Raw genomic sequence first — 57,671 nt, 5'->3', positions numbered from 1 at the left:
ATAGTCACGAGCGCCCTGACGATCATGAAGTGGGGATGAAAAAGCGTGGTAAGAACGGCAAACCATCGGAAGTGGTGAATGTGACGGTGAGTATTGGATTGTCTGACAGTACAACCACCAGACATCCTGAAGAGGTGTTGAAGCTTGCTGACCAAGCGCTGTATAAAGCGAAAGAAACCGGTCGAAACAAACTGTGTATTGACCGTTAACAATAGTTGATAGCGAAAGATATTGAGTGCTAGAGATCTAAATAGCTTAAGCCATTAATAGCGATCTGCTTCAATAACTATCACTTCCAAGTTCAACGAGCCTCATTGATTTGAGGCCGTATGGGCTTAACTGGAAAAAAGAGCTTAATCTTGGTTGAAGAATATAACCAAGCTGCCACCTTTTAAGCTACTTCCGTAGTTAATCGTAAAACCTATTCCCACGTTATCGACCCACTCATTAAACAGGTTTGGGTTAAGCAACCAACCAACACTGCCCTCGTAGTAAGATGTGGTGCCCATAGATGCCACGGTGTCACCACCAATATCAATTCGTCTTATACTCGAGTACATCGAAGTGATGTTCTTATCCCAACGCACGAGATCATAGAAAACCTTGGCTTCATTGGCGATATACCACCCTTCAGGATGACCGACATTGCCATTATTCGCCTCGCCCCAGCCGATGCCATTAAAGTAATGCCAACTGGTGCTCAATTTATACTTTCCCCAGTCATTCTTATCTTCGTACATCAGCTTGATTTTAGGCTCGATGATGTAAGCCCAAGCATCAGTATTGAGATATACGCCATCCAGTTGGTCTTGAATAGGCTTTAGCAACGAAGCGCGATATTCATAATCATTGCGGTAGTAAGAGATGTGGTTACCGATTGCAGAGCTGAAGCTCCAATATTCGTCTAGCTGGGACACATTCGCGAATTCGACGTAGCCAGACACTACCGACTCTTTTTGAAAATCGTTTCTGTTTGCTGCCGCGTACTCGACATCGTTCTCGATTCGCAATGCAGACAAGCGTAGCGTCACCTCTTGATGGTTGTCTTCGATGTAACTTGGTAATTCAAATGTGTAAGGCAAACTCAGGGAGGTGATGTTTTGGCGACGACTTACCGAATCATTCGAACCGATGTCTTCATTGTCCAAACTAAACACTTTATTGGGGTCAAAGTTATTGATACCAAAAGTGAAAACATCGGTGTCGTTGAGCAATACACTGGTGGCAAAGCTCTGCTCTAGATCCTTTCGAAAAAGATCAGATAGCGTATTGGCATTAACAGTGGTCGCCAAAGCGGTAAAAAATAGAGGAACCGCAAGCGTCCAAGATGTGTTAGTCATAGAAAATGACTTCGAATGTGGCATTTCTTTTATCACTTAAAGCACTTCCTAGCTCAAACGCTATTAGAAGTATAAATTCAAATATCTAAAAGAGCTCGCCAACTAACGCGCAAGCTCCAAAATGTTACGTTGTACAAAGGTATTTCTACCACTTTGCTTCGCTTGATAAAGCGCTTGATCGACCTTTTCGTAAATAGACGCAATAGATTCGCCACCTTCTGGCACAAATGACAACACACCTTGTGACGCTGTCACTCTATCCGATACCGTTGAGTGTTCATGAGCGTAGTTCATCTCATGCAATGCCTCTTTAACTCGAGTCGCGTGTACCTTAGCGCCTTCACTGTCTGTATCGCTAAGAATCAAAACAAACTCTTCACCGCCATAACGACCTACAAATTCTCCCGCACGAACAAACAGCTGTTTCAAGGTATTAGCAAGCCCTTGTAAGCACTTATCCCCTTGAATATGACCATAATTATCGTTGTAAGGCTTAAAGAAGTCTACATCTAGAAGTATGACTGTCATGGATATATTACGTCTTCCGTGCCACGCTATGCTCTCTTCAAGCTTAGTATCCATATATCGACGGTTATACAATTTGGTCAGGCCATCTTCGTTGGCTTGTTGCTGCAGAAGGATGTTCAGTTCTTCGAGTTTGGCTGTGCTTTGTTTTAGCTCTCGTCTCATGTGCGCGATACGTTGCATCGCAATCAGCTTAGAATTCAAAACAACCTTGTTTACTGGCTTGATCAGGTAATCATCGCCACCAGCGTCAATCGCTTTTGCGATCATCTCAGGTTCTTCGTGACCACTAAGAAAGATGATGGGAACCCATTCTGGGAATCGGCTTCGAACCTCATTCGCCACTTCAAAACCATCCATATCAGGCATGTTGATATCAAGTAACACGAGTTCAGGATCAAAATCAGAATAAACACTCAGGGCTTCTTTTCCGCTACCGACAGCTTCTACAATATGACCCAGTTGCTTGAGTCGGATAGCAAGTTGCATCCTGTCTAGTTGAACGTCATCAACCAGCAATATGCGCATTGAAGATCCCTTTTCTATCATCACATCACCTTTATCTAGTGTTGAATATTCAAAGTAGCTCAAATTTGGGCTTAAATCATGCCCTAATCTCTATATTATATTGACTTTTTTACAGATCTTTTTAGCATTGTTTCTTTTTAAAGAGAAATACTATGTCAGACGCTACAAACAACGAACAACAAGAAATCGATTTAACCACCATCTCACCAGAACTTCGTCAAGTTATCGAATTTGATGGCGTACCAAAAGAGATGCACTTTATGGTTACTTCTATTCACGAAGTGTCTGAAGAAGCAGTACGCGAAGCTTGGGATAGTCTTCCAGCAAGCGCACAAAATGTTTTAGACAACTTCGAGCAGTTCCACGCTCTAATCTCAGTTAGCCAAGCTTTCGCTGGTGTTAACGTGATGGAAGAGTTCCCTACTCTTAAACTTCCAGAAGACATGTCTGACGAAGAAAAAGAAGAGTACCGTGCTCAACTGCTAGACCAAGTTCTACACAACTGTGTAAAAGACATGGTTAAACAAATCAAGAAAGCTCGTCGTGATGCAATCTTGAAGCGTGACTTCAAAGAAGTTTTTACTAAGTAAGTCGCTAGTCGCCTAAACTAGGCTAAGCGCTAACAGTACTACTTAGAATTAAGCCGCATGTTTCTTTAAACACGCGGCTTTTTTATATCCGCTATTTTCTGTTCGTCGATCGTTACGTCTGTATGTTCTTGTTGCTAATGTTCATATGATTCGACAAATTATATGCTTTAACACTCATATAGTGTGACGCAAAACTGGCAGTTATACCGTATAAAAATGACGCATGTATCCATTCATGGAATCAAGACCGAATTTTCAGAACCTATAACAGGCAGTATCGCGGCAATATCGAAAAACTGACCTTGTCAGGTTTAATGCGTTACCGCGATATCTCTTTGAGCGACACTCACACCTTTAATTTGAGCGTAAACACGCTGCCCGATTTCTAGATTTAACTCATCCAGCGCCCACAATGTAATGGTTGCCCATAGGTAGCACCCAGACTCTAACTCTAGCTCGACCTCGACACTCTGCTTATTTGTGCCTTGTTGGTGCGTCTCTACGCTTTTAATGGTGACAGGAAGGATGTTACGTATAGAAGTCCCTTTCGGCCGTTCTAGCGTGATAGAGACATCATTTGCCCTAACTTGCAGCCTCACTGTCGTACCAAGCTCACTCGATACTTTCTGAACCCATAACGACGTCGACTTTCCTAGCATCAGGCGAGACAGCGCATAATCGTCATTGTGTTCCGCTAATGTCGCTTCAAACAACGAGCTTTGCTCTGAGAAAGATTGCCAAGGTTGCATGGCTCTCGATGCCCAAACCTCTTCCGTCACACCCGACGAAATCACTTTGCCTTGGTCAATAATCACAAGGTGATTTGCCAAGCGTAAAATTTCATTGAGGCTATGGGTGACATAGATGATCGGTATTTGGACGGTTTCGGATAAGTTTTCCAGAAATGGCATCACTTCGCGCTTACGAGGCAAGTCGAGAGACGCTAAAGGCTCATCCATCAACAAAATGCTCGGCTTTGATAACAAAGCGCGGCCAATCGCCACACGTTGCTTCTCACCGCCAGACAAACGAGCTGGGTATCGGTCAAGCAATGAACCCAAAGACAACAGCGAGACTATTTGCTCAAAGTGCGCTTGATCGACGCTTTTCATACCGTATTTAAGGTTCGCTGCCACCTTCATATGTGGAAACAATCGCGACTCTTGGAACACATAACCGACGTTGCGTTTGTGAGTCGGCAAATTAATGCCATTTTCACTATCGAACAGTGTGGTTCCAGATACGCTGATCAGACCTTTATCGGGCTGTTTAAGGCCACTGATTGCATTGATAAGTGAGGTTTTACCCGCGCCAGAACGACCAAAAATTGCCGTAATGCCGCTACTTGGTAATTCCAAGTCGATATCAAAGAACGTTTCACCAAGTTGTTGTTGATATTGGAGGATCAAAGCACTCATGCATTGCCTCCCAAGCGTTGTGCTGACTTTTTGTTGAGCCACTCAGATAGCATCAATGAACCCAGCGCTATCACAATAGAAATGACACACAAACGCGCGGCTTCCATTTCAGCGCCAGGGGTTTCAATAAAGGTATACATAGCCAAAGGAATGGTTTGAGTTTCACCGGGAATATTTGAAACGAAGCTGATGGTCGCGCCAAACTCCCCTAGGCTTCTTGCGAATGAAAGCATGGTGCCGGTAATGACCCCTGGGATCATCAAGGGTAAAGTGATCGTGAAAAACACACGAAGAGGTGAAGCGCCTAATGTAGCAGCCGCCTCTTCAAGCTTACTGTCTACGGTTTCTAGGCTCAATCTAATAGAGCGAACCATCAGCGGCAACGCCACAACCACACAAGCGAGTGCCGCGCCCTTCCAGCTAAAGCTGAATACAATACCAAACACGTCATTGAGCCACGAACCTATGATACCTTGCCTGCCCATCATCACTAGCAGTAAATAGCCAATAACCACAGGTGGAAGTACCAAAGGTAAATGGACAATACTCTCAACAATGCTCTTACCTACAAATTGTTTCTTAGCAAGTAGCCATGCTAAGCCAATACCGATAGGGATAAGCCATAAGATTGCAAACCCAGCGACTTTTAAGCTCAGCATTAAGGCTTGGTATTCGTATTCCGATAAATACATCATTTAACGCACTTCAAATCCAAAACTGTTCAAGGTGTCTTTCGCTTTTTCGCTCTTTAGGAAAGTATAGAACTCTTCTGCCACAACTTTATCACTCAACTTCGCTACAGGGTAACGTATTGGTGTGTGCAGATCTGATGGGAAGGTCGACACTAGGTTTACTTCTTTAGAAAGCAACGCATCCGTTTTGTAGACAATGCCAAGCTTAGCTTCACTGCGCTCGACTAAGGCTAAGGCCATACGAACATTGTTACTTGGTGCCAATCGAGTTTTCACATCGTCCCATACACCTAACGTTTCTAACGCTTCTTTTGCATATATACCAGCAGGAACCGACATGGTGTTACCCACTGCAAGCCTTTCATTAGTAAGAAGTTTAGCCCATTGTTCACCTTTTGATAGGTCTAACGTTACCGATGTCTCTTTAGGAGCAATCAGCACCAGTTCGTTTTCACATAGGTTTGTGACATTGTCACTATAAACCAATTTACGATCGACTAAATGCGTCATCCATTTCTCATTTGCCGAGATAAAAATGTCTGCTGGTGCTCCTCTTTCGATTTGTCGCACCAAAGACGATGTACTCGCGTACACAGGAATCACATCGACAGAATGGTCTTTCTCAAACTCTTCAACCAACAGATTAACCGCATTGGTCATCGACGATGCAGCGTAAACTCGTAGCTTTTCCGCAGCAAAAAGATGACTAGAACTCAATGCCGAAGTTAAAGCCATGGTTAAAAGGAAGACTCGCTTTTTCATTGTTATCACTTATCTATTGTTCGTTTAAGTTCTTTAGCTAACTTCTAAATGGCGGCTTAAGCTGTTAACTCTGGCCAAAGCAGATCAAGATTTAAGTACTCTTCGATGGCATCAGCGATTCGATTAATACCCAGCTCTTTAAGCTGTTCGTGGTCAATCGCGGTCACATCGTTGGCTCCTGCCCATTCGCAAATAAGCGACAACGCATCACTGTTGTCGAATACGCCATGCAAGTAAGTACCAAAAATCGAGTTATCTTGATTCACAGCGCCATCTAGGCTGCCAGATTCTAACTGAACCGGTAAGGCTGTTTCTTTGACATCAGTCCTACCTACGTGGATTTCATACCCTTTTACTTGTGCTGTTTTGCCATCCAGCGTCATGGTGCCGCGTACGTTGGTTAAGGTTTTCTGCTGTGTAAGGGTCGTTTCAGTATCCAGATACCTTAACCCTTCGCTGCTGCCGGGTTCCCCTTCAACGCCATCAGGATCGTGGATGATGTTACCTAACATTTGGTAGCCACCGCAGATACCCATCACTTTGCCGCCTAAGCGCAGGTGGCGTTGAATATCTTTATCCCAGCCTTGTTCTTTTAGGTAATCCAAATCTGCTCTTACCGACTTTGTACCCGGCAAGATAATTAAATCAGCATTGTTTACACGTTCGCCTTTACCGACATAACGTAAATCAATCGAAGGATTCAATCTTAACGCGTCAAAGTCTGTATGGTTGCTGATTCGGGTTAGCACTGGCACCGCCACCTTAAGCTTAGCTTCTCCGTCAGACTCTTGAGCAGAGGTAATGGCATCTTCCGCTTCTAAGTTAAAACCATGCAGATATGGCAAAACACCAATGACTGGCTTGCCGGTTTTTTCCTCTAGCCAATCTAGGCCAGATTGAAGCAGTGCGATATCGCCTCTAAAACGATTTATCACAAAGCCTTTTACACGAGCTTGTTCAGATTCAGACAATAGAGCTAATGTCCCGTAGAGATGCGCAAAAACGCCACCACGGTCAATATCAGCAACGATGAGCACAGGGATGTCCGCTTTCTCAGCAAATCCCATGTTAGCGATATCATTTTCACGAAGATTGATTTCGGCTGGGCTCCCCGCACCTTCAATCATCACGCTTTCATATTCTTCAGAAAGTCGGTCAAACGAATCGATAACTGTATCCATCGCCACTTTCTTGTAATCATGATAACCCGTCGCTTCCATGTTGCTCAGCGCTCGGCCTTGCAAAATCACTTGCGCGCCGGTATCTGAGTTGGGCTTTAGCAATACAGGGTTCATGTGAACGGTTGGCTCTATATTACAAGCTTGCGCCTGAACCGCTTGAGCACGGCCAATTTCGCCACCATCTTTTGTCACAGCACTGTTCAACGCCATGTTTTGTGGCTTAAAAGGTGCCACTTTGATTCCTTTCCTTGCCAAAACACGGCATAAACCTGCCACCAAAACACTTTTTCCGGCATCTGACGTTGTCCCTTGAACCATAAGGGCACTTAATGGTGCTCGCATTTGTACTTAAATCCTTAATTTCTTAATTTTCAATTTATAGCTGTGGGCAATATTTCTCTGCGACCATCTTAACGTCATTGCCGAGTAGATGCTCAATAAAATGAATGGAAAATGAATGTGTTACTCACTCTGGATTCAACCCCAGTGTTGTTTAATAGCTCCATCGAAACGAAGCTTGTGAACGATAACAGGCGCTTCAACAAAAAACGTACTAACGAAAAGAAACGTTTCAAATTCAGAAAAACGTTTCTACTAAAAACAACATTAAGGGATTCACCATGAAAAAAACTGTATTAGCTATCGCATCTACTATTATCCTTGCTCCTACTTTCGCAATGGCTAGTGACCACAACAGCAACAAGCACGAAAGCGCTATTGCTTATACTGGCCCAATTGAAACCGTTTCTGTTGCGACACTACTTGCCGACACAAGCATGTTCGCAGAGCAAGAAGCAATTGTGGATGGCAAGATCGTTCGTCAACTTAAGAATGACACGTTTGTCTTCTCTGATGGCCAGAGTGAAATTCAAATCGAACTTGATGATGATATCCGCCTAGCACAACCACTGACCGCTGATACAAAAGTTCGTATCTTCGGTGAATATGAAGGTGGTAAGACACCTGAAATCGAAGTGGACCACATCCAGGTTCTATAAGCGATTAATATAAAAATACCGACTTCAAATAATTGGCCTGCATATTGCAAGCTTTTTTGTATTATACTGCCGCAAAATACAATTTATATGGAGTCACCATGCTAGGTTGCACGAATAAGACTGTCCTTTTAGGACTCGCTGCACTGTGTTCATTCTCTGCGTCTGCAAACAACTTTAACTACAACACATTCGAGCTGCGCATGGGTACTAGCCCAAGTACTTTCGGTGGTGAAGTCACAACAATGTTCACTCAGAACTCTCATTTTGTTGCTCGTATCGATTCAGAATTTGAAAGTGATTGGGATGCAGCGGTAGGTATGGGATTCAACGGCCCAATCAGTCAATTTGCTGACGTTACTGGCCAAATGTTACTGCACAACATTGAACGGAATGACGATAACCACATCAAAACAGAAATTAACCTTGGCTTGAGAGCTTGGTTAATGGCAAACGTTGAAGTTAACGCACGCCTTGGTCAACTGATCGACAACGATGACACTCGTTCAATTTTGGGTATCGGTGCTCGTTTCCATTCAACTGATCAACTGTCTGTTGGTCTTGATATGCGCAATAACGGCACATATGGCCACCAAATCTTAATGTCGGCTCGATTCGGATTCTAATCTAGATTTCAATTACTGAGTAATAAATAGCTAAACGTATTACATAGAAAAGCCCCGAACATATTAATGTTCGGGGCTTTTTTGTTTGTTAGTTTCGCTGGCTTTTAGTCGTTCACGACCTGAGCCAGCGACTTGCTTTATAAGCTAACCATCAGCATCTTTTTCTGGTGATCTAAGTACTCTTCATAAGTACCTTGGAAGCTCACTAGCTGTTGATCTTTTACATCGATGATGTGTGTTGCTAATGAAGAAACGAACTCTCGGTCATGGCTTACGAAGATAAGCGTGCCAGTGTAAACCTTCAACGCGTCGTTCAGGGCTTGGATTGCTTCCATGTCCATGTGGTTGGTTGGTTCGTCCATTACAAGCACGTTGATGTCTTGCATCATTAGCTTGCCGAATAACAGACGGTTCTTCTCACCACCAGAACAGTTACGCGCTTTTTTGTTCGCATCGTCAGCAGTAAACAATAGGCGACCTAGAATGCCACGTACCATAAGGTCATCGTGCTTCACTGTGCGCCATTGAGAGATCCAATCGAAGATGCTCAGGTCGTTGTCAAAGTCAGTCGTGCTATCTTGTGGGCAGTAGCCTACCGATGCGTTTTCAGACCATTTAACGATACCTTCGTTTTGCTCTAGTTCTTGAACTAGGCAACGTAGCAGCGTGGTTTTACCCACACCGTTCTCACCGATAACAGCAAGACGTGTGCCCGCTTCAAGCAACAAGTTACCACCAGCAAACAGTGTTTCGCCATCGAAGCCGTGACTAAGCTCTTTAAGTTCAAGCGCTTGACGGTGTAATTTCTTACCTTCGCCAAAATCAATAGATGGGCTCATACGGCTCGATGATTTCACTTCATCAAGCGTGATCTTATCCATTTTCTTGGCACGAGAGCTTGCTTGTTTTGCTTTAGATGCGTTAGCACCAAAACGGTTTACGAAATCTTGAAGCTCGCTGATTTCAGCCGCTTTCTTAGCGTTGCTTGCTAAAAGCTGTTCACGAATCAAGCCAGATGCTTCTAGGAAGTACTCGTAGTTACCAGGGTAGACACGTAGCTCACCGTAGTCGATGTCTGCCATGTGTGTACACACAGAGTTCAGGAAGTGTCTATCGTGCGAAATGATGATCATTGTACATTTACGCTGGTTTAGCTCTTCAGCAAGCCAGTTGATCGTGTGAATGTCCAAGTTGTTGGTTGGTTCATCAAGAAGCAGGATATCTGGGTTTGCAAACAGAGCTTGTGCCAATAGCACACGCAGTTTCCAACCTGGAGCTACTTGCTGCATCAAGCCGAAATGGAACTCTTCTTCAATACCCGCTTGAATTAGGATGTCGCCAGCACGGCTTTCTGCTGTGTAGCCATCCATTTCCGCGAATTCACTTTCAAGTTCTGCGACTTTCATGCCGTCGTCTTCGCTCATTTCTGGCAAAGAGTAAATGCGGTCACGTTCTTGTTTTACTTCCCAAAGTTTTCTGTCGCCCATGATCACAACGTCGATAACGCTGTACTGTTCGAAAGCGAACTGATCTTGGCTTAGCACACCCAGTTTTTCTCCTGGAGTGATAGAAACGTTGCCCGAACTTGGCGTTAATGCGCCACTTAGGATTTTCATGAACGTTGATTTGCCGCAACCATTAGCGCCGATCAAACCATAACGGTTGCCGTTACCAAATTTAGCAGAGATGTTTTCAAACAGCGGCTCTGCGCCAAATTGCATTGTGATGTTCGCGGTAGATATCAAAGAACTAATTCCTAAGCGTGTACTGACAGATAATTATTAGGCTATTTCAAGAACCTAAATAAGAAGTACGAAAGTATGGATTAAACAAAAATCGAAGCGCGGATTATATAGAGATCTCGATCACGTTGTCGAGGCTAAACAGTAAACGAATAGTAAACATAGACCATTTAGATGCTTTTCATACGTTATGGGGTGTAAATAAAAAAATCCCCACCAGCAGAACTGGTAGGGATTTCATTTATCAACACTAAAAGTCTTTTAAGCTCGTCACCTTTGAAACTATAGCTCTTCAAACGAAAAGCTTTGATGACGAGCAGAACTTGTTATTTAGTAATTTTCTTCTGAACGTATTTTTTGCTCACGTCGACAACCGCAACATCTCTAAAGAAGCTTCTACCCAAAAGAAGTGGGAAAGAAAGATGCGTTCGGTCGGCTAGCGTAAATTCAGTTTTGTCTTTTAGATCGCCAATTTGAATCGAAGCTACAACCACAGCGCGTCGTTGTGTGCCTTCTGCGCTTGATTGCTTGATCTTAACCCAGCGTTCTACTGGTAAGCTGATCTCTTCAGTTGTAATTCCGTCGTGTTCAATCTTGAACTTAACCCAGTCTTTGCCGTCACGTTCAAAATCAACAATATCAACTGCACTGATTGAAGAGGTTGTTGCACCGGTATCGACACGTGCTTTAAACGCTTCTTTTAAACCAGGAACAAACACCCACTCTTCTTCACCAAGAATCAGTTTGCCGTCACTTGTTTTTCTAACCTTCTCTACTGGTTTTTCAACAGGTGCAGGTTTTACTTCCGGCTCAGTTGGTTTTACTTCTTCAGGCTTCTCAGTAGGTTCCGTTACTTTCTCGCCTTCTGTTGCGTCAGTTTTTGAAGAGTCATCCACAACAGGTTGTTCGATTTGAGGCTTTTGCTCTGGCTCAACAGGAGCTTGAGTTGTAGCCGAACAAGCAAACAGGCCACCACTTAGCATTAAAACTACAATCGCTTTCCAATTATACATTCAGTCACCTTCTATTTTGAAACGTTTGCTATCGCTTTTGCTACATAAGGAATATGAGATTCAGAAAGGCCTGCGATATTGATGCGTCCATCACCAACACCATAGACTCCATATTCTTCACGTAATTGATTCATTTGAGTTTCTTTAAAGCCTAGTACACTAAACATGCCTTTATGGCTTTCAATGAAGTCAAATTGTGACGTGTTATAAGTATTTCGCAATTCATCACATAAACTTTGGCGCAGATTTAACAAACGTTGCTGCATTTCACTCAATTCTTGCTTCCAAATCGAGGTTAGCTCTTGATTCTGAAGAATTGTTTTAACCAAAGCTGCACCATGATCTGGCGGCATTGTGTAAGTTGAACGAGCAAGCGTTAGAAGCTTACCTTTAGCATTGCCAACGTGTTCGCTGTTTTTGCCAATCACGATAGCGGCACCCGTTCTTTCACGGTATAAACCGAAGTTCTTCGAGCAAGATGTCGTAATCAACATCTCTTCGACGTTGTTAGCCATGTGTTGAAGACCTTTTGCGTCTTCTTCTAAGCCATCACCAAAGCCTTGGTAAGCAATATCAACGAACGGCAAGAAGCCATTTTTCTGCGATAGTTTGGTAATTTCCTGCCACGCCTCAAAGTCGATATCCGCACCCGTTGGGTTATGACAGCAACCGTGCAGTAGTACCACATCTGATGGACCCGCTTTTGAAAGGTCATCCAACATTCTTGCAGTATCAACTTGCTTCGTTTCAGGACTGAAGTAATTGTAATATCGAACTTTTAAGCCTGCCGCTTCCATCACCGGTTTGTGGTTAACGTAGCTTGGGTTTGAAATCCAAACCGTGGTGTCTGGTTGAGAAACTTTCATTAAGTCACCCAACATGCGAAGTGCACCACTTGCACCCGGTGTTTGAATCGCAGCAACGCGATCCATTGCAGAAGTCCCTTTAAGCAGCAGATCAACCATGCTCTGGTTGAACTCTTCACAGCCTGCTAGGCCAACGTAAGCTTTGGTTTTCTGCGTTTCAACAACGATATCTTGAGCCATAGAAACGGCTTTCATGATCGGAGTTTCGCCTTGATCGTTTTTGTAAACGCCAATGCCTAAGTCGACTTTATCAGTACGAGTATCGCCGCGGTAAGCAACAGAAAGAGATAGAATTGGATCTAAAGTTGGTTTTGGTAGATGTGAAAACATGAAAGTCACAACCCTTTGAAATTCAAGTAATGGCCTCCAAGTTATCATTTTATTTACAATTTAAGAAACAGAAATTCATCAAAGTTTTGATTTTTAGGAGATAACTCTAGTTGAGACTGGTGCAATCTAATATTCCCTATTCCATATAGTTCAATATTCAATCAATTTACAAATTTAGAACGTCATAAAATAAAAAAGCCTCAACAGAGAAGCTGAGGCTACTAATTTGCACTAATGTAGGTTGACGTTAACTAACGAAAGTCTACTAGAGTCGGAACCGATGAATAATTTGGTTTGAACTACCACGCCAATCCAACATTGGATCCGCTTTATCTTGCTCAAAACGACCATCAATCAAAGTATCAACATATTCAAGTACTTGCCTCTGCTTTTCGTCGAGTTCGTCGAGCTCGTAGCCCGTCCACATCCAGATGTCTTTGCCTTCACATTCTGCTTTTACACGCTGAACAAGCTTAAGCACTTCAGACACGTTTGCAGGATGCAAAGGATCACCACCAGAAAGCGACAAGCCACGACGCTTAATTCGCGGATCATTGAGATCAGCGATAATGTGGTCTTGCAGTTCTTGAGTAAACAAATGCCCAGAGTCCAACCTTTGCGTCGATTGGTTATAACACCCGCGACACTGGTGTACACAACCCGACACAAACAAAGTGCAGCGTGTTCCAGGGCCATTTACAACGTCGATTGGGTGATATTGGTGATAATTCATAAGGCAGTATTGAAAACTCGTGATTACTTAATAGTTTGAGAAGATGTGTTGTAAAAGCTGAAACGAAAGAATTGGTATCGACATAACGCCGATACCAATCATATTTCTTGAAACGTAGCTCTTCTAAATAAGCTAGCTAATAATCTTAGAGCTTACTAAAGATGCTTCACTCGGCGTTTAACTTCTTCTTGCTTACCGAAGTTAAATGGTCGTGCATCTGGGCTACCAAGGTAACCACAAACACGGCGTGTTACCGATACTTTGGTTGAGTCGTGGTTGCCACACTTAGGACACGTAAAGCCCTTACTAGTACAGTCAAATTCACCGTTGTAACCACATTCGTAGCACTCATCAATCGGCGTATTTGTACCGTAGTAAGGAACACGTGTGTAGCTGTAGTCCCATACGTTTTCTAGTGCTTCGATGTTCTTCTGCATGTTCGGGAACTCACCGTAACAGATGAAACCACCACTAGAGATTTCAGGATAAGGCATCTCAAAATCGATCTTGTCGTATGGGTTCACTTTCTTCTGCACGTCTAAGTGAAAGCTGTTGGTGTAATAACCACGGTCTGTTACGCCATCAATCACACCAAACTCTTTGGTGTCGATGCTGCAGAAACGACTACATAGGTTTTCACTTGGTGTGCCGTATAGGCTGAATGCATAACCTGTCTCTTTGGTCCAAGATTCTACTTCACGCTTCATGTACTCCACTAGCTCAAGCGCTTTAGCACGCGTTTCGCCATCGTCGTACAAGTGAACGTCTGTGCCGTAAAGCGCAGTCATTGCTTCGTGGATACCAATGTAACCAAGAGAAACAGAAGCACGGCCGTTCTTGAAGATGTCTGCAATAGAGTCGTCTGCTTTCAAGCGAACGCCACACGCACCTTCCATGTATAGGATTGGAGCAACACGTGCTTTCACGTTTTCTAGACGAGAAATACGAGTTTCTAATGCACGACGAGCCAGCTTGAGTTTATCATCAAGCAGTTCGTAGAACTTAGCCATATCTTGTTTTGCGTTAATCGCAATACGTGGCAAGTTCAAGCTAACAACACCTAAGTTGTTACGGCCTTCGTGAATCAACTCACCATTTTCTTCGTAAGTATTCAAGAAGCTACGACAACCCATAGGAGTTTTAAATGACCCTGTCACTTCTACTACTTTGTCGTAGTTAAGAATGTCTGGGTACATACGCTTAGACGCACACTCTAGCGCTAATTGCTTGATGTCGTAGTTTGGATCTTGCTTCTGGTGGTTCAAACCATCTTTGATCGCAAATACCAGTTTAGGGAATACGGCTGTTTTACGGTTCTTACCCAAACCTGCAATGCGGTTTTTCAAGATTGATTGCTGAATCAATTTCGAGCCCCAGCTTTCACCTAAACCAAAACCAAACGTCACGAATGGTGTTTGACCATTAGCGGTGTGCAGCGTGTTTACTTCGTACTCCAGAGATTGGAAGGCGTCGTAACACTCTTTCTCTGTGCGAGAGATAGCAAAAGCTTCTGGGCTATGAATGTCCCACTCTTTCGCTAGCGATAAGTGCTTCTCGTAGCTCGCCATAACGTAAGGTTCAAGAACCTCATCGATGCGGTTAATCGTTGTGCCGCCGTAGATGTGACTCGCCACTTGCGCGATGATCTGCGCGGTTACCGCTGTCGCCGTAGAAATAGACTTAGGTGTGTCGATTTCCGCGTTACCCATCTTGAAGCCATGCGTTAACATGCCTTTCAGATCGATAAGCATGCAGTTAAACATTGGGAAGAACGGTGCGTAGTCTAGATCGTGGTAGTGAATATCACCACATTCGTGAGCATGTACGATATCACGTGGCAAAATGTGAGTTTTCGCATAGTGTTTAGCCACGATACCCGCCAGCAGGTCACGCTGAGTTGGGATTACTTTGCCATCTTTGTTCGCGTTTTCATTGATTAGATCAACGTTGCTTTCTTCGATCAAACCTTCGATCTCACGAGTTAAAGCGCTTTGCTTCTCACGGGCGATGTCGCGGTCATGACGATATTCAATGTAGGCACGAGCCAGAGACTTGTATGGTCCCTGCATTAGCTCGTTCTCGACCATGGTTTGAATTTCAGAGATATGAACTTCATCGTAGTCTTCGAGCTTCAACTCAACTGCTAATGCCACATTCAGTGCATAAATAGCAATTTCCTTATCGGCTTTGTCTGATGCTGCTTCCACTGCAGCTTGGATGCGATCTCTACTGAATGGAGCTCTTGAGCCATCACGCTTGATTACGATTGATTTCACCACTTCTCCTTACTCTTGAGGTATTCACAGACTTATCCACAAACACACTATATAGAGCGATTTATCGTTTAACTAACACTAGATATTGTGGCGTATTTAACGAGAACCACCAACTTTGAGTATTGATTTGGATCAATAAAAAGAGAACGCTGACTAAGATCAATTCAATATTATTACGCTAGTTCTCAAGTCGAAAAGAAACAATGTAACAATAAAAAAACTCCTAAAAAGAGTTGAATTTTTGGTAAGTGTTGTAGGATAACGGCTCATCAATATTGGCAGACAAAATTAGGGATATTTGGCATGAAACGACTTCAAAACTGGATAATGTTAGGCTGCTTACTCAGTAGCCAGACATTTGCTGAACCTTTGACCATATCCAGTTGGAATATCGAATGGTTATCAACCAACGAGGCTGTGAATAAGTTTTCTGACAAACGTGATCAAGCTGATTTCGACAAACTCGCAACTTATTTTCAATCCTTAGACGCAGACGTGGTTGCGTTTCAAGAAGTCGATAACGTAAATGCCGTTCAGCGTGTGGCTGGTGATCAATACAAGATATTGATGTCTGACCGGGCGCTATCTAAGAACAGCAACCGCCAATTTAAAGAAGTGAACCAATACACGGGATTTGCAGTTCGTAAAGGAGTAGCCCTCACCGACTACGCTGACTTTCCGCTTGAAACCACATCCAACAGTAAACTTAGGTTTGCCAGCTATATCGTTGTAGAAACAAACTTTAAACCCATTCACATGTTGTCTGTGCATTTAAAGGCAGGTTGTAGCGGAGCGTATAAGTCCAACCGCGATTGCTCTCGTTTAAAAGAGCAAGCTCAGCAACTGAACAAGTGGATAAAGCAAAGAGAGCGCAATAACGAAGACTACGCCATTCTTGGCGACTTTAACCATAACCTCGCTTACTCACGAGATTGGATGTGGAAAGAGTTATCACAATATACTGATGCGCAGTTAGCGACACGAAAGACCCGTGCAGATTGTAAGGTACGCTCTAACCGCAACAATTATCGCACACATCAGTTCCGCTCTGTTATTGATCATATTGTGGTGAGTGAGTCGCTAAATGCTTCTCCTGCAAAGCAGAAGGTATTTGAAACACAAGATGTTCTGGACTACAAACTCAGCGACCACTGTCCAGTTTCAAAGACTATTAAATAGTAGATTTTAGATAACAGCAGATTGTAGATAACTGAAAATAATAGAAACAGTAAATATAGAAAGAGGCTGACTGACTTTCGTGCTGAAAGCGAGTCAACCTCTATGCTTGGTCAGCTCAAAACGGATAACGTCAAAGCCAATGTAATCAGCTATAAGCTTGCTACTAACACGTTTTGTTCATACGATCCGCCAGCCACATTCCCACCAGCATGCTTATCATAAACACCCACACCGTCGGGTTGCCGCCACTTAGGCTGGTTACCGCAGGGCCTGGGCAAAAGCCTGCAATCCCCCAGCCTAAGCCAAACGCTGTAGATCCAAGAATCAGCTTTCTGTCTATCAACGGATTGTTACGGCTATCTAACGGCTCGCCATTGATGGCTTTAGCGCGCTTTTTAATGACCAGATGATAAAACGGTGCAAAGACCAATAGCGCGCCACCCATGACGAATGCCAAACTAATGTCCCAGTTACCGGTAATGTCTAAGAAGCCGAGTACCTTCTCAGGATCAACCATCCCTGAGATGATCATGCCAGAGCCAAAAAGAATACCTGCGACCAAACCGATAACGATAGTAAATGAAGCGTTTTTCATTATGCCCCCAAGCCAGTCAGATTCTTGATAAACACGGTTACGATTGCCACACCCATAAATACACAGGTCGCAACAATAGAACGTTTAGATAAACGCGCCATTCCGACAATGCCATGCCCGCTAGTACAACCGTTCGCTGTTTTAGTACCAAAGCCCACCAGAAGGCCAGCAATAATCACTAAAGCGAGATTCATCTCTTCTAACTGCGGAAGTTGGTAGCCCGTCGGAATTAATAGCCAACCACTTGCGACCATTCCCACAACAAAGGCTATACGCCAGTGTTTTTCGGTGTTTGCTGTATCCGCATCTTTACGTTCTTTGTTGCTGGTGCCAGTTGGCAATAATCGGCTGACAATGCCACTAATGCCAGCAACTCGACCAATCCCCAACATTAAAACAATGGCCGACACGCCTAACAACATGCCGCCGAAAAAAGCATCCCAAGGAATCAAACTAAGCACAAACCTCTCCTATCCACAAACATCATAAACTCATAACAACCTATAAATTAGAGTTTACTAATAAATATAAATTAGTCAATGCTAATGTACTGCGAGTATGTGTCGTTTTGTAAGTCTGGAATTAACAAGCGCCCTGCATGAAAAAAGCCCCTAGGTGTTAACCTAAGGGCTTAAGATTTATTCTGTCTTTGGTAAAGAACAGCTATTTGACCTTGTTCTTCTCAGCAATCCATTGCGACATGTACTTCGTGCTCGCCATACTATGGTGCTTAAGCATTGAACCAAAGAAATTATTCAGTCGATGCGCATCAAGCTCAGAACCTAGCGCAGTCAGTCGCTCGATCAATTTGTCGCCCAGTTGATTCTGTTCATAGTGCGCTTCAAGAATTGAATGACATTGGCTTTGAGCTTTAAGCCATTTCTTTTCATCTTTATAAAGAGCGACAGCTTGTTCAACAAACTCATCAATATCATCTGACACTGCGCCCGGCCATTGCAGTTCACCTTGCGGTAGCATGCCTTCACTGCCGATCTCGCTGGTTACATTCGGAGTTTGCAGCTTCATCGCATCAAGTAACTTGCCTTTAATGCCAGCGCCAAAACGTAATGGCGCAACACAAACACGTGCATCTTCCATCACTTCTTGAGCATCTTTAGCCCAACCTTTGATATGGAAACCGGTTTTTGGATTATGCAAAGCGGTTGCTTTTGGCGGCGGATACGATCCATAAATATGAAGTTCAGTGTCAGGTAACTGTTTACGAATCTTCGGCCAAATCTTCTGTAGCTGAAGTACGGCATCCCAGTTCGGTGCGTGTCTAAAGTTGCCTATCGTCATGAAATGCTTACGTTCTTCAAAGCTTTTCGTGCTTTCAGGAAGCGTATTAAGATCAACCATGAACGGCAGATGATGAAGCAGTTTGGGATCGATATTGAACTCAGATTGAAGCAGTTCCATCTCGTAACTTGAAATGATCAACGAAAGATCACAGCGCAAAATCGCGGCAATTTCACGTTTAGCCAAGTCACTGTACAGGTGCTCTTTCGTTAACTCTGTCTCTTTCTTAACAGCTTCATGTCGAGCATTGCGTAGGAATTGTAAATCTTCAGTATCCAGTAGCTTAAAGGCATTGGGACATACCTTCTCGACGCGCCAGCCGAATTGCTCTTCCATCATAAAACGGTCAAACATCACAACATCGGGCTGCAGCTCTTCAATGTAATCGTCAAAGCTATCGCAATTTAACTGTATAGATTGGCTTGTGATGCCCTCTTCAGAGAGATCAATCATGTGCTCGGTTTCTTGAGCGGGTGTTGCAAATTCAACTGACCAACCTTGTCTCTTAAATAGACGTAAAAGAGACATCATATGGCTGCCAGCCGCCGATGAATTCGGTTCTGGCCAAACGTAGCCAATTGCTAAAACTTTCTTCAAAATACTTCCTAAGAAATAACAAAAGGGCCACAGAAGCCCCTAATAAAACGTTAATCGAGTTATGCCGCTGATAATAATGGTTCTAAGAACTCAGCGATCAGATTCGTTCACCTACATTGCGAGCTATCATAAGCACTTCATCGGCTGAGTAAAAGTTTGAAATCGTGGTTTCGACTTGAGCGCCCAATGTCGACTGATAGAGCTTTTGTGCAAAGTTATCTGCTCTGGTGGTCACTAATACATGTTTTAGTGTCGAGCCCTGCTCTGATAGCTTCTGCTTCACTTGAGGCAAAGAGTCTAGAATCAGCTTTTTGCCCAATCCTTGCCCCTGAGCACTCGGTAACACAGCAAGTTGTTCTAGCTCCAAAACAGCTTCAGGCCTAAACCCACTCTTTTGAACCCAAATAATGTAGCCGACAATCTCGCCATCGCTTTCAGCAACAAAGTTAAGAAAGCGTGGCGCAGCATTTAAGTTACATTGTAACCAATTTTTTGAGTTTTGCTGTCGAACAAAAGTAGCTTGGTGAACTAAAGCCGCTCCATCGAGGTCGGCTTCTGTCATAAAACGAACTTGCGCCATGCTGCTACTCATTCTCAGAATTAGGACGCGTTTTACAGTGTAAAATGGCTTTCTCTAGAAGTTCTAATGCCGAGCTATCTGCTTCTGGAAGCTTAGCGTCCGATTGACCTAACGGATCAACACGGCTACCCCACTTAATATGGCCTGCCCCCCAAGTTAAACCGGCACCGAATGCCGCCACAAGGATGTTTGAGTTCGGTTTAACAAAGCCTTGCTCTAACGATTCACACAATGCAATTGGCACAGTCGCAGCCGACGTGTTGCCATAGTTTTGAATGTTCACAAACGCTTTCTCACGTTCAATGCCCGCCATATCACACAGAGTTTGAATAATTCGGATGTTCGCTTGGTGCGGAATCACAACATCGATGTTTTCAGTTGAGATGCCAGTGCGACTCAATACTGTATGTGCTGCAGCGCCCATTCCTTTCACTGCACGCTTGAAGATCTCTTTACCAACGAAATCAAAATCCCAGTAACCGTTATCAGCAGCAAAGCGGTCCATAGACGTACCGAATTTTGGTACTGCTAGAATGTCACGGCCCTCTGCGTCACAACCGATTTGAGCTTCTTGTAAACCCACTTGTTCTTCAGTACGCGATAAAACCACAGCGCCAGCGCCATCACCGAATAGAACCGCAGTATCACGCTTGGTCCAGTCGATGAAGAATGAAAGACGCTCTGCACCCACAACGATCGCATTGCGGTAGTTGCCCGCTTGAATCAATCGAGTTGCTGTTTCAACACCGTAGATAAAGCCTGTACACGCTGCATTAAGGTCAAAAGCTGCTGCGCTCTTGATGCCTAAGTTCTGTTGAACTTTAGACGCGGTATTTGGAATAAGAGAGTCTGGACTGCACGTCGCTACGATCACAAGATCGATATCTTCGGCTGTTAAACCAGCACACGCCATTGCATGTTGAGCAGCAACGGTCGCTAGCTCAGAGGTATTTACATGACTGATACGACGATTTTCGATACCAGTTCGAGTACGAATCCACTCGTCAGACGTATCAATGAAAGTGCTTAAATCATCATTGGATAGCACGGCTGGTGGCAGACACTTTCCCCAGCCCGTAATTTCAGCGTAAAATTTTGTCATCATTTACCTGTTTATTGTTTGTTTTTATTTGAGTATCTTATTCTTGTTTTAAACAGTATAAGCGTTCCGTACATGATTCGTAAATCGCGTTAGGCACGGAGACGCAATAAAAAGAGAAAGTTATGTCTACATTCAACACACGTTGCCCTTCTTGCGGTGGCGTAAACCGAGTTCCTTCAGAAAGAATTTCAGAAAGCCCTACTTGTGGTAAGTGCAAAAACGCACTTCTAGACGGTGCACCAATCGAAGGTACGTCACTGAATTTCCAATCAATTTTGAACAGTTCACAGCCTGTCGTTGTCGATTTTTGGGCGACATGGTGCAACCCATGTGTAGGTTTCGCACCTGTATTTAGCGATGTCGCTAAAGAGCGCGCTGGCGATGTTCGATTTGTTAAAATTGATACCGAAGCTCAACAGCAACTGGCGGCTATGTATCAAATCAGAAGCATCCCAACGGTGATGGTGTTCAAGAACGGTCAACGTGTTGATACGATTAACGGTGCACTGCCAAAAGGTCAATTTGATCAGTGGCTTAATCAAGCACTAACTAAGTAATACTATTGGTTAAGCTATTGATTTAGCATTACTTAATTCTAAGTAAGCACACAAAAATAGGTTAGAGAGTCTTACCAAATCAAGACTATCTAACCTACTGTTTTATTTATGGTTATCACTTAACTTCTTGAATAAAACTACAGCTTCGCCTTTCGCTTGAATATTAGATTCTTGCTTGCCAAACCCGTATTGCTGTTTGATTTGATCTGCGACTTTCTCAGCAATCATAATGGTTGGTGCATTGGTGTTTGCCCCAATCAGTGTCGGCATCACAGAAGCATCAATGACTCTCAAATTATCCAATCCATAAACTTTGAGATCTTTATCTACCACAGCTAAAGAATCGCTACTAGGTCCCATTTTACAGGTCCCGATCGGGTGATACTGAGTGTCTGCACGATTGCGAATATCTTGCTCGATAGCCTTGTCATCACTGGCGTCCACAGGGTAGAAAGCATTGCCTCGGATATCATCAAACGCGGAACTCTCTAACATTTGATACTGCTTCTTCCAGCCCTTAATCATGATCTCCATGTCTTCAGGATGACTGAAAAACGCAGGATCGATCTTAGGCGGATCATAGGGATCATTACTATTGAGCGTTACGGTGCCGTAGCTCTTCGGTCGCAATAAGGTGACATGAGAGGTAAAGCCATGACTGGTATGAATTTTTCTAGCATGGTCATCTACAACAGCGACCACAAATACAAACTCTAAATCCGGTACAGCGATATGATCTTCGGAACAGAGAAAGCCTATTCCCTCTGCAAAATTACTGCTCATTTTACCGCGGCGTTCTTTGTGCCATAGTGGTAAGGCTTTGGTCATTTCAGAGGCCATTTGCAGCGAGATACCAAAAGTTTCACTCTTTTCACTGCATTTATACGAATGTACTAAGTCGATATGATCTTGAAGGTTCTTGCCCACTCCAGGTAATTCATGAACCTGTTCGATTCCATGTGTCTCTAGTTCAGTTTGAGCACCGACACCAGACAGTAACAGCAATTGGGGAGAACCAAACGCGCCAGCGGAAAGAATCACTTCTTTGTTGCATCGTATCTGATAACGCTTTCCGCTAGAACCATATTCAACACCAATCGCCTTCTTGCCTTCAAACAAAACCTTATGTGTGGTGGCTTTAGTCACAACCGTGAGATTCGATCGTGAAAGGTTTGGCGTTAAGTAAGCCTTGGCAGCACTGCATCGTTCACCATTCAGCTGTGTTACCTGCGTCGGCATCGCCCCAAACTGAGCAGCGCCGTTAATATCCTCATTGCGAGGTACACCTATCGATTCACACGCCGTTAAATAACGTTCCAACATAGGGCTTGGCGATCTAAGATTGGCCACATTAAGAGGACCACCTTGGCCATGGAACTCATCTTGGTGGACTTCGTTGTTTTCTGCTTTCTTAAAGTAAGGCAAACAGGATTCATAGTTCCAGCCAGCATTGCCCAAGCTTTCCCATCTATCGTAGTCATAGCGATGTCCACGAGCGTACATCATGGCATTGATAGAGCTAGAACCGCCAAGTGTCTTACCTCTAGGCTGATAGCCTTTACGACCGTTCAAACCCGGCTGTTCAACCGTTTCGAATGCCCAATTATTGAGTTTGGTTGGCATCATCGCCACCACGCCAACGGGTGTGTGAATGAATGGGCTGGTGTCTTTACCACCCGCTTCTAACAAGCAAACCGTCACATCAGGATCTTCCGACAGCCGAGAAGCCATCACACACCCAGCTGAACCACCGCCAACAATAATAAAATCATAACTATCCATTTGCCATCTCCGCTATTTCTAGTGGGTGTAACTCACGCTTCAAGATTTTTCCGGTTGCTGTCATGGGTAAGGCTTTACGAATGAATACCTTACGCGGGTATTTGTAGTCGGCGAGTTGCTCACGACACCATGCTATCAAGGCGGCACTATCACATTGCGTATGTTCGTGAAGAACCACATGCGCGTGGATCTCCTCGCCTAAATGTTCATGATGCTCGCCTACCACCGCGACCATTTCGACATCGGGGTGACACATCAACACTTCTTCGACTTCACGTGGATAAACGTTGTACCCACCACGAATAATCATGTCTTTAACACGGTCAACAATGAACAAATTGCCATGCTCATCGACGCGACCGATATCTCCCGTTAAGAACCAACCATCACGAATAGATTCAGCTGTCGCCTCTGGCCTTTGATAATAGCCTTTCATCACACTTGGGCTTTTAATGCAGACTTCGCCGAGTTCACCCATAGCGACAGAGTTGCCTTGTATATCAGTAATCTTGATGAGGTGGCCACATAAAGGCTGACCGACACTACCCGATAAACGATCGCCATCAATATGATTAAAGGTCGCAACCGGCGCCGTTTCCGAGAGCCCATAACCTTCTAAGACTGGTAATTCAAAACGAGATTCAAACTGTCGTATAACCTCAAGCGGCATAGAAGCACCGCCAGAAACACCTAACCTCAAGCTGTGTTTAACCTGTTCAGAGCGTTTGCTTGTGTTTTCTAAACTATCAGAAGACTCTTCTCCCGCCTTTAATAGCGCGATATACATAGTAGGAACACCCGCAAACACGCTGACTTTATGGCTAATGATCTGTTCAATAACCAATGACGGTTCAAAACGAGGAATCAACACCATGGTGGACCCTGTTAGCACACTCGCGTTCATCATCACCGTCTGACCGAAGCTATGGAATAAAGGCAGTGTAGCCATTGTGGTGTCGCTGTACTCCAATCTCATTAGATACTGTGACGACATCGCATTGGTTTGCATGTTGGTGTGGGAAAGCTCAGCCCCTTTTGGTTGACCCGTCGTGCCAGAGGTATAAAGGATCACAGCGGTATCATCGCCATGACAAGCCACAGACTCAAAAGGAGTAAAAGGTTGTGCCAACCAATCAGCGATTGATTCATGCTCCTCATTACTTTCTAAAGTAGTGTCTGTGTTTGTTGGGATAGGCATCTCGACAAAGTGTTCACAGTGGTTTGCCTGCTCAAAACCTTGTAAACCATAGCGACCAATTGGAAGCTCTTCACTGCCGTCAAAACATAAATAGGCCTTCGCGTTAGAGTCATTAAGGTGATAAGCGATCTCTCTGGCCTTGAATAGCACGTTCAAAGGCACGACTACACAACCCGCTTTTAGAATCCCGTAATAGGCTATCGGAAAGTAAGTCACGTTCGGGCATGACAACGCTACCTTATCTCCGTTCTGCAACCCAAGTCTTTTCAAGTTAGCAGCCACGTTTCCAGAAAGTTGTTCTAACTGAGAAAAACTGATTTCATCCGATCCCATACGCAGAGCGGCTTTAGTTGGAAAAAGCGAAGCGCTACGCTCCAAATTAACAGCAAGATTGTGCATCCATGATCTCCTTGTGCGGCTTAGACCTGTTTGTGACGGTCACCGTAGACGTTCTAATCGTTGTAATAAGTCTCTTTCTTGTCATCACGAGCCTGCACGTTGGTGTGTCATGTAGATAAGAGTCGTTATTGAGCAAAATGTTTGAGACGCTCCAATGTGCAGCCCAATAAATTACAACATTTCGATAACATTTCGAACAGGTTTCAAAAAGACAAAAACCGGTGATATTCGGACACAGCCTGCGCTAGCCCAATAAAACCTTGCACACATAAACCAAAATTTGGAACAAGCTTGCGAAAGTGAGAACAAGCAACAGGCGTAAATGTTAAAAGTTCGGTTAAGATATCGATATTCAACAAGAGGCAGCTTATGGAATACACCGCAGTTTACGAACCCGACATGCAAGCATTCGGCATTCTGGATCTTCAGTTGCTGCATCGTTACCTGTCGCCTGTTCTCAGTATCGAAGAGTTGCTCGAAGGCAGTAACATCGATGCTCTCCAACTCAACACACCCGATACACACATCACTTTGGCGCAAAAGCTTGCTGTGTTCAGTAATGCGTTAGCGAATTCCAACGAAGACGGATTGGGGCTTAAAGTTGGCCAACAAGCGAGGTTCAGCGATTTCGGCGTGCTCGGTTATGCGGTGTTTAGCAGCGAAACACTACTCGATGCCTTTTTAATCGGGTTTAAGTATCTGCAACTTGCTGGCCCTGTCCTCAGAAAAACCATGTCTGTAGAAGACAACATTGGTTACTTTCGCGCAGAGCAACTTATCGAACTCGATTCTTTACTGCCCTTTTGTTGTGAATACTGGTTCGCAGCGATACACAGTTTGTGCGAAGAGGTCTTACAGCAGCCCTTTCCTTCTCAAGTGATCCGCTTCCCCTATCCAAAACCTGAATACGGCGATCTATACACAGAGATTTTCCGCTGCCCGGTTGAATTCAATAGTGACCGGCTTGAATGGGAGTTCGACGCAACCACCTTGTATTCATCTCTTCCTACCGCCAACCCCATCACTTTACAGATGTGCTTAAAATCGTGTGATGACATGTTGGCAAAAGTCAGTGCACCCAGTAGCCTCAAAGAGAAAGTCTCTCAGATGCTGATTGAAAGGCCAGGATGTTACCCTTCTATAGAATCCATTTCTTCAGAACTGGGCATGTCTTCTCGAACTCTGCGTCGTCACCTGAAAGCAGCGGATACGAGCTATCAGAAGATACTGGACCATGTTCGCTTTCACCTTTCCCGGCACTACCTTTCTTCAACTCGAATGAGTATTGAAGAGATATCTGAACGAGTTGGCTTTTCTGATAGCGCTAACTTTCGTCATGCCTTTCGTAAGTGGAGTGGTAACTCGCCACGTCAATACCGTAAAGAAACGGTCTAACACTTAAAATCCCACTCAATCCAAATCATAAAAAGACAATCACGCTGCAATCTTTTTCTAAATTAAACCACCAATGAACAACGGCTTAACGACTTTTTGCCCGCATAAAATCTCGCCAAACCACCAAATATCGCAACCGTATTTTAGTTTAGTTGGTCGATAAATTTCTTTTATCTTAACGACCATTTTTATTTGTTTTACCCAATTCAGTTTCTCCCCCATAGTCGCGGAAAATTCATCGTTTCTTTTACTATCAGAGGCTCATGCATTGGACAACATCCAACCAACAACTCGCATAACTGTTCCTGTTATTGCATTGTCTTTTTACGCGATCGCTTCAGGCTACTTAATGAGTTCATTACCATTAATGCTGTCTGAGTATGGCTTAGACAAAGATCTATCGAGTTGGTTGGCGAGTGCATTCTATGCAGGTCTACTGGCTGGTACATTATTGATTGAACGTGCCATTGCGCGTGTTGGCCACAAAGATGCGTTCGTCATCGCATTGAGTGTGTTCATCGCAACGATCCTTGTATTGCCATTGATCCCACACCAAGCAGTATGGCTACTAGCTCGCTTTGTGGCTGGTGTGGCGGTTGCAGGTATCTTCGTGATTGTAGAGTCTTGGCTAATGAGCGGTGACGAGTCACAACGCGCAAAACGTCTCGCTATCTACATGTGTTCACTGTACGGCGGTTCTGCAGTTGGTCAGCTTGGTATCGGTTACTTAGGTATTACTGGTGGCGTACCTTTCATCGCAATGTTCACCCTTCTGTTTGGTGCGATCATTGTGCTGATGTACGGACAAGCAACTCCACCACAGATCCACGATGCGCAATCTTTGTCTTTAAAGCAGATCAGCAAATTAAGCCACAGCGCGCTAATTGGCTGCATTGTTTCCGGATTAACGCTAGGTGCGATTTACGGCTTGATGCCAGTTGAACTTGCTCAACGTAACATTGCACACGAAGACATTGGTGGTTTGATGGCTTTGGTTATCATGGGTGGTATGGCTGTACAGCCGATGGTGACTTGGTTATCTCACCACGTAGGACAAGTGTTATTAATGGCTCTGTTCTGCCTGCTAGGGGTTGCAAGCATTGGTGTGCTGACTATCAATCACGATTTCTACGTACTAGGCATGAGCTTGTTCGTATTAGGCATGGCCACATTTGCGCTATACCCAATCGCGATTAACTTAGGTTGCCGTAACCTTGACCCAAGCTACTTGGTGTCAGTGACTCAAATCATGCTACTTTGCTACAGCATCGGTTCTGTTGCGGGACCAATCGTTGCAGACAGCTTTATGGATTCACAAGCAGGATTGTTCACTTACCTGTTCGCGTCTCTACTTGCTACAACGATCTACATGTTGATTGCTAGCCTAAAGCGCTCTCACCTACAGATTGCAGGCGAGTAAGCTTAAATAGACAGACACCAGATACGTGTCATTAGGGCTCCGAGTTAAGACTTCATGTCTAAGCGAAGGGCCCTTTTCAACTCATGCCTATATGTAACCTTCTTCTCCCACACTTCTCATTTCATCGTGCAAGGCTAACCAAGAAGTCGATGGCTCTTTCGATATTGACTGGGTGATAAACCGAAATGCTTTTTGAAGCGATGCGAAAAGTTATAAGGATCTTTGTAGCCCAAGCGATTAGCAATCATAGAAACTGACCAATCTTGATATTTCAACAGGCTGGTGGCTTTATCCATGCGTAATTGAATCAATTTACTGCGTGGAGACAGGTTAAATAGCGTCTTGGTGACTCGATTGAGCTGCTCTTCACTGATGAACACTCTTTCGGCCATCCCTGCCACTGTCCATGGCTGGTGCAGACTACTTTCAATTTCGTTATAGAGCGCTTGAACACGTGCAGTGGTGCTGGTCGACTTAGGCTCAAACCCCGTCAACGTTCGAATAATCTCACTCAAGAGTAACTTACGGTAACTGGCTCTGCCGCCTATCTCAAAGTAAACCAAGTTCATTAATGACCAGATCTGCTCACACTCTCCAAAAGGCACAACCCCCTGACCTAAACTTGCAATGTGCTGCCACTGCTTAGTGTCAGGCGTCAACATCCACGCCATTTTCCAATAATTATATTGAGGATCGAGTTCAAAACGAAATGGGGTTTCAGCAGGAAGCACCACGAGTGTATAAGGCGTAATCGCTTTGACCGATGCTGCGGTTGTTAGAATCCCGCCACCTTCCATAGTGAAAATCAACGTATGAACATTAACGGATTCGCGCTCAACCCAGTAGCCATCATATAGCTTCGCCATGCCGCCCATATAGACACCAAAGCTTTTCATCTCTGGAATATCTTCAACGGTCAAAAAACGTTCTTTACACTGTTCAGCGAGAAAAACATCATCATGCCAAGTTGATTTTGGTCTCATTGAATCAATGACGGATTTGCACAGGTTTTGTTGTTTTTTAAACATGTTGTTACTTCGCTCAAATCACTATAGTTCTGCCATAAATCGGAGAACTTATGACAACTAACATCAACCCTAACTCATCTATGAATAACAAGCCAGAGAGCATCTTACCTCGTATCGTTAAACTTGGTTTGCCTGTTGCTTTGCAAAGTGCGCTTGTCGCTATTCTTGCCCTTGCTGACGTATTAATGGTCAGTGATTATGGTATGGAAGCAGCTGCGGCTGTGGGAATTGCATCAAAATGGCACTTCGTTGCTATTATGATTATGGCAGGGTTGGCCTCAGCAAATGGAACATTAGTCGCTCAATACTGGGGAAAGAATGACCGAAAAAGCGCGCGAACGGTATCATCTATCGCAATGGTGTTTGGCTTAAAAGTTCTGCTGCCTGTTACTGCAATCATCACTCTTGGTTCTCAGTTTTTAATGATGTTGCAGACCAGCGATCAAACCGTGATTGAACTTGGCGCGACTTACCTGTGGTATGGATTCCCTGTCCTTCTGCTGACTCACATTGTGGTCGTGGTAGAAGCAAGCATGCGCTCATCAGGTGACACCGTAACACCACTATTACTTGGTGCGGTCACGATTGCCCTCAACATCGCACTTAACTTCGTACTCATTAAAGGTGCCTTCGGTATTCCAGCGATGGGCGTTGCAGGTGCGGCATTGGCAACCACTTTAGCGCGCTTGATTCAAGTGGGTTTGATGTATGGCTATATGCGCATGCGTAAACACTGGTTGTTAACCACGCCTAGCTCACCACATCGTCCGTCATTATGGTTGTCTTACCGTCGTATTGCTTTGCCACTAACGATGAATGCCGTGTTATGGGCAATGGGTACTATGGCATACCAAATGATCTTCGGTCACATGGGCACAACGGAACTTGCTGTGTTCTCTATGCTCGCGCCTTTTGAGTCGCTGTGTTACTCGATATTCTTTGGTATTTCTGTAGCGTGTTCCGTGTTGCTTGGTCACTCACTCGGTCGTGATGAGTTTGATGACGCTATGAGTATGGGTCTGACGTTCATCAAAGCCGTGGTTGGTTTTGGTGCGGTTGTAGGCTTGCTATTGTTTATGGGTAAAGAGCACGTTCTGTCATGGCTAAACCTGACCAAAGACGCTTTATACCCGCTTGCTTCACCTGCGATGATGATCATGTGCTTTGCGGTCGTGATTCGCATGCTCAACATGGTGATCATTAACGGTATTATTCGTGCTGGTGGTGATAATGCGTTCTGCCTTCGCATGGATTTCATCGCGATGTGGATGGTGGGCATTCCAGTATGTGTTTACGGCGCGTTTGTCGCTGGATGGGATTTCAAATACATCTATGGTTTGATGTTGGTGGAAGAAGTGGTGAAACTGGCAATTTGTTCTCATCGTTACCTAAGCCGACGCTGGATTAACAACCTCACAGTGACCTATGACGAGCCTCAAGCGGCATAGGCTACTTGGCTAGATTCAAGCTGAGATGGAAGTGTATCTACATCAAAAAGGTCTGCGCAATCAGACCTTTTTCGTTTCTTCAGCAACCACTTTTAAACGCCAGTTACTTCTTATTCATTCGGATATGGCGGTTCGACACATTCGACAGTGGCTTCTCAGACACTTTTCGCTTTTCATGTATCAAATGTCTGATCGCTAAAATCGGATGCTTGAGTAACATTCTTGGCCCAGCATAGCGCATGACTAAACGCATCTGCTCTTTCGGATCGGGCTTATAGCAATGAATCGGACACTTATTACAGGTCGGTTTGGCTTCACCATAAGGGCATCTATCCAGTCGTGTTTCGGCGTAACGCAACAGTTGCTCACACTCCTCACATAACGCGTTATTCTGACGAACTTCACCGTGGTGATCTTTGCAATAGATGTGCACCATCGCAATAACGGTTTTGTACTCCGTTGCGAGCTCACCTTGTAGAATATTGTTATGTTGGAACATGTTTTAATTACCTAATGAGAAACCGTACAGGTTGAGATTAACGCTTTCGCTTATCACACCTTCAACTCGCTCGAACACAAAGCCTAACTTAGTCAGTAGTGTGATACTTCGAATGTTATCAGAGGTAGTGATGGCAACTAAATGATCGATATCAGCATTCTGCTTAGCTTGTTCAATTATCGCCTCCGCGGCTTCTTGGGCAAAGCCTTGACCATAAAACTCAGGAGCAAACCCGTAGCCAATATCATGCGACGCTAAGGTGTCTCTTTTTATTAATCCGCAGATACCAATTGGCGTTGAAGTTTCTTTGATTTCAACCATCAACAAACAGACACCCTTCTCTTCATGCATCTTAAGAATGTTGTTTTCAATGTACTCGACAGCCTTTTCAGTGTCGTTGATTTCCTTATCACCAATGTAACGCAGGAAATCTTCTGAGCTGTATAGTCGTTGAATAAACGCCGCATCTTGAGGTGTGATCATTCTTAATCTTAAACGTTCGGTCTCGACTGACTGCATAGTGATATTTTCCTTGCTGAATACCATGTAAATATTGAGTTCTAGAGCTAAAATGATTATCCTCCACCGCCTAAACTAAATACAAGGCTATGCAGCAATGAACCGTAAGAAAAAAATCAATCAAATTCTAAAAAAGAAGCAGAAACAGGCGAATTCTAAACTGCATAGTAGCAACAAGCCTCGCTACATCTCTAAAGCTGACCGTGCAAAAATGGAAGCTGAAGAACAAGCGAAAGCAGCTCAAGAGCAAGCTGAAGGTTCAGTAGAAGCAACGGTTGAAGCTGAAGAGACAAAAGCTGCAGAGTAAGTTTATACTCGCAGTCCTCTTGTCTGACACTCTTTTCAGAGCCAACAGACAAGAACAAAAAAGCAGCCTCAAATTGGGCTGCTTTTTTGATCCTACCATTTTTAATCGCGCTGGTTAGCCTTTGAATGGCTGCACTTCCCAACGGGCAAACGGTGCTTTTGCGTTGATTCCCGCTCTGCCCCAACGATCAACAGAATCCACTACCAAGATACGCTCATTCGGTACCAATGATTTAATCAAGTTGCTTGGCTTTTTCGCTGTAACTAACCATAGAGCATCATCTTCCGAAAACATCGCTTTGAGTTTGGCTTTGTCTTGAACTGTCCATTCCAGTTCAGCTTTGAATATACGCTCTTCAACAAACAGTTGACTACCTGAAGCGAAATCTTCCAAGCTTTCTGAAATCAATAACACTGAATCTACATCATTATCCAGTAATACCGCCTGTTGCTTGTTAATCAGTTCTCGAACATCAAGCATCACACGCTGTAAGTTGCTATCAATCGTATCTGCTTGCGCCGGCCACAATAACTTAAAGTCATCAGCCACAATTGCCGCCATACGCGTTAGATTGGTTGGGTTTAACCATGCGTATTTAGACACATCACCATTCGACAATGTAAGCGCAGCAACGCCTTGTGCACGCGGTGTAATCGCTTGAGCGGCATCAACCTCAACTAAACGGATATTGCTTTGTCTTGCGTATACAAACGTAGGGTCGGCTTGCCAGATCGATGACAACGTTACCGCAACGGTCGCCTTTTCACCCGATTGAAGCACTTTACTCGCACCCTTGGTAGCAAACCAATTCGGCAGACGGTCAATACCGTAGCGCTTAGGTGGTAGATATTCGGTCGTAATGTCCGTGCCTTTGGTTAGCTCTGTCGCCAATGCATAAGTCACAGGTGTACTGGTTAGGATGTCTTCTGCATTCACGTTCAGTGACATCAAAGAACCAGCCATTAATACACTACCAAGTACACTCACTTGAGCCGTTGCTTTTACTGAGCTAGCGATACGATTCATTAAACAAGTCATGATTACGCCTTTCTTACAATTCGGTATAGCGTTGCCGCTAGGAAAAATGTTGCAGAAACGATGATGATTGAAGCGCCCGAAGGTACTGGCAGTTTCAACTCCATAGGTAAGACGGTTCCAACTAAACACGCGACCGTTGCCAGTAATGCCGACAGCAATACAAAGCTGCCCATGCGTTTAGTTAGCAAGCGAGCGGTAGCACCTGGAATCAGCAATAACGCGCCAACCAGAACAGCACCTACGATCTTCACCGCTGCAATCGTCACTAAGGTGATCATCATGACAAACAAGTAGTCGTAGAAACTGGTGTTATAACCACGAACCTTGGCAATATCAGGGCTGATACAGGTTAGAAGAATACGGTTGAACGTCGGTATCAAGAGCAAAATAATGATCGCGCAGCTGCCTGCGAGAATCGCTAAGTCTTGGTCTGTTACCGTCAAAATCGAACCAAATAGTACGTTCTCAAGCATGTGGATGTTGATCTTACGCGCCACGTACATCAGCAATGCCGCACCCACTGCCAGTGCTAAAGCAAGGAAAACGCCAACTAAAGTATCGTATGGCACATTGGTTCTGTTTCTTACAAAGTGAAGAAGCAGCGCGAAGATCATACAGAAGCTAAACAAACCAATAATTGGGTTTTCTGGTGGCTCGCCAAGCAAAACACCAATAGCGATACCGGTTAACGCTGCGTGGCCGACGGCTTCTGAGAAGAAAGCCAGACGCTTGGCAATCACCAAAGTACCCAGACCACCTAACAGAGGACCAAGTAGTAACGCTGCAACCAAAGCATTGACCATGAAGGCATACATGAAACTGTCTGATAACAAGCCCGCTTCCACGCCACTAATGGCTAGTTGTCGTAACCAATCCATTACGCAACCTCCTTCGATTTGGTCATCGCAGAGCCACTGCTGTAGTGCTGGAACAGGCTCTCGATTTTACTTGGGTGTAAGACTTGTTCGTGTGGGCCACTATCAACCAAGAATCGATTCACAACATGTACGTTCGCTTCGAGTCGACGCACTGCCGTGACATCGTGGTGTACCGCAAGGATCGTACGACCTTCACTAACACATTCACGAATTAACGATTCAAGATAACGAACGCCCTGCTCGTCCATACCCGTGGTTGGTTCATCCAACACCAGTAGACTTGGGTTATCTAATAGCGCTTGGGCAAACAGCACGCGTTGCTGCTCACCACCCGATAACTGTCCCATGCGGCGGTCGCTACGAGTAACCATACCAACGCGATCTAATTGTGCGAGTGCAAGATCCAATTGCTTAGATTTACGACGCCAAAACAATGGGATTCGTGTTTGGTTAAGCAGTACGAAGTCCATTACAGTCAAAGGCAAGCTAGACTCGAAGGTCGCTTTTTGAGGTACGTAACCAATACTCTGCTTTTCTGGCCAGTGGATATTGATTTGGCCAGAGAAAGGCGTAAGGCCAAGCACAGAGCGCAGTAATGAAGTTTTACCGCCACCGTTTGGCCCCATGATCACATGACACTCGCCCGCTTTAAGTTCGAGCGAGATATCATCAAGAATTACGTTGTTATCGTATTGCAGACCGAGTTTATTAATTGAGATTGATGGACCTAACATTATGCGTTCCCGCTTTTAGCTTGGTTCGCCGCCGCAAATTTCATGGCTTCGATTAACGTCTCTAGGTTCTTCTTCATCTCAACTTCGACTTTATCGTCTTCATATTCACCGTGCGTCATGTGAGAGAAACGATAAAGCTGAACGCCTGTTTCCGCTTCAATTGTGTCAACAAAACGGTTTGGCATGTTTAACTCGTAAAACAGAACATCAATGCCTGATGCGCGGATCTTCTCGATCGTCTCTTGCAGTTGACTAGCACTTGGTTCAACACCGTGTGCAGGCTCGATTACTGCCGCAACATCCACACCAAACTCTTGAAGGATGTAGCCATAAGCATTATGTGTAGTCGCGACCTTCATACCTGAAGTATCTAACTCACCTAATGACAACATCGCATCGCGCTTCATAAAGCGAAATTGCTTTGCGTATTTACGTGCATTCTTACGATAAAAAGCCGCGTTGTCAGGGTCGAGCTTAGAGACCTCACTCGCGATGGTGTAAACCTTTTGAATTGTTGTCGAAAGCCCAACAAAGGTATGTGGGTTAACGGCACCTTGACCAACAGACTGACCAAGAGCAGGAAGTAGAGGCACTTCTTTGTTTGCTTCGATCACGACTAAGTCATCACGTTGCGCGGCTGAAATCACTTTAAGCGCAAAGTCATCGTGACCAATACCGTTTACTACGATTGCATCCATTTGGCTCAATCGTTTTATATCATTGGGTTGTGGTAAGTAGTTATGTGGGTTGAAACCTGCGTCAACCAAAGGAAGGATGTTCACTTTGTCGCCTACTACTGCTTTTACGTAGCTGTAGTAAGGTTGAAGCGTGATACCAATCGTCAGCTTGTTGCTGTCGATCTTATATTCTTTTGCCAATGCATTGGGTGCCATGAACACCGCTAATAACGACATGAACAGAGTCATAATTCGCATAGTAATTCTCTTATTATTAGTGAGCATCGCTTTCATGATGCTGTTCAATTTCTGATTCGTTCACGACCATTTTCCAACCCGTAGACTCTAGCGTGTGTTGGTCAAAAGTAGCGGGCTGTTTCGCTACACCGCCCAAGAAGATCCAGATTTCAGGAGAAACGCTGTTCGCATTTAAAATAAAGGAATCCGCAAAACCATGATCGGTAGGCGTAGCTTGTTCACTTGGAGTAGAAAAGTAATAACCACGCTCGTCCAGTACCCAAGCATGAGAACCTTTGCGCTTCCAACTCTGATCTTCTACAAACGGGGCAACCCATTCATCTTTAAGTGATGCAACACTCGGCCATTCACCATCTGAGTCCATGCGCAGGTCACGGATTTCTTCATGCGCTAAACGCAGCTCTGATAGCATCGCCAAGTTTTCTTGTTCAACATCAGTCACTAGAATTTGATGATCAAGCACTGCTTTAACGTGGGATTCAGCCTGATGAAATGGGATTGCGACAGTTGCAAAGCAAAGGATGAACACAATGATCAGTCCTACCCATTTGCCCTCTCTGCCGCCCGTATCAGCACGTACGCTTTGAATCATCATTTTTCACTGATCTCTACAACATCAACTTCAACTGGAAACTCATGACCTGAATCGAACACAAGGTAGAACTCAGTGTCAGGATGTGGGAATTCAACGATAGAACGTTTATCTGTCATCTCTTTTGCAATCAAGTTGTCTTCGTAATCGTACATCTCAACTGCGTAATCAATCGCTTTGCTGCCATCCGAATAACCCGCTTCACAAGCAACAGTCTTACCTTCAAACCAGCAGCTCATCAGTGGAAAGTGTGCTTGCGCAGGTAATGCAGCGAAACCAAGTCCCAATGCTAAGCAAGGAGTCATTAAAGCGTTAAGTTTTGTTTTTATTGTCATGGTTCGTACCCTAGCCACAGTGCAAATTCTCAGAAGTAAACTGAGCGATAAAGGGCTCAAATGAGCCCTTAAGTTTTTTTGATTCTTAATAAGGGATCTAGCCCCGATATCACAGACTATTGAAGCAGCGCTTCGAACGTTAGGTGAACGTTCGCGCTTGCTTTGTCTGCCAGTGGGTTGTCAATCAACTCACCTTTGTAGTTCGCTTTCATTACGTAACGACCTGCTACGTCTGGAGTAAACGTGATTTCACCGTTCTCATCACTCACCACATCAATCTGCTCTTGGTGGTTGCGGTAAAGCGTACCTTCACGAGTAATCTCCGCTTTCACGTCTTTCTGGATTTCACCGTTGTAGAAGAACTGGAATGTCACAGGTTCGCCTTCAACGATATCTGAAGGGTGTGTCACAGGCTTCATTTCTAGAAGCTTGCCTTCAATTTTGAACACTGAATCCGTTGGCTTACCTACCGTGATGTAGCTTTCTGCACGAGTGAAGCTGATCTGCGTTACCACGTCACGTGATTTTTCAGGTAGAACTGAGTCACGCTCAGCTTTGTTTGCTTTAATCCACTTCACCGTGTCACGGCGACCCGCTTTGTATTGCGTGTAGTAAGACGGCTGGTTGTTGATCGCCACTTTGTGTGTACCTTCTTCTTCAAAATAGAAGTCGAAGATTGAACGACGCTTGCCACGAATAACGAAGTTAGGACGCTCGCTGCGGCCATCTGGCATGATGACATGAGCATTTTCGCTGCCAGCAGGCTTATCAAAAACAAACGTACCGTGAGACGCAGTAACATCGAACGTTAGCCAATCGCCGCCTTCTTTCGATACGGTAAAGTGTGATGGCAAAATCCAGCGTGGGTGAGCTTGTGCCGTTGTCGTCGCTGCTAGGCCGAATGCCATCACACCCGCTAGTGCAAGTGCCTTAATTTTTGTCTGTTTCATCATGTTCAATTCCATTATTTATAATTGTTAGCCGTGTCGCTCTATCTGAGCCTACGATGACGACTGTCTATTCTGTTCAGTTTGCTTTTGCTATTCGCACTTACTATTTAGCGATGTAGTTCAGAGTGATTTCGCCCGTCTCTTCTGTCGCCTTTAGCTCATAAGAAGCATTTACATCCGTTAGCGATACTTTTTGACGAAGGTAATTACGGCCGCCGTGTTCGCGAACAACTTCGATATGAACCGTGTATTCGCCTTGCTCTAGAGCTTGGCCGTCATCGCTCTTACCATCCCAAACGAAACGGTACTGGCCAGCTGGGCGCGTTGCAGAAGTCACTGCATCAACCAATTCACGATCGTAACGCCCAACTTTTCTCCACCAGCTACGTAAGTCTTTAAGCCATTCATCTTTACCGACCCAAAGCTCAATGGTTTTCACTGACTTTCGTTCGCTGTTCTCTACCCACACCGCCACATAAGGACGCGCGTACATAGAGGTATCAACCTTTGGAAGCTTAAAGTTCACATCAAGTTTTGCCGTATCAGGAATCGCTTGTGCCATACCTAGGCTTGGCAAAAGAGATAAAGCAAGAAGCGCCTTGCTCCAGTTCATTTTTTTCATTTTTAACAACCTTTTAAATCCGTTTAACCTTAAGTTCGCTCTTCAATCCGATTCATCAATCGAATCAAGCGTTAAGGCACGGCGACAAAATAGATAACCAATGAGATTGCAGACCCAAACACCGTCCATTTGATGGAAGTATTAAGCGTCTTTTTCTTAGGTAACAGTAAGCACACGCCAGTAAGCACAAAGAAGATCATCAATAGCGCAGTGATATCGATAAACCATTTCCATACTTCACCGCTGTTACGACCTTTATGCAGATCGTTCAACAATGCGATAACGCCGTAATTAGTGGTTTCGACTTCTACAAACTCAGACGTAACGTCAACAAAAACGGAAGCGTTGTAGCCGGGTCCTTTGAAGTCCATAGATACCTCACCGATGAGCAACTCACCATCTTCAATCTCTGCATAGATGTCCAAACCAGAAGGAACGCCGGAGAGGTTGGCTTCTTCGAACAGAAACGTTTCAAAGGCTGTCTCGTCAGCTTTTAAACGTCCGTCTTGAACCGTAAATAAACTTGTAGGAAGCGTTAGCGTAGAGCGTTGGATATTGGGTTGGCTTGATTCAAATAACTCAGGTCGGTTCAGGGTGATACCGGTTACTGAGAAAAAAAGAACCACGAACAGAAGCGCCATAGAAATATAAACATGAAGTCGACGAGCCCATGACTGAACCGCCCTACTTTTTAACGACATACAAACCAATACCTATAAATTTTATGGCGACAATTTAGTTGATAATCATTCGTATTGGCATTCAATTTACATTGTTTACGTTTGCCGAGTGGCGTAAGGAAATTTACATAACATTACATGGGAAGTAATCGAACTGTATGCATATTCTTGCTAACGTGTACTAAAGGGGTTTGATTCGTTTTATTAGAGGTTATTGATAACAGGGTCAAAGCTCAAAAAAGCTCAATCTCAACATGCTTGATTGAGATGGGTTTAAGGTAACAGTCGTAGCTTTAAGGATAGAAAGTTGGGACTATTTGATCACTGGTTTGATGATAGCTAATGAAGCTTAAAAGGATTTGAAATGCGTATTTTTGTTTTGGCTTTTGCTGCGCTAGTGACGGCGTGCACCAGCCAAATAATCAGCACGGAAGAACATATTCAAGAATACATCGGTTCAGACATAACCGATGTACAAGAACGTTATCTCACCGAACGGTCACGCCCTATCAGTTTTTGGGCGTCTCGAAACTATGCTTGGATTGAAACCAAGAAACCGTTAGACAATGGTTATACAGTACACGCATTCAAAAACCCTTATCGTGACTGCACCATTAATTGGGTTGCTGATACCAGCGGCGTGATTCAAAGTGCTACGTCCAGCGGCACGATGTGCGAGCCTTAACTGCCGCATTGGAACGATAAAGTTCAAAAAGCTTTAACCGCCAAAAATTAAAAAGGGTGTCATTTGAACCATCAAATGACACCCTTTTCTATTTACTACTTTCTCTTGTCTTCTTTTGCGTTAACAGCAGTTAGACGTTGCCGTTATCACTAACCGTTCTTAGCTGAGTCAGATATTTAATCCAACCTTTTGCTTCAGAAGAAGGCTCAATGTTGTTCGCACGTTTCGCTTGAGCAAGAGCATTATCAAGATTCTTTAGCTTGTACCATGAACGTACTTTCGCTAAAGCAACATCAGCTTGCTTGTTCTTGTCTTTCACTTTATCCAAAACAACCAGAGCACGATCGTAGTAACCTTGTTGAACCAGTAACTGAGCCACATTCCAATGATATTGCGTGTCTTTTATAGACGCTAACGTCCACACTTCAATAGCACTGTCCCACTCTTTCGCTAACTGCCAGTAGGTTGCTTGCTCAGCCAGAAGTTGAACATCGCTGTTCGCATCATCTAACTTACTAATTTCTTGTGCTGCGCGCTCTGGAATGCCACGTTTCGCGTAAAGCTGCGCTAACAAGCGGCGATCTGAGTTCTTCAGCTCAACACCTTGTAGATCAGCCAGTGCTAACGTGTTCAATGCATCACGATTACGATCTAACCTAAGTTGAATACCAACCAGTTGACGCCACCAGTTATCTTTCTCGGGTTGAAGTTCAATCAAGCTTTCCAGTGTAGGAATCGACTGTTTCCACTGCTTTAACTGAAGCTGTGCGCCCAGTTTTAGCGATAGAGGTGATAACTCTGGTTTTGAATTGAACTTGTCGTGATTACCGATGGCCACTAGGACTTTCGACCAGTTTTCAATTTGGTATTCAGCTTGTGCAATTCGCATCCAAAGCGTGTCTTTCTTTTCTTTTTCTGGCGCTGTTTTCACTAACTCGTAATAGTGCGGAAGCGCGTTTTTAAACTGCTGATCGTTCAACAACAAATCAGCCAGCATGCGCTTCGTTATCCAAGCTTGCTCATCAACCAGCAAATTGCTGTCGACCGCATAAGTAAGCTGCTTGATTGCCGTGTCGGTTTTGCCATCTTGCCAGTAAAACACACCAAGCATACGAGCTACGTACGCTTTGTCGTAGCCTTTCGAAAGCTCTAAACCTGCTAGTACGTCAATGGCCTGTTTAACCTGTTCATCTTGAGCAAGCTTATGCGCCTTTTGAACACGAATAGCAGTATATTGGGTTAGCTCTTGTGCCTGTGTTGTAAGGGGCATTAACAACAAGCCCACTAATATCCATATATGTTTCATCATTTTGCCAACTTAAACTCTAGTTTCACGGTTTGACCAACCTGAGCTATCGCTTTTCCATCGACGACTTTCGGTTGATATTTCCATTTTTTAAGTGCTCTCATCGCTTCACGTTCAAACATACGACGTGGGTTTGCGTCAGTGACTTGAATGTCAATTGGACGTCCCGTTTCATCGATAGTAAAAGACATAATCACATGGCCTTCAGCTCCACGCTTAAGCGCTTTCGCTGGATAACGAGGCTCTACTCGATACAAAGGCATTGCTTGTTGGTTTGACCCAAAATCAGAGAATGTCGGTGCGTTAATCGCTAAGCCATCAATGGATGTGTTCAAATCCAATGAAGGCAAAGAAGACATCGAATTCAGAGGCGTAACTTCAGCTTGTGACTGAGACGTTTGCGCTTCCGGTGGCGGCTCTGGCATTTCTGGTTTTTCAGGGACTGCACGTTGTCTTCTTTGAACTTCTTGTTCTTGTTCCACCATTACCATGTTGAAACTTAACGTCTCGCTATCGTCTGGTGAACGTTGGTGGCCATTATCGACCATCCAAGCCATGAAAGAAAACAGCGCTAAGCCCAACGCGCCCGCTAGCGGTAAAGCAAGAAATAGGCGAATCATTTATGAAGATCCTCCAAGATCATCGCTTTTCAGCAGCAAGCGCAATGTTTTTAACACCCGCACCTTTAGCAGCGTCCATCACTTTAACAACCGTACCGTTGTAAGCGTGTTCATCCGCTTGAATAACCAAAGAAGCATCAGGTTGTTCTAGCAACAAGTGTTCTAACGTTGCTTGGACACGCTCAACATCAACAACACGTTTATCGATGAAGATGTCATTCGCAGAAGTAATCGCTACAAAGATGCCCGCATCTTTTTGGCTTACTACGTTAGACGCTTGTGGGCGATTGACTTCAACCCCTGATTCACGAACAAATGAACTGGTCACAATAAAGAAAATAAGCATGATAAAGACAATATCAAGCATCGAAGTAAGGTCTATTTGAGCCTCTTCGTTTTTAGAATGACGTCGACCGAGTCTCATCGTTGACTCCTTAAAGATTTTTCTAATTTCAATTCTAAGCGGTTACATACTTTCGCTAAGCGAGCGTGAACGAACATGCCCGCTAACGCTGCAACCATGCCTGCCATGGTTGGCAGTGTTGCTAACGAGATACCTGAAGCCATCAATTTAGGGTCACTGCTGCCTTGTGTCGCCATAACATCAAAAACAGAGATCATACCGGTTACAGTGCCTAGCAAGCCCAACATCGGGCAAATAGCGACTAACAGCTTAATAAAATTCAAGTTTTGGTTAAGCAAGATACTCGCTTGCCCTAACCAACTTTCACGAATGGCTTTGGCATGCCAAGAAGAGTGATCTTCTCTTTCATGCCATTTCGCTATCCAAGCTTGGCGTTGCTTAGGAAAGTAGAACGCAAGATAAAGCACACGTTCTACCACAAGTACCCAATACACTAGGACGACAGCCGCTAGCCACCACAGGACGAAACCGCCCTGCTCCATAAAGCTTGATAAAGACAGCAGCCAGTCACTCGTTAACCAACTCGCTGGTAATAGAGAACCCGACAAAATATCCATTACGCAGCAGTCCCAACTGGTGAAACAACAGCGTTTGATTCAACGGTCTTTTCAGCCTGCTCAGCAACAAGACCAATACCTTGCTTCTCAAGAATATTGCGAATGTTTTCTGCTTGAGTGCTAAGAATGTTGTGTGCCAGTAGAAGAGGCATTGCCGCAACCAGACCAAGTACCGTAGTTACAAGCGCCATCGAGATACCACCCGCCATAACTTTAGGGTCGCCATTACCAAACTGAGTGATCACTTGGAATGTTTCGATCATGCCGGTTACTGTACCTAAAAGGCCCAACATTGGTGCTAGTGCCGCCAATAGCTTAAGCATCGATAGACCTTTCTCTAGGTGAGTCTGCTCATCAACTACCGCTTCTAAAAGTCGCAACTCTAACGCTTCAACCGTTTGGTTTTGTTCCTTGTTGTACATCGCAAGAACACGACCTAGTGGGTTATCACCCGCTTGCTCAGGGTTCTTAAGTTGCGCGCGAATTTTCTGGCGTGCGATAGCAAGAGAGACACCACGAACTAATGCGATGATTAGACCAATAGCTAGTAGGCCAAGAATCACTTTACCAACCACACCACCCGCTTGTAGACGGTCAGTTAAACTTGGCGTAAGTGCTAATTGCTCTAGCATAAACCCGCGAGAAGGATCGACAACCACGTTAGATACTTCACCATTCGCTAACGAAGAAAGTGACGCTAACGTTGGACCATTTTGTGGTTGCTTAAGGTAAGCGATCGCATCTTCACGCTGAGTGTTCCAGCTAACATAGCCTTGCTCTGTCACAAGACCAATCGAACCTAGTCGGTAAGCGTCAACCTTGTTTGTATTGCCTTCACCATTAATGAATGCAATTTGAGATTTGCTAAGCTCAGAGCTCGCTTGGATCTGTTCAACCATGCTCATCCACAAACCGGTCAGCTGTGGCATTGAAGGCAGTGATTTAGCATCAATGATTTGATCAACAGTTGCAGTGTGTTCAGCACGATCAACACTATTCACGGTTGAGCTAAGCTCTGCGCCGAGTTCTTTTGCGTTTTGACGAACGACACCGAACAGCTCGCCTAAGCTACCGGTTTCTAAACGCAGCTTCTCTTCTAAGCGAGCAAGCTTGTTTTCGTTATCACTGAACGTTTGAGTCAGAACATCTGTCGCACCTTGGATAGACGTACGCTTCGCTTCAAGCTGAGCTTTGATCGCTTTCAGTTCTTGTTCTGTCTTTTTGAAATCAGCTTCACGCACTACGTTGTGAGAAGCTTGAGTACGGTTTTCTGATTTTGCTTTGTTAACGAGCTGAGCCGTCGTATCTGATGCAGAGAAAGCTGAAAATGAAAGTGATGTAATGCAAAGCAATGCTGCTAATGGCTTTAAGTTCATTACTTAACCTCCGCAACAGTTAAAGAAACAGGTAAAGTAATTAGGCTTGGCGCCGCTTGTTGGCTTGCAATGTCGTAAGCTTTATCTAGCTCAGATTTCATTGAAGAATCTAGCTCTTGCCACTGATTTTGTGTTTGATTCCAAGACCAATATTGGCTGCCATTTAGGTTACGAGCCACCAAAGAGATACGACCTAGGTGCAACACGTCAGCTTCAATCGTTCTGTCGTTGCTCAATGCAACGCGGCCTTGGTAAGCACCGAGCTTGATGCCGTAGTCCATCTCGATTTGGTAAGCTTCCAGGATACGACGATACTTCTCAGCATCACTCACATCAGCACGAGTCATCATTGCTTGTAGCTTTTCTACTCTTTCTAGACGCTGTTCTTTCTTAATCGGCACGTCTTTCTCTACCAACTGTTCAAGACCATCGATCATTTGATACATCAATGGCACAACACCTTGGCGTGTGTATTTGATTTCTTCGATCTGCTCTTCAATGCTTTGAGCTTCTTGGTTTTGGCTCTCAACTAATGCAGCAAGGTGATCGTGATAGATCTCTAGGTTTTTAACTTCTTCTTGCAGACGCTCAATCTCAGCTTGCAGCATTAAAGTCGCTTGTGAGCTTTTATCAATAACCTTTTGGCTCGAAGCCGACGCGTTATTGGTCTTGTTTTGAATTGATTGAGCTTGATCCAAGCTGTTTGCCATAGAAGACGTTGCAACCAAACTGATGGCAAGCGCTAGGCTAGTTTTTAAAAGATTCATAATTGTAGTTATTTACTATAGAAGAAGGTCAAATACATTTTATTGATAAATACTATTATTGATAAGCACTCTCATTATCATTAAAAGTCACTCGCATTACTAGGGATATTTTACTGAATAGCAGAATCACGAAAGGAGAAAGCCGAAACTTTCCCCTTAGTATTTAGGCTAACAATAGTACCCTACTAACAAATTAGTATTTTACCTGTAAAGTCGCCATGTAGTTACGGCCTTCGCCGATTACTACGTCTTCAGCAAATTGGTGGTTTGAAGATGTTGAACCGCCACCCGCTAGGTATTCTTTATCAAATACGTTCTCGACTGTTAGACGCGCTACGAAATCAAGAGAATCGTCGTACTTAAGCGTGTATGCAGCACCCATATCTACACGTGCGTAGCCGTCTTTCTTGAATGTGTTCGCGCTATCGCCGTAACGAGAACCTTCGTAGATAAGACCCAGGTTCACATCAACTTCGTTTGTTGCTGCATAGGTAGACCAAACGCTTGCTGCAAACTCAGGTACGTCTACTGGACGGTTACCTTCATATGTTTCATGGTTCGTGATTTCAGCATCTAAGTACATTGCAGAACCAGACATTGAGAAGCGCTCTGAAATAAAGCCTTGTGCGGCTAGCTCAGCACCACGGTGAACTTGTTCGCCACCTTGTGTCGTCGTCCAATCGCCTGATGAAGTGTCTTCTACATCCATTGAAATGTTTTCTTGGGTAATATCGAATACCGCACCAGAAACGAATAGACGTTCGTCCATCAGTTCCCACTTAGTACCGACTTCGTAAGACACGCCCGTTGCTGCGTCAAGAAGTTCGCCATCGTTGGTGTAGTTGCGGCTTCCGCTAGACACAACACCTTGTGGTTCGAAACTTTCAGAGTAAGAAGCGTAGATACTACCGTTTGATGCTGGGTGGTAAATCAGGCCAAGCTTAGGCGCTACATTTTCTTCTGCTACGCCATCACTTACTTTACGGTCGAAACGAGCACCCGCAAGAACTTGCCATTCATCATTAATAGTAATCAAATCTTGGATGTAGAAGCCCCAAGTATCGTAAGTACTCATCTTACCTAGCGATGTTGGACCCACTGACGGCGCTGGTACTGTTGCATCTGGTGCGTATTCAGCGCTGCTGAAGCGATCCATACCACGGTAATAGCTGTAGCCTAACCAGTTAGCACCGAATAATAGTTGGTGCTCTGTGCCCGCAAGATCAGCGGTTGTTGTTAGATCAACGTAAGCCGTTCTGAAACGCCATTTATCATGACGGTAGTTACCGCCTTGAGTCACGGTGCCCGTACCATCAGGATTCATATTTGAAAAGCTTGGGTAGCTTTCCATATCAATACGTTCGAAATCTTGGTAGTTGAAACCTGTTTTTAATGACCATGTATCAGTCAGGTTAGCAGCAATATCAAAACCAACGTTCTCAACATCATTCTCGATCTGTGACCACTGTGCATCCCAGATGTGCTTGTCGCTACCTACTCGGTTGCCGTCTAGCGTGTATAAAGCGCCAGAATCTACGCTACCTTCGTCGTTAGTTTTGTCGTAATGAACAGAAACTGTCACGTCTTCAGTTACATCGTAATCAACGAATACACCACCAACAAAACGTTCTGTTTGTGGTTCAGTTCCGTCACCATAAGTTCTCCAAGAGTCGTAGCTTTCTTTAGATAGAATCGCGCGACCACGTAGAGTTTCAGCGTCGTTCAAAGCGCCACTTACGTCTACCGTTGTACGAGAATGGTCATTAGAACCAATATCTTGGCTAACACTTACTTGCGTATCGTAAGTTGGCTTTTTGCTTACCATGTTGATCAAACCACCTGGTGCAGAAATACCGTAAAGAAGACCAGAAGGTCCTTTTAGTACTTCAACACGCTCTAGCAGTTCGATTGGTTGACGGTAGTGAGACCAATGTTGCTGGCCATTTTTAAGGAAGCCCGAAGAGCTTTCTACCGAGAAACCACGTAGAGAGAAACGTTCACGGTTACGGCTTGTACCGCCAGCACTTACACTCGCGTCATTCTTAAGCACGTCACCAAGCGTTGTTGCACGCTGTTCATCGATGATTTGCTCATCGATTACTAAAACTTGTCCCGGAGTCTCTAATTGAGTCGCCTCCATGCGCATTGCTGTTGTGTTCGTGTCGGCTTTATAACCGTAGTCACGACCTTCAACAACCATATGCTCGTCTGTTTTTACTGTTTCTGCCAATACTGCTGGTGAAGCTAATACTGCGCCGATCACTAAAGCCAATGGGCTCTTTGAAAACATGTCCTTTACTCCGCTTTTATTCTTTTAGACGAACACTTTGTTATTTATTCGATGTGTTCGCTGAACCGTTGCCGGTACCACTGAATTATTTCGGGAGTGAATATAAGTGATAACTATTACCATTTGCATTAAATTTACATTCTTTGCATTCGTAAAGTTTTGTAAAGGCCTGTCGGTGAGTCATATTTGAGGAGTTCAACAAAACCATTCAATACAAATAGTTAAGGCTCATGGACGTAAATCGACTGGTTATCTTCACCGAATTTTTTGAAACAACGGTATTTGTTCAGTCAATTGAAGACGTGAAGATTGATAAGAAAATCATCTCTTCTTATTTACTACCTTTGAAACGACAAATTTATGTATAAAACCCTCGATAGATGTAAATTAATAGTGAATTATTTTATTTTTATTTGTTTAATTTACACAATTATCAGTGATTTTGATCACATCTATAATTCCAAACTCATTTTTTGTTTTTCGAATTGATTATCCGACTGCTAATCTCCTGCTCACTTTGAAAAGGTATCAAAGTTATAAATAATAAGGAGTGTTCTAAATGAATACCAAGAAACCTATGTCTCTGACTGGTCGAGTAATCCTCGGTATGGTCGTAGGTATATTAACGGGATTCGCCATTCAATCCCTTTTTGCAGACAACGGATTTGTTAACAACTACATCGTTAACGGACTCTTTGAAGTGGGCGGACAAATCTTTGTCGCCAGTTTAAAAATGCTTGTTGTGCCTCTAGTCTTCGTTTCACTAGTGTGCGGTACAAGTTCTCTTAAAGACTTATCAACTCTTGGCCGTATGGGTGGCAAAACGCTTGCACTTTATATCGGTACTACTGCCGTTGCCATCACTCTAGCATTAACTATCGGTAACCTGTTCCAACCTGGAGCTGGTGCGGATCTTACTGCTGCGAGCTCTTTCAAATCAGCGGATGCCCCTTCTCTGGGCCAAGTAATCATCGACATGTTCCCAACCAACCCTATTCAGGCGATGGCTGAGGGCAAAACGTTACAAGTTATCGTATTTGCAGTGTTGTTTGGTATCGCAATCAGTGCAGCGGGCAAACCCGGTGAACGTATCGCTGCAGTTTTCTCTGATCTAAACGAAGTGATCATGAAGCTAGTTGCGCTACTAATGAACCTTGCTCCTTACGGCGTATTCTTCTTGATGGCGAAACTGTTCTCTGGCCTTGGCTTAGGTGCAATTTGGAACCTAGCAGAATACTTCTTAGTGCTTGCTGGTACCCTGCTGTTGCATGGCTTGGTGACTTACAGTGCGATGCTTAAAGGATTCACAGGTCTTAGTCCGATTACGTTCCTACGTAAGATGGAAGATGCAATCATGTTTGCATTCTCAACAGCATCTTCGAACGCAACAATTCCAGTAACTATGGAAACGGCTAAGAACCGTATGGGCGTAGACAACAAAGTCGCTTCTTTCACAGTACCACTAGGTGCAACTGTGAACATGGACGGCACTGCAATCATGCAAGGTGTTGCGACGGCGTTTATCGCGCAAGCGTACAACATCGACCTTTCAATGGGTGATTACCTAATGGTTATCCTAACGGCGACACTGGCGTCTGTTGGTACTGCAGGTGTCCCTGGTGTTGGTCTTGTTATGCTAGCGATGGTATTGAACCAAGTTGGCCTGCCGCTTGAAGGTATTGCTCTAATCATGGGTGTTGACCGCCTTCTTGATATGATTCGTACCGCTGTAAACATCACAGGTGATAGTGCCGTATCTATCATCGTTGCTAAGTCTGAAGGCGCTCTAGACGAGTCTCGCTTCAACGACCCAGCAGCAGGTGAGAAAGAAGAAGAAGTTAAGCTAGCTCGCCAACAGGCATAGTCTCGCTTATCTTATGCTCTTGTCTTCAAGCTCAGGCGTAATTAATGGCTACGCCTAGCCCATACCAAAGCGCATAAAGAAAAACGCCACTGCAGATGCAGTGGCGTTTTTATTGGGCTATGTTTCTAAGCTATATTTCTGAGCAATATTTCTAAGCTATGTTTCTTAGCACGCTTTCAGTCATAGTTATCTATGGAGCAAGACAGGTAACAGCAGGAAGCTAATCAGCGATTGGGAACATTAGATTTACTCTCAATCCCCCACCTTCTCTATTCTCAGCAGTTACATGTCCATTCATCACACCCATCGCTTCTTTAACAATCGCAAGGCCCAGACCGTAGCCACCAGACCGTTTGTCTCTTGCTGATTCAATACGAGTAAACGGGTCGAATATACCTGCAATCTTGTTATCAGGAATACCATCACCGTCATCTTCTACAGATATTACACTGTAACGTCTATCCATTACCTGTTCGTATGTCGTCACGACCACATGAGCGTTCTCACCCGCGTATTTAATGGCATTCCCGACCAAGTTACCAATGACTCGAAGCAGTAGCCTCTCATCAACGTTCACCATTGATATCGGCGTCTCTAGGGAACCAATCAAAGTTTGATTCGGTTTTAAATCGTTTTGCATCTGCGCGATCAACATTGAACAATAGTGCTCAAGGTGCATTAAACTTAACTTGGAGTCATAGCGAGAGGTTTCTAAGCGGCTAAATTCAAGTATCTCACCCACCAGCTTATTCATCTCTTCTGTTTCATTTTCCATTCGTTCTAGCAAACCAATGCTTTTATCATCAACCTTGCTGCGCAGCAGGTGTAGTGCGAGGTTTTGCCTTGCTAATGGTGTTCTTAACTCGTGTGAGACATCACGAATCAAACAACGTTGCTTTTCAGCCAGAGATTTAATCTCAAAGGTCATATAATCAAAATCGTGTGCAAGCTCGTTGAATTCACGCGTGGTGGAGTTCAACTCCGACACCACACTGACCGTGAAGTCACCTTGAGCCAGTCTGCGGCTCGCTTCTCTCAATCTATCCAACGGTTGCTGAAGGCTTTTGGCCATGATAATCGAGAACAGAGACAATACGACCAATGCAATCAATGCTTTAAGCATATAGGAATATGGCGCAAAAGATTTTGCGGGATGAAACTGGTGCGGTAGTTGGATAACCAGTGTTTTACCGTTATCCAGTGGTAGGCCGAAGATCGGCTTACTCACACGATCACTAAGTTGGTGATCTAACGTTCTTAAGTATTTGAGCTTAAATTCAAAATGTGGGTGCATGTGACGATGTGTGATCGGACGATTGTCTTTATCAATGACGAACAGATAATACTGCTGAGCATTACCCCAGTCCGCGAGTTCATCCATGTCCCCTTCTTCGATCAACACATTCGCTTGGTAAGCAAGGTCGAGCATTTCCGCTTTTACCGATTCTGGGACTTTAAGCAGCGCTTTCATCAAGGCTCTTTCAGCGACACCTTGCAGGATCAAAATACTCACCAAAATGACGGTCAGGTAACTGAACAGTTGGAAAGTGAGTCCGTCTTTACGCTTAGCAATAAAATCAGGGCAACGCAGCAGTTTTTTACTCATGCTCCGACCGACTCTAGGTAACTGTAACCTTTACCACGAACGGTTTTTATATGTTGTTTAGACAAACCTGCCTGAACGAGCTTTCTACGTATATTGCTGATATGCATATCTAAATTACGATCGAAGGGACACAATTCTTTCTTGAGTACATGGATTTGCAGATCAGATTTTGAGACGACAATACCGTCATTTTTGACCAAATAATCAAGCAAGTCTTTTTCAGTGCCAGTTAATGGCAAACGAGAGAGTTGTTCACACAAGCCGTGATTAGAGGAAGCTAAAGATTGTCTTTGGCGTTCAAAACCCACTCGGCGCAAGATCACCTTAATACGGGTTAAGAGTTCAGGAACATTGAAAGGTTTAGCGATGTACTGGTCGGCGCCTGCTTGGTAGCCATCGAGCATTGAGGCATCGTCGTTAAGCGCGGTTAGCATAAGAATGGGAGTAGCAAAACGCTGACAAATACGTCTTGCTACTTGAATGCCGCTTAGGTTCGGAAGCATTACATCGAGTAGAACCAAATCGACAGGGTGAGATTGAATAAACTCAAGCGCGGATTCACCGCAATGAACAGTATCAACGTGATACCCCTCATTTTCTAACACTTCACCCAGTAATTCACACAACTGAATATCATCATCAACAACTAAAACGCGAGACATTACACATACCGATAAATAAGAACTGTTTGCATTCTAATTATCGTTATTATTGATTTCAATTATAAAGTGCCCGATTTCCTCTATAGAAGAAAATCTTTTTCAATCGGTACAAATTTTGATGCAGAATCGATAAGATTTTGAGCAGTTAACCCGGGAACACCATACACTTCAACAGGCTTGCCAAAGCGCTCTTTGATTCGCTCTACAAGGATTTCGAAATCACCGTCTCCTGATACCAAAACAATCGTATCAACCGTCTCAGCAAGTTCTATCGCGTCTAACGCAATACCCACATCCCAATCGCCTTTTGCACTGCCATCTCGACGCTGAATAAACGGCTTTAACTTCACATTAAAGCCCACACCACGAAGGATATGATGAAATTGACGCTGCTTTGGATCTTGGCTTGAGATTGCGTAAGCATTAGCTGCAATAACGTTACGCCCTTCCGTGGCAACATACCAAAACTGGTTATAGTCGAAGTTAGAACGGTATTTGTCGCGCGTCGTGTAGTAAACGTTCTGAACGTCGACCAAAATTGCTATGTTTTCCATAAATTCATACCTTTAGATTTTCCGTATACCCTATTCTATTCAATTGTAAAATGCGAGTCGCTTTACTCAATAAAAATGAACCTGCCAGCTATCGTTAACGTAAATCTAATATCTTTAGCGTAAAGCTAAGTGTCTTTACGTAATCCTAACTATGCTTATTGTAAGTGGATTTGTTTTGAGCGTTTCTTAGGTGGTTCTGATCTTCACCTTCTTCTTTACGTAGCGTTCAAATCGTACTCAGGCTTAGAGTTTTTAAAGGGAGGTTGGCAATGCTGCACCGACAAACACACAATTCGATCGTAAGCATCGACACAACCAAAGCGATGCAAACTTTAAATCAACCATCAAACTCTGGTAGCTGGTTTAGTTTGCTTAAACTACTGACCATCAGCACGGTAATAATCATGAGCTTAACCATCAATTCAGTACTCGCCTACCCCGCTTATTCTCACTCAAAGCCTTTGCCACACCGCAGTGTGATTTATTTCGCTCCAAAGGAAGATTCAATCGTTAAAGAGTTTCTGAATGAAGTGTTGCTCAATAACTGTCAATTGGACGAACGAGATGTCGTCATTATGGTTATTGCTGAGAGTGGTTACACAGTCCCAACTTGGTTAGAAGAAGAGTTTAACTTAGAAGCAGTCACCAGTATTTACGAGATCCCGAAAGGATCACATACCGCTGTTTTGATTGGTAAAGACGGGAAAGAGAAGCACCGATGGAGTGGCAAAACAGATTGGAAACAGATCACCAATATCATTGACGAAATGCCGATGCGCCAACAAGAAATGCAGCGACAAGGCAGCCGCTGCAGTATTTGATTCTTGATGGACTCAGTAGTGGCTTAGAGATCCAATTAGAAGGTCAAACGATCAAGCTTGTTTGTTAAACCAAGCAAGTTTTTCATGGAGCTGAGCCACGCTGCCTACAACAATCAGCGCTGGGCTCTTTGCGACGCTCGCAAGGTCAGCTAAATCACGTAACCCACCTCTAAACACCTTTTGTTCTTGGCGTGTACCGTTTTCGATGATCGCAACTGGCATGTCAGCTCGCATACCATTATCGAGTAGATTCTTCTGAATGTTCGGACTCTCTTTCAAGCCCATGTAAAACACGATGGTATGGTTGTGCTGAGCAAGAGATTGCCAGTCAATATCTTCGCCATCTTTCTTCAAGTGACCTGTAATAAACTGCACGCTTTGTGCATGATCACGGTGCGTCAACGGAATGCCCGCATAAGCCGTTGCTCCGGCAGCAGCTGTGATGCCCGGAATCACTTCAAATCTAACGTCATTTTCAGCCAGTGTTTCACACTCTTCCCCGCCACGACCAAAGATAAATGAGTCTCCACCTTTAAGGCGTACTACATGCTTGTTCTCTTGTGCTTTAGTGACCAATAGTTGGTTGATCTGATCTTGAGGTACGCAGTGATGATCGAGCTTTTTACCCACATACAGCATTTCCGCTTCTGGGTTAGCCATCGCCAAGATATCCTTTGATACCAAGCGGTCATAAACCAAAACGTCTGCTTGTTGAATCACTCGTGCCGCTTTTAACGTAAGTAAGTCTGGGTCGCCCGGACCCGCGCCTACTAATGAAACCAATCCTTTGGTTATTTCTTTAACATTCGATGACGATACTTCTGACATGCTGTGCTCCGAAGGTTTGCTTGTTTTATCTCAAGCTTCAATCTATGTGATAAGTCACTGTATTCATGATGACTTATCCAAATCCTTAACCCTTAGACTATCAGGTGTTGAATTAAATATTCAGTCTAAATACTAACGAAGATAGAAGTAATTATAACAAAACAGTCTATTGCGAGTAATTTGCGCAATGATATAAGGGCTTTCGAACTAAAAAAGCCCCAAACATGTTGTTGGGGCTCTTAATCTCATACTAAATTACGTTTCACCGTATTCAGAATTACTTAGCACCTAGAGAAGGAGCTGTTTTAGCATGAGTTAAGTATAGAGGAACACACGTCATTAATAGACCACCAACGATGTTACCTAGGATTGTTGGGATAAGGTTGAAGTTCAACCATGTCGCGATACCAAAATCAGCGCCAAGAATCATACCTAGTGGGAATAGGAACATGTTTACCACTGTGTGCTCAAATACGAGTGCGAAGAAGATGAAGATTGGGAACCACATCATTGCTACACGGCCAGATACTGTGCGTGCAGTCATGTTGCCAATCACACCTAGACATACCATAAGGTTACAGAAGATACCGCGTACGAAACACGTGATCCATCCGTCCATACCCATGTTTTCAAAACCTAGGCTACGACCTGTAGAAACAGCAATGAACTTTTGAGCAACAGCGTTTGGTTCTAAAGAGAAGTTACCCGTTAGTGATACTGCAACAAGGAAAGCAACAATCAAAGAACCGATAAGGTTACCAAGACCAACAATACCCCAACAACGTAGGATACGACCCCAAGTAATACCTGGGCGGTTGTCGAATTTCGCTAAAGGTGCAAGGCCGAATACGCCAGTTACTAGGTCATAACCCATTACACTTAGAATGACGAAGCCAACTGGGAACACAAGTGCGCCAACAAGGCCAATACCGGTTTGAACCATTGCTGTAATAGCAACAACAACCGCTAGAGAAAGGATGATACCAGCCATAGTGCTTCGAATCAGAAGATCGCGAGTACTTGTTTTCGTTTTCGCTTCACCCACATCAATCATCGTTTGAACGAATTCAGCTGGTTTGTAATCAGGAGACATAAGGTTGTCCTTAAAAAGTTTAAATTAAAAGTTAAAATTGGATAGGAAAAGGCTCTAGTTGCCGAGTTAAGGCAATATCGAGAACTAGAACCCTTGAACTATCAAATCTTACTCATCCGAAGATTAAGCAGAGATTTCTACAGCGCCTTTGGCAACACGAGCTTTGTACGCTTTCACGTTGAAGTTCTCGTCTTCCATGCACACACCTGTTGCTAGGTTAAAGCGTTGCTTCTTAAGTGGGCTTGCTACCCAAAGCTCTTCTTTGTGCTCAACAATCAAACCACGTGATAGCACGTTTGACTGGAAGTATGGGTCTGTGTTGCTAATCGCGAATACTTCTTCAGCCTCAGTTGGGCGGAAGATAGCCACTTGCTCACCACTAACCAACGCACAAACACCTGTACCTGGGATAATGTCTTCGATCTTACAAACTTTGGTAAATGCCATGATGTCGTCTCCCAATTAAACAGATTCTACGTGAATGATGTCGCCCTGATGCTTTGAAGTAATGGCTTCAGGGTGTTTCTCAGTGAATGTCGCAGGACGGTGTTGTTCACGACCATCTTCAACAAACACAACGTTATCATCGCGGTCATCAGCATTGATGAAGTGTGCAAAGCGCTTAAGTTGAGCTTCGTCGTTGATTGTATCTGTCCATTCACAAGCGAAGTTATCAACTAGGCCAGCAATGTCAGTTTCAAGTTGGTCATTGATACCAAGCTTGTTGTCTACAATCACTTCACGTAGGTAATCAACACCACCTTCTAGGTTGTCCATCCATACCGAAGTACGTTGTAATGGCGCAGCCGTGCGGATGTAGAACATCATGAAACGGTCGATGTACTTGATTAGCGTTTCTTGGTCTAGGTCGCTTGCCAGTAAGTCTGCGTGACGAGGTTTCATACCACCGTTACCACATACATACATGTTCCAACCTGCGTCAGTCGCAATAATACCTAAATCTTTACCTTGAGCTTCAGCACACTCACGAGTACAGCCAGACACACCAAACTTCATCTTATGAGGAGTACGGATGCCTTTGTAACGGTTCTCGATCATCACGCCTAGGCCAACTGAATCTTGAACGCCGTAACGACACCAAGTAGAACCTACACATGTTTTCGCCATACGAAGTGCTTTTGCGTAAGCTTGACCCGTTTCGTAACCTGCAGCGATTAACTTCTTCCAGATTGCTGGTAAGTCATCTTTCTGAGCACCAAATAGGCCGATACGTTGTGCACCTGTGATCTTGGTGTACAAGTTGTATTCAGCAGCAACATCAGCAAGAACGCTTAGTGCTTGAGGTGTTACTTCACCACCCGCCATACGAGGGATTACAGAGTAAGTACCGTCTTTTTGCATGTTACCTAGGAAGTTGTCGTTGGTATCGTGCAGCTTCACTAATTCAGGCTTAAGGATGTGTTCACCCCAGCAAGAAGCAAGGATAGAACCTGCTAGAGGCTTACATACTTCACAGCCGTAGCCTTTACCGTATTTCTCTAATAGCTCATCGAACGTTTTGATTTCTTCGATGCGAATTAGGTGGAAAAGCTCTTGGCGAGAGTATGCAAAGTGCTCACACACGTCGTTCTTCACTTCAACACCAGCTTTAGCAAGTTCAGCGTTTAGTACTGAAGTCACTAGTGGAATACAACCACCACAACCAGTACCTGCGCCTGTTACTGCTTTGATATCACTGATTGTGTGGTGACCTTCAGCAACCGCTTGAGCGATCTTGCCTTTAGTCACATCGAAACAAGAACAGATAACAGCAGACTCAGGAAGAGAATCCGCGCCAAGTGTTGGCTTTTCAGCACCAGCATGAGCAGGAAGAATCAATGCATCTGGGTGTTCTGGTAGGTCGATTTCGTTCAGCATAAGCTGTAGAAGATCACCGTAGTCAGACGTGTCACCAACCATTACTGCACCAAGCAGCTTCTTGTTGTCTTCAGAAACGATTAGACGCTTGTAAACTTCTTGTTCTTCGTTTTGGTAAACGTAGCTCTTACAGCCAGGAGTACGACCGTTCGCATCGCCGATAGAGCCTACTTTCACGCCCAAAAGCTTAAGCTTCGCAGACATGTCAGCACCTTCAAATGTGCTTTCGTTACCAACAACGTGGTCAACCGCTACCGTTGCCATTTTGTAACCAGGAGCCACTAGGCCGTAGAACGTTTGGTTCCAAGACGCACACTCACCGATTGCGTAGATGTGTTTGTCTGTCGTTTGACAGTGATCATTAATCTCGATACCGCCACGTGGTGCAATACCCAGCCCCATTTGACGAGCAAGTTTGTCTTGTGGGCGAATACCAGCAGAGAATACGATGAAATCAGTTTCTAGCTCTGTACCGTCTGCAAAGCGCATTACGTTACGAGCTTCAGTGCCTTCAGGAGCAATCTCAAGCGTGTTCTTACTTGTATGTACGTTAACGCCCATACGTTCGATTTTTTGACGAAGTTGGTTACCACCCGCTTGGTCAAGCTGCTCAGCCATTAGCTTTGGAGCAAACTCAACAACGTGCGTGGTTACACCAAGAGCTTTTAGTGCGCCTGCAGCTTCAAGACCAAGCAAACCACCACCAACAACCACACCAGATTTAGAATTCTTAGCGGTTGCTTCGATAGCTTTCAAGTCTTCGATTGTGCGGTAAACGAAACAGTCTTTACCTTCGTTACCTTTGATTGGCGGAACGAATGGGTATGAACCTGTAGCAAGGATTAGCTTGTCGTATTGAATTTCACGACCAGTACTTGAGTAAACTGTTTTCTTTTCACGGTTAACGTTAATAGCACGCTCACCGATCAGCATGTTGATGCCGTGTTTCTCGTAGAAGCCTTCTTTAACTAAAGAAAGTTCGTCCGCAGTATGGTGTGAAAAGTAAGAAGAAAGGTGTACACGATCATAGGCTACGCGAGGCTCTTCACAGAAGACTGTGATGTCCATGTTAGCAACGTCTGTCTTCTCGACTAAATCTTCGATATAGCGATGGCCGACCATCCCGTTACCGATTACGACTAGCTTCATCTTGCTCATAAGAATTCCTGAAGGTTATATATTTCTTAACTGAGCGAATAATGAATTATGAAAGAAAATGAAAATATGATGTAAATCAATTACGAAATCGAACTACCCTAAAGAGGTAGGACAAAAGAGGTAGATCTGCTGATTTATCATACGAAGCAAACGAATAACCGTAGGTTTAATAAGGTTTAGCGGGGTTTTATATACACTTTCGTGCAGTAAATAAGATGTTGTAAAGTTTCACAATAGGTTAGCAGTAACACAAGTAAATGACAATCACTTTCATTTGCGGTCATAATAAGTGTAATAACTCATGAAAGCGTTACAGGATCATGAGCAACTATGTATAAATATGAAGAATTTAATGACGCAAAAGACAGTCGCCCTTTTCCATTCCCCACTCATTCCACTCACAAACGGCGCAATTGGTTAACAGATGCTGTTGGTTGTTTAGCAAATGATAGGTTTACATAAGGAAAAGACCGGCACAAAAGTGATCTGATATAGCTTGTTCCTAGTGGTGCTACTGATTAGAGAGCATACGTGGAAGTTTGAACATAGCATGAGGGTTTAGAATTTCAGATAGCAAAAAGGCCAGCATTTCTGCTGGCCTTTCAACTTTGAATAGTGGAGGCGCCTCCCGGAGTCGAACCGAGGTCCACGGATTTGCAATCCGCTGCATAGCCACTCTGCCAAGGCGCCTTCAATAGTGTTTTAAGAGAACAACTCTTTTGATTAATACCAAGCGAGGTAATAATCAAATAGATGGTGCCCCGGGCCGGACTTGAACCGGCACAACGCGAACGTCGAGGGATTTTAAATCCCTTGTGTCTACCAATTCCACCACCAGGGCACGCAATTCTTTATTGCGATGCCGATTACTGAAAAGTAAAACACCATCTTAATGTC

57 protein-coding genes and 2 tRNA genes (1 of these 59 running past the window's edge) are annotated in these 57,671 nt (G+C 44.2%); 13 read left to right on the top strand and 46 right to left on the bottom strand.

The window, feature by feature from the left end; translation table 11 throughout:
* On the top strand, positions 1–209 hold the final stretch of the coding sequence (locus AB4323_RS13550) for a GGDEF domain-containing protein (RefSeq protein ID WP_065584948.1). 1,033 nt of this gene lie to the left of the window's left edge; only the last 209 of its 1,242 coding nucleotides appear in the window; its start codon lies off the left edge, out of view; it ends in the stop codon at positions 207–209.
* Positions 210–353: 144 nt separating this feature from the next.
* On the opposite strand, the gene AB4323_RS13545 is transcribed toward AB4323_RS13550, so the two are convergent.
* Together AB4323_RS13545 and AB4323_RS13540 are read right to left on the bottom strand one after the other, a co-directional pair.
* Positions 354–1,364, bottom strand: coding sequence for a Solitary outer membrane autotransporter beta-barrel domain (locus AB4323_RS13545; RefSeq protein ID WP_029235232.1), 1,011 nt, complete (start codon positions 1,362–1,364; stop codon positions 354–356).
* Between the two features lie 78 nt (positions 1,365–1,442).
* Positions 1,443–2,414, bottom strand: a complete 972-nt coding sequence (locus AB4323_RS13540; protein ID WP_372135576.1) for a diguanylate cyclase — start codon at positions 2,412–2,414, stop codon at positions 1,443–1,445.
* A 131-nt stretch (positions 2,415–2,545) separates the two neighbouring features.
* Between AB4323_RS13540 and AB4323_RS13535 the strand changes: the two genes are divergently transcribed.
* Entirely contained in the window at positions 2,546–2,983 is a 438-nt protein-coding gene (locus AB4323_RS13535; RefSeq protein WP_017060108.1) for a DUF3069 domain-containing protein, read from the top strand.
* Between the two features lie 311 nt (positions 2,984–3,294).
* On the opposite strand, the gene modC is transcribed toward AB4323_RS13535, so the two are convergent.
* From modC to AB4323_RS13515, 4 genes are read right to left on the bottom strand one after another with little or no spacing between them, the layout of a single operon-like run.
* On the bottom strand, positions 3,295–4,401 hold the full coding sequence (gene modC, locus AB4323_RS13530) for a molybdenum ABC transporter ATP-binding protein ModC (protein ID WP_017060109.1): 1,107 nt from the start codon (positions 4,399–4,401) through the stop codon (positions 3,295–3,297).
* On the bottom strand, positions 4,398–5,096 hold the full coding sequence (gene modB / locus AB4323_RS13525) for a molybdate ABC transporter permease subunit (RefSeq protein ID WP_017060110.1): 699 nt from the start codon (positions 5,094–5,096) through the stop codon (positions 4,398–4,400). The genes modC and modB overlap by 4 nt, the downstream gene beginning before the upstream one ends.
* A complete protein-coding gene (gene modA / locus AB4323_RS13520; protein WP_017060111.1) occupies positions 5,097–5,855 on the bottom strand; it encodes a molybdate ABC transporter substrate-binding protein in 759 nt (252 codons plus the stop codon).
* Between the two features lie 56 nt (positions 5,856–5,911).
* Positions 5,912–7,378: a cobyric acid synthase gene (locus tag AB4323_RS13515; protein ID WP_017067811.1), complete on the bottom strand. Its 1,467-nt coding sequence runs from the start codon at positions 7,376–7,378 to the stop codon at positions 5,912–5,914.
* A gap of 278 nt (positions 7,379–7,656) precedes the next feature.
* Between AB4323_RS13515 and AB4323_RS13510 the strand changes: the two genes are divergently transcribed.
* Complete coding sequence (locus AB4323_RS13510; protein WP_048608277.1) at positions 7,657–8,034, top strand: YgiW/YdeI family stress tolerance OB fold protein; 378 nt, start codon at positions 7,657–7,659, stop codon at positions 8,032–8,034.
* Between the two features lie 98 nt (positions 8,035–8,132).
* The gene (locus tag AB4323_RS13505) at positions 8,133–8,657 is read left to right on the top strand and encodes a hypothetical protein (RefSeq protein WP_017060115.1); all 525 of its coding nucleotides are present in this window, start codon (positions 8,133–8,135) and stop codon (positions 8,655–8,657) included.
* 137 nt (positions 8,658–8,794) lie between these two features.
* Here AB4323_RS13505 and AB4323_RS13500 read toward each other — a convergent pair whose 3' ends face one another.
* The 5 genes from AB4323_RS13500 to nrdD all read right to left on the bottom strand — a co-directional run bounded on the left by AB4323_RS13500 (position 8,795) and on the right by nrdD (position 15,617).
* Positions 8,795–10,402: an ABC-F family ATPase gene (locus tag AB4323_RS13500; protein WP_267868974.1), complete on the bottom strand. Its 1,608-nt coding sequence runs from the start codon at positions 10,400–10,402 to the stop codon at positions 8,795–8,797.
* A 323-nt stretch (positions 10,403–10,725) separates the two neighbouring features.
* On the bottom strand, positions 10,726–11,412 hold the full coding sequence (locus AB4323_RS13495; RefSeq protein ID WP_017069095.1) for an ATP-dependent zinc protease: 687 nt from the start codon (positions 11,410–11,412) through the stop codon (positions 10,726–10,728).
* Positions 11,413–11,423: 11 nt separating this feature from the next.
* Entirely contained in the window at positions 11,424–12,608 is a 1,185-nt protein-coding gene (locus AB4323_RS13490) for an amino acid aminotransferase (protein ID WP_017060118.1), read from the bottom strand.
* A gap of 265 nt (positions 12,609–12,873) precedes the next feature.
* Positions 12,874–13,341, bottom strand: a complete 468-nt coding sequence (gene nrdG / locus AB4323_RS13485; protein WP_017064571.1) for an anaerobic ribonucleoside-triphosphate reductase-activating protein — start codon at positions 13,339–13,341, stop codon at positions 12,874–12,876.
* A 155-nt stretch (positions 13,342–13,496) separates the two neighbouring features.
* The gene (gene nrdD / locus AB4323_RS13480; protein WP_137001491.1) at positions 13,497–15,617 is read right to left on the bottom strand and encodes an anaerobic ribonucleoside-triphosphate reductase; all 2,121 of its coding nucleotides are present in this window, start codon (positions 15,615–15,617) and stop codon (positions 13,497–13,499) included.
* A 303-nt stretch (positions 15,618–15,920) separates the two neighbouring features.
* On the opposite strand from nrdD, the gene AB4323_RS13475 reads away from it, so the two are divergent.
* Entirely contained in the window at positions 15,921–16,796 is an 876-nt protein-coding gene (locus AB4323_RS13475; RefSeq protein ID WP_372152707.1) for an endonuclease/exonuclease/phosphatase family protein, read from the top strand.
* Positions 16,797–16,959: 163 nt separating this feature from the next.
* On the opposite strand, the gene AB4323_RS13470 is transcribed toward AB4323_RS13475, so the two are convergent.
* From AB4323_RS13470 to AB4323_RS13450, 5 genes are all read right to left on the bottom strand, one after another.
* A complete protein-coding gene (locus AB4323_RS13470; RefSeq protein ID WP_016787649.1) occupies positions 16,960–17,391 on the bottom strand; it encodes a YeeE/YedE family protein in 432 nt (143 codons plus the stop codon).
* Positions 17,391–17,852, bottom strand: a complete 462-nt coding sequence (locus tag AB4323_RS13465; protein ID WP_010429747.1) for a YeeE/YedE family protein — start codon at positions 17,850–17,852, stop codon at positions 17,391–17,393. Before AB4323_RS13465 ends, AB4323_RS13470 begins: the two co-directional genes overlap by 1 nt.
* A 202-nt stretch (positions 17,853–18,054) precedes the next feature.
* The gene (locus tag AB4323_RS13460; RefSeq protein WP_372152705.1) at positions 18,055–19,287 is read right to left on the bottom strand and encodes a glycosyltransferase; all 1,233 of its coding nucleotides are present in this window, start codon (positions 19,285–19,287) and stop codon (positions 18,055–18,057) included.
* A 97-nt stretch (positions 19,288–19,384) separates the two neighbouring features.
* Positions 19,385–19,849: a GNAT family N-acetyltransferase gene (locus AB4323_RS13455; protein ID WP_029235379.1), complete on the bottom strand. Its 465-nt coding sequence runs from the start codon at positions 19,847–19,849 to the stop codon at positions 19,385–19,387.
* Between the two features lie 22 nt (positions 19,850–19,871).
* Positions 19,872–20,969: a ketoacyl-ACP synthase III gene (locus tag AB4323_RS13450; RefSeq protein ID WP_017067864.1), complete on the bottom strand. Its 1,098-nt coding sequence runs from the start codon at positions 20,967–20,969 to the stop codon at positions 19,872–19,874.
* Between the two features lie 122 nt (positions 20,970–21,091).
* Here AB4323_RS13450 and trxC point away from each other — a divergent pair, with 122 nt between their 5' ends.
* Positions 21,092–21,526 carry a thioredoxin TrxC gene (gene trxC / locus AB4323_RS13445; RefSeq protein WP_017060125.1) on the top strand — a complete coding sequence of 145 codons (435 nt, stop codon included), beginning with the start codon at positions 21,092–21,094 and terminating at the stop codon, positions 21,524–21,526.
* 102 nt (positions 21,527–21,628) lie between these two features.
* Here the strand turns inward: trxC and AB4323_RS13440 are convergent, their stop codons facing one another.
* Together AB4323_RS13440 and AB4323_RS13435 are read right to left on the bottom strand one after the other, a co-directional pair.
* Positions 21,629–23,308, bottom strand: a complete 1,680-nt coding sequence (locus AB4323_RS13440) for a GMC family oxidoreductase (protein WP_372152703.1) — start codon at positions 23,306–23,308, stop codon at positions 21,629–21,631.
* Positions 23,301–24,905: a long-chain fatty acid--CoA ligase gene (locus AB4323_RS13435; protein WP_017060127.1), complete on the bottom strand. Its 1,605-nt coding sequence runs from the start codon at positions 24,903–24,905 to the stop codon at positions 23,301–23,303. The genes AB4323_RS13440 and AB4323_RS13435 overlap by 8 nt, the downstream gene beginning before the upstream one ends.
* A gap of 369 nt (positions 24,906–25,274) precedes the next feature.
* Between AB4323_RS13435 and AB4323_RS13430 the strand changes: the two genes are divergently transcribed.
* On the top strand, positions 25,275–26,300 hold the full coding sequence (locus AB4323_RS13430) for an AraC family transcriptional regulator (protein WP_017069105.1): 1,026 nt from the start codon (positions 25,275–25,277) through the stop codon (positions 26,298–26,300).
* A gap of 268 nt (positions 26,301–26,568) precedes the next feature.
* Complete coding sequence (locus tag AB4323_RS13425; protein ID WP_029235229.1) at positions 26,569–27,720, top strand: MFS transporter; 1,152 nt, start codon at positions 26,569–26,571, stop codon at positions 27,718–27,720.
* A 134-nt stretch (positions 27,721–27,854) separates the two neighbouring features.
* Here the strand turns inward: AB4323_RS13425 and AB4323_RS13420 are convergent, their stop codons facing one another.
* Positions 27,855–28,748, bottom strand: coding sequence for a helix-turn-helix transcriptional regulator (locus AB4323_RS13420; RefSeq protein WP_372072948.1), 894 nt, complete (start codon positions 28,746–28,748; stop codon positions 27,855–27,857).
* Between the two features lie 50 nt (positions 28,749–28,798).
* Here AB4323_RS13420 and AB4323_RS13415 point away from each other — a divergent pair, with 50 nt between their 5' ends.
* The gene (locus tag AB4323_RS13415; RefSeq protein ID WP_102428358.1) at positions 28,799–30,196 is read left to right on the top strand and encodes an MATE family efflux transporter; all 1,398 of its coding nucleotides are present in this window, start codon (positions 28,799–28,801) and stop codon (positions 30,194–30,196) included.
* Between the two features lie 103 nt (positions 30,197–30,299).
* Here the strand turns inward: AB4323_RS13415 and AB4323_RS13410 are convergent, their stop codons facing one another.
* On the bottom strand, positions 30,300–30,695 hold the full coding sequence (locus tag AB4323_RS13410; protein ID WP_017064560.1) for a nitrous oxide-stimulated promoter family protein: 396 nt from the start codon (positions 30,693–30,695) through the stop codon (positions 30,300–30,302).
* A gap of 3 nt (positions 30,696–30,698) precedes the next feature.
* Positions 30,699–31,214: a GNAT family N-acetyltransferase gene (locus AB4323_RS13405; protein WP_372058706.1), complete on the bottom strand. Its 516-nt coding sequence runs from the start codon at positions 31,212–31,214 to the stop codon at positions 30,699–30,701.
* A gap of 97 nt (positions 31,215–31,311) precedes the next feature.
* On the opposite strand from AB4323_RS13405, the gene AB4323_RS13400 reads away from it, so the two are divergent.
* The gene (locus tag AB4323_RS13400; protein WP_017060973.1) at positions 31,312–31,521 is read left to right on the top strand and encodes a DUF2986 domain-containing protein; all 210 of its coding nucleotides are present in this window, start codon (positions 31,312–31,314) and stop codon (positions 31,519–31,521) included.
* A 114-nt stretch (positions 31,522–31,635) separates the two neighbouring features.
* On the opposite strand, the gene AB4323_RS13395 is transcribed toward AB4323_RS13400, so the two are convergent.
* The 9 genes from AB4323_RS13395 to AB4323_RS13355 form a co-directional block, all read right to left on the bottom strand.
* Positions 31,636–32,559: an ABC transporter substrate-binding protein gene (locus AB4323_RS13395; RefSeq protein WP_372152701.1), complete on the bottom strand. Its 924-nt coding sequence runs from the start codon at positions 32,557–32,559 to the stop codon at positions 31,636–31,638.
* A 2-nt stretch (positions 32,560–32,561) separates the two neighbouring features.
* A complete protein-coding gene (locus tag AB4323_RS13390) occupies positions 32,562–33,437 on the bottom strand; it encodes a metal ABC transporter permease (protein ID WP_372152699.1) in 876 nt (291 codons plus the stop codon).
* On the bottom strand, positions 33,437–34,171 hold the full coding sequence (locus tag AB4323_RS13385) for a metal ABC transporter ATP-binding protein (RefSeq protein WP_017064556.1): 735 nt from the start codon (positions 34,169–34,171) through the stop codon (positions 33,437–33,439). Before AB4323_RS13385 ends, AB4323_RS13390 begins: the two co-directional genes overlap by 1 nt.
* Complete coding sequence (locus tag AB4323_RS13380; RefSeq protein ID WP_372152697.1) at positions 34,171–35,106, bottom strand: metal ABC transporter solute-binding protein, Zn/Mn family; 936 nt, start codon at positions 35,104–35,106, stop codon at positions 34,171–34,173. The genes AB4323_RS13385 and AB4323_RS13380 overlap by 1 nt, the downstream gene beginning before the upstream one ends.
* A gap of 16 nt (positions 35,107–35,122) precedes the next feature.
* Positions 35,123–35,701, bottom strand: coding sequence for a DUF6162 family protein (locus AB4323_RS13375; RefSeq protein ID WP_029235381.1), 579 nt, complete (start codon positions 35,699–35,701; stop codon positions 35,123–35,125).
* The gene (locus AB4323_RS13370) at positions 35,698–36,033 is read right to left on the bottom strand and encodes a hypothetical protein (RefSeq protein WP_017062543.1); all 336 of its coding nucleotides are present in this window, start codon (positions 36,031–36,033) and stop codon (positions 35,698–35,700) included. Before AB4323_RS13370 ends, AB4323_RS13375 begins: the two co-directional genes overlap by 4 nt.
* A gap of 116 nt (positions 36,034–36,149) precedes the next feature.
* Entirely contained in the window at positions 36,150–36,986 is an 837-nt protein-coding gene (locus tag AB4323_RS13365) for a DUF4198 domain-containing protein (RefSeq protein ID WP_017062544.1), read from the bottom strand.
* Positions 36,987–37,086: 100 nt separating this feature from the next.
* Positions 37,087–37,605, bottom strand: a complete 519-nt coding sequence (locus AB4323_RS13360; RefSeq protein WP_017079281.1) for a DUF2271 domain-containing protein — start codon at positions 37,603–37,605, stop codon at positions 37,087–37,089.
* Between the two features lie 71 nt (positions 37,606–37,676).
* Positions 37,677–38,306, bottom strand: a complete 630-nt coding sequence (locus AB4323_RS13355) for a PepSY-associated TM helix domain-containing protein (protein WP_017062546.1) — start codon at positions 38,304–38,306, stop codon at positions 37,677–37,679.
* 343 nt (positions 38,307–38,649) lie between these two features.
* On the opposite strand from AB4323_RS13355, the gene AB4323_RS13350 reads away from it, so the two are divergent.
* Positions 38,650–38,970, top strand: a complete 321-nt coding sequence (locus tag AB4323_RS13350) for a hypothetical protein (protein WP_017067850.1) — start codon at positions 38,650–38,652, stop codon at positions 38,968–38,970.
* A gap of 130 nt (positions 38,971–39,100) precedes the next feature.
* On the opposite strand, the gene AB4323_RS13345 is transcribed toward AB4323_RS13350, so the two are convergent.
* The 7 genes from AB4323_RS13345 to AB4323_RS13315 form a co-directional block, all read right to left on the bottom strand.
* A complete protein-coding gene (locus AB4323_RS13345; protein ID WP_372152694.1) occupies positions 39,101–40,279 on the bottom strand; it encodes a tetratricopeptide repeat protein in 1,179 nt (392 codons plus the stop codon).
* Positions 40,276–40,896, bottom strand: a complete 621-nt coding sequence (locus AB4323_RS13340; protein ID WP_008219721.1) for an energy transducer TonB — start codon at positions 40,894–40,896, stop codon at positions 40,276–40,278. Before AB4323_RS13340 ends, AB4323_RS13345 begins: the two co-directional genes overlap by 4 nt.
* Before the next feature lie 19 nt (positions 40,897–40,915).
* On the bottom strand, positions 40,916–41,320 hold the full coding sequence (locus AB4323_RS13335) for a biopolymer transporter ExbD (RefSeq protein ID WP_004731145.1): 405 nt from the start codon (positions 41,318–41,320) through the stop codon (positions 40,916–40,918).
* Positions 41,317–41,877, bottom strand: a complete 561-nt coding sequence (locus tag AB4323_RS13330; RefSeq protein WP_372152693.1) for a MotA/TolQ/ExbB proton channel family protein — start codon at positions 41,875–41,877, stop codon at positions 41,317–41,319. The genes AB4323_RS13335 and AB4323_RS13330 overlap by 4 nt, the downstream gene beginning before the upstream one ends.
* Positions 41,877–43,253 carry a MotA/TolQ/ExbB proton channel family protein gene (locus AB4323_RS13325; RefSeq protein ID WP_372152691.1) on the bottom strand — a complete coding sequence of 459 codons (1,377 nt, stop codon included), beginning with the start codon at positions 43,251–43,253 and terminating at the stop codon, positions 41,877–41,879. Before AB4323_RS13325 ends, AB4323_RS13330 begins: the two co-directional genes overlap by 1 nt.
* On the bottom strand, positions 43,253–44,020 hold the full coding sequence (locus AB4323_RS13320; protein ID WP_017062550.1) for a DUF3450 domain-containing protein: 768 nt from the start codon (positions 44,018–44,020) through the stop codon (positions 43,253–43,255). The genes AB4323_RS13325 and AB4323_RS13320 overlap by 1 nt, the downstream gene beginning before the upstream one ends.
* 193 nt (positions 44,021–44,213) lie before the next feature.
* Positions 44,214–46,310 (bottom strand): TonB-dependent siderophore receptor, encoded by a 2,097-nt coding sequence (locus AB4323_RS13315; protein WP_372152689.1) that lies wholly within the window; start codon positions 46,308–46,310, stop codon positions 44,214–44,216.
* A 559-nt stretch (positions 46,311–46,869) separates the two neighbouring features.
* On the opposite strand from AB4323_RS13315, the gene AB4323_RS13310 reads away from it, so the two are divergent.
* Positions 46,870–48,174: a dicarboxylate/amino acid:cation symporter gene (locus tag AB4323_RS13310; RefSeq protein WP_017062553.1), complete on the top strand. Its 1,305-nt coding sequence runs from the start codon at positions 46,870–46,872 to the stop codon at positions 48,172–48,174.
* A gap of 220 nt (positions 48,175–48,394) precedes the next feature.
* On the opposite strand, the gene AB4323_RS13305 is transcribed toward AB4323_RS13310, so the two are convergent.
* The 3 genes from AB4323_RS13305 to AB4323_RS13295 form a co-directional block, all read right to left on the bottom strand.
* Positions 48,395–49,780, bottom strand: coding sequence for a sensor histidine kinase (locus AB4323_RS13305; protein ID WP_136979549.1), 1,386 nt, complete (start codon positions 49,778–49,780; stop codon positions 48,395–48,397).
* Positions 49,777–50,442 (bottom strand): response regulator transcription factor, encoded by a 666-nt coding sequence (locus tag AB4323_RS13300; RefSeq protein WP_017062555.1) that lies wholly within the window; start codon positions 50,440–50,442, stop codon positions 49,777–49,779. The genes AB4323_RS13305 and AB4323_RS13300 overlap by 4 nt, the downstream gene beginning before the upstream one ends.
* An 80-nt stretch (positions 50,443–50,522) precedes the next feature.
* Entirely contained in the window at positions 50,523–50,996 is a 474-nt protein-coding gene (locus tag AB4323_RS13295) for an NYN domain-containing protein (protein ID WP_010429860.1), read from the bottom strand.
* 323 nt (positions 50,997–51,319) lie between these two features.
* Between AB4323_RS13295 and AB4323_RS13290 the strand changes: the two genes are divergently transcribed.
* Positions 51,320–51,817 (top strand): DUF4174 domain-containing protein, encoded by a 498-nt coding sequence (locus AB4323_RS13290; RefSeq protein ID WP_050546503.1) that lies wholly within the window; start codon positions 51,320–51,322, stop codon positions 51,815–51,817.
* A 51-nt stretch (positions 51,818–51,868) separates the two neighbouring features.
* Here AB4323_RS13290 and cobA read toward each other — a convergent pair whose 3' ends face one another.
* The 6 genes from cobA to AB4323_RS13260 all read right to left on the bottom strand — a co-directional run bounded on the left by cobA (position 51,869) and on the right by AB4323_RS13260 (position 57,615).
* Entirely contained in the window at positions 51,869–52,645 is a 777-nt protein-coding gene (gene cobA, locus AB4323_RS13285) for a uroporphyrinogen-III C-methyltransferase (protein ID WP_372117128.1), read from the bottom strand.
* A gap of 277 nt (positions 52,646–52,922) precedes the next feature.
* Positions 52,923–53,738 (bottom strand): formate/nitrite transporter family protein, encoded by an 816-nt coding sequence (locus AB4323_RS13280; protein WP_017062558.1) that lies wholly within the window; start codon positions 53,736–53,738, stop codon positions 52,923–52,925.
* Positions 53,739–53,861: 123 nt separating this feature from the next.
* A complete protein-coding gene (nirD, locus tag AB4323_RS13275) occupies positions 53,862–54,185 on the bottom strand; it encodes a nitrite reductase small subunit NirD (protein ID WP_017062559.1) in 324 nt (107 codons plus the stop codon).
* Positions 54,186–54,200: 15 nt separating this feature from the next.
* Positions 54,201–56,774: a nitrite reductase large subunit NirB gene (gene nirB, locus AB4323_RS13270; RefSeq protein WP_372117126.1), complete on the bottom strand. Its 2,574-nt coding sequence runs from the start codon at positions 56,772–56,774 to the stop codon at positions 54,201–54,203.
* A gap of 616 nt (positions 56,775–57,390) precedes the next feature.
* Positions 57,391–57,464, bottom strand: a tRNA-Cys gene (locus AB4323_RS13265).
* Positions 57,465–57,528: 64 nt separating this feature from the next.
* Positions 57,529–57,615: transfer RNA gene (locus AB4323_RS13260), tRNA-Leu, on the bottom strand.
* Positions 57,616–57,671: the final 56 nt, after the last annotated feature.

Source organism: Vibrio sp. 10N.261.52.C11, from assembly GCF_041471405.1.
GTDB classification, from domain to species: domain Bacteria; phylum Pseudomonadota; class Gammaproteobacteria; order Enterobacterales; family Vibrionaceae; genus Vibrio; species Vibrio crassostreae_C.
Note: the sequence above shows the minus strand (reverse complement) of the source record. Positions and strands in the feature narration are given on the sequence as shown.

Bases quoted from the DNA above. Each gene is read 5' to 3' on its own strand.
- AB4323_RS13545 (WP_029235232.1), bottom strand. From the start codon at position 1,364: ATGCCACATTCGAAGTCATTTTCTATGACTAACACATCTTGGACGCTT.
- AB4323_RS13540 (WP_372135576.1), bottom strand. From the start codon at position 2,414: ATGATAGAAAAGGGATCTTCAATGCGCATATTGCTGGTTGATGACGTT.
- AB4323_RS13535 (WP_017060108.1), top strand. From the start codon at position 2,546: ATGTCAGACGCTACAAACAACGAACAACAAGAAATCGATTTAACCACC.
- modC (WP_017060109.1), bottom strand. From the start codon at position 4,401: ATGAGTGCTTTGATCCTCCAATATCAACAACAACTTGGTGAAACGTTC.
- modB (WP_017060110.1), bottom strand. From the start codon at position 5,096: ATGATGTATTTATCGGAATACGAATACCAAGCCTTAATGCTGAGCTTA.
- modA (WP_017060111.1), bottom strand. From the start codon at position 5,855: ATGAAAAAGCGAGTCTTCCTTTTAACCATGGCTTTAACTTCGGCATTG.
- AB4323_RS13515 (WP_017067811.1), bottom strand. From the start codon at position 7,378: ATGCGAGCACCATTAAGTGCCCTTATGGTTCAAGGGACAACGTCAGAT.
- AB4323_RS13510 (WP_048608277.1), top strand. From the start codon at position 7,657: ATGAAAAAAACTGTATTAGCTATCGCATCTACTATTATCCTTGCTCCT.
- AB4323_RS13505 (WP_017060115.1), top strand. From the start codon at position 8,133: ATGCTAGGTTGCACGAATAAGACTGTCCTTTTAGGACTCGCTGCACTG.
- AB4323_RS13495 (WP_017069095.1), bottom strand. From the start codon at position 11,412: ATGTATAATTGGAAAGCGATTGTAGTTTTAATGCTAAGTGGTGGCCTG.
- AB4323_RS13490 (WP_017060118.1), bottom strand. From the start codon at position 12,608: ATGTTTTCACATCTACCAAAACCAACTTTAGATCCAATTCTATCTCTT.
- nrdG (WP_017064571.1), bottom strand. From the start codon at position 13,341: ATGAATTATCACCAATATCACCCAATCGACGTTGTAAATGGCCCTGGA.
- AB4323_RS13475 (WP_372152707.1), top strand. From the start codon at position 15,921: ATGAAACGACTTCAAAACTGGATAATGTTAGGCTGCTTACTCAGTAGC.
- AB4323_RS13470 (WP_016787649.1), bottom strand. From the start codon at position 17,391: ATGAAAAACGCTTCATTTACTATCGTTATCGGTTTGGTCGCAGGTATT.
- AB4323_RS13455 (WP_029235379.1), bottom strand. From the start codon at position 19,849: ATGACAGAAGCCGACCTCGATGGAGCGGCTTTAGTTCACCAAGCTACT.
- AB4323_RS13450 (WP_017067864.1), bottom strand. From the start codon at position 20,969: ATGACAAAATTTTACGCTGAAATTACGGGCTGGGGAAAGTGTCTGCCA.
- trxC (WP_017060125.1), top strand. From the start codon at position 21,092: ATGTCTACATTCAACACACGTTGCCCTTCTTGCGGTGGCGTAAACCGA.
- AB4323_RS13440 (WP_372152703.1), bottom strand. From the start codon at position 23,308: ATGGATAGTTATGATTTTATTATTGTTGGCGGTGGTTCAGCTGGGTGT.
- AB4323_RS13435 (WP_017060127.1), bottom strand. From the start codon at position 24,905: ATGCACAATCTTGCTGTTAATTTGGAGCGTAGCGCTTCGCTTTTTCCA.
- AB4323_RS13430 (WP_017069105.1), top strand. From the start codon at position 25,275: ATGGAATACACCGCAGTTTACGAACCCGACATGCAAGCATTCGGCATT.
- AB4323_RS13420 (WP_372072948.1), bottom strand. From the start codon at position 28,748: ATGTTTAAAAAACAACAAAACCTGTGCAAATCCGTCATTGATTCAATG.
- AB4323_RS13415 (WP_102428358.1), top strand. From the start codon at position 28,799: ATGACAACTAACATCAACCCTAACTCATCTATGAATAACAAGCCAGAG.
- AB4323_RS13410 (WP_017064560.1), bottom strand. From the start codon at position 30,695: ATGTTCCAACATAACAATATTCTACAAGGTGAGCTCGCAACGGAGTAC.
- AB4323_RS13405 (WP_372058706.1), bottom strand. From the start codon at position 31,214: ATGCAGTCAGTCGAGACCGAACGTTTAAGATTAAGAATGATCACACCT.
- AB4323_RS13400 (WP_017060973.1), top strand. From the start codon at position 31,312: ATGAACCGTAAGAAAAAAATCAATCAAATTCTAAAAAAGAAGCAGAAA.
- AB4323_RS13395 (WP_372152701.1), bottom strand. From the start codon at position 32,559: ATGACTTGTTTAATGAATCGTATCGCTAGCTCAGTAAAAGCAACGGCT.
- AB4323_RS13390 (WP_372152699.1), bottom strand. From the start codon at position 33,437: ATGGATTGGTTACGACAACTAGCCATTAGTGGCGTGGAAGCGGGCTTG.
- AB4323_RS13385 (WP_017064556.1), bottom strand. From the start codon at position 34,171: ATGTTAGGTCCATCAATCTCAATTAATAAACTCGGTCTGCAATACGAT.
- AB4323_RS13380 (WP_372152697.1), bottom strand. From the start codon at position 35,106: ATGCGAATTATGACTCTGTTCATGTCGTTATTAGCGGTGTTCATGGCA.
- AB4323_RS13375 (WP_029235381.1), bottom strand. From the start codon at position 35,701: ATGATGATTCAAAGCGTACGTGCTGATACGGGCGGCAGAGAGGGCAAA.
- AB4323_RS13370 (WP_017062543.1), bottom strand. From the start codon at position 36,033: ATGACAATAAAAACAAAACTTAACGCTTTAATGACTCCTTGCTTAGCA.
- AB4323_RS13365 (WP_017062544.1), bottom strand. From the start codon at position 36,986: ATGATGAAACAGACAAAAATTAAGGCACTTGCACTAGCGGGTGTGATG.
- AB4323_RS13360 (WP_017079281.1), bottom strand. From the start codon at position 37,605: ATGAAAAAAATGAACTGGAGCAAGGCGCTTCTTGCTTTATCTCTTTTG.
- AB4323_RS13355 (WP_017062546.1), bottom strand. From the start codon at position 38,306: ATGTCGTTAAAAAGTAGGGCGGTTCAGTCATGGGCTCGTCGACTTCAT.
- AB4323_RS13350 (WP_017067850.1), top strand. From the start codon at position 38,650: ATGCGTATTTTTGTTTTGGCTTTTGCTGCGCTAGTGACGGCGTGCACC.
- AB4323_RS13345 (WP_372152694.1), bottom strand. From the start codon at position 40,279: ATGATGAAACATATATGGATATTAGTGGGCTTGTTGTTAATGCCCCTT.
- AB4323_RS13340 (WP_008219721.1), bottom strand. From the start codon at position 40,896: ATGATTCGCCTATTTCTTGCTTTACCGCTAGCGGGCGCGTTGGGCTTA.
- AB4323_RS13335 (WP_004731145.1), bottom strand. From the start codon at position 41,320: ATGAGACTCGGTCGACGTCATTCTAAAAACGAAGAGGCTCAAATAGAC.
- AB4323_RS13330 (WP_372152693.1), bottom strand. From the start codon at position 41,877: ATGGATATTTTGTCGGGTTCTCTATTACCAGCGAGTTGGTTAACGAGT.
- AB4323_RS13325 (WP_372152691.1), bottom strand. From the start codon at position 43,253: ATGAACTTAAAGCCATTAGCAGCATTGCTTTGCATTACATCACTTTCA.
- AB4323_RS13320 (WP_017062550.1), bottom strand. From the start codon at position 44,020: ATGAATCTTTTAAAAACTAGCCTAGCGCTTGCCATCAGTTTGGTTGCA.
- AB4323_RS13315 (WP_372152689.1), bottom strand. From the start codon at position 46,310: ATGTTTTCAAAGAGCCCATTGGCTTTAGTGATCGGCGCAGTATTAGCT.
- AB4323_RS13310 (WP_017062553.1), top strand. From the start codon at position 46,870: ATGAATACCAAGAAACCTATGTCTCTGACTGGTCGAGTAATCCTCGGT.
- AB4323_RS13305 (WP_136979549.1), bottom strand. From the start codon at position 49,780: ATGAGTAAAAAACTGCTGCGTTGCCCTGATTTTATTGCTAAGCGTAAA.
- AB4323_RS13300 (WP_017062555.1), bottom strand. From the start codon at position 50,442: ATGTCTCGCGTTTTAGTTGTTGATGATGATATTCAGTTGTGTGAATTA.
- AB4323_RS13295 (WP_010429860.1), bottom strand. From the start codon at position 50,996: ATGGAAAACATAGCAATTTTGGTCGACGTTCAGAACGTTTACTACACG.
- AB4323_RS13290 (WP_050546503.1), top strand. From the start codon at position 51,320: ATGCAAACTTTAAATCAACCATCAAACTCTGGTAGCTGGTTTAGTTTG.
- cobA (WP_372117128.1), bottom strand. From the start codon at position 52,645: ATGTCAGAAGTATCGTCATCGAATGTTAAAGAAATAACCAAAGGATTG.
- AB4323_RS13280 (WP_017062558.1), bottom strand. From the start codon at position 53,738: ATGTCTCCTGATTACAAACCAGCTGAATTCGTTCAAACGATGATTGAT.
- nirD (WP_017062559.1), bottom strand. From the start codon at position 54,185: ATGGCATTTACCAAAGTTTGTAAGATCGAAGACATTATCCCAGGTACA.
- nirB (WP_372117126.1), bottom strand. From the start codon at position 56,774: ATGAGCAAGATGAAGCTAGTCGTAATCGGTAACGGGATGGTCGGCCAT.